The sequence below is a fragment of the Saprospiraceae bacterium genome (genome assembly GCA_016716185.1).
Classification (GTDB): domain Bacteria; phylum Bacteroidota; class Bacteroidia; order Chitinophagales; family Saprospiraceae; genus Vicinibacter.
Window position 1 is genome coordinate 115,343 of the sequence record JADJWV010000001.1, and the last position, 57,671, is coordinate 173,013.

The following is a 57,671-nucleotide window of genomic DNA, read 5'->3' on the forward strand; positions in this document are numbered from 1 at the left end:
TATCCTCGGATTTCATAAGCCTGAGAATGCCGGTTGTGTTTTTCGATCGCATCCGACAAAAGCTGTATAGCTTCCATTTCTTTTCCTGTCTGCTCCGCCAGTTTTTTTCCTTCCTGATAAAGCATGACCGAAGATTTTTCTCCTTTGGGTTCAATATGGACATGCTGAATTATTTTCCCATTGTCTGTCATCCATGCATTGAGGCTACCGGACACAGAAAACTGAGCACAATATTCAAGGAGGCTAATGGTGTTTTTCCAAATCTTTTCGGAGGTAGTTCCAATAAAGCGATTGATGGTCAGGCTAAAATTTTCAGGTACGAACAATTGTTCGCTTGTCTTGAAAAGCAGCTCTTTTTTATAGAGAACTTCAGACTTTTGTTCAAACAATTGGATGATTTTATGGTAAGATTTCTCATTCCCAAATTCAAACTTACCCTGAACGATCACTTTAAAAAAATTGCCTGGTAGCATAGCTTAAGTAATTAACCCGTTTTCGTTTTGTAAAACTTAATTTTGAATATCCCGAAGGCTTTGCTTTCGCCCAATGCACACCGCAATGTAATTTATCGAATAATAAGAAATATGTATTATCCTGATAATAAAGCCAACTGCAAAGTTCCGAAGAAATTACGACAATATTTTATAATTCGTTCAAAATCAAAGAATTAAATTTTTACCATGCATACAACGCTGGTTTAATGTTAATTATATATATAAAAATCTTTACTTTACAAATCATTAACCTGGACTTTCCTGCAAACCCCTGGAACTGGCATAAACCCTTGCAAGTCAGCTGCATAAATTGCAAATGAAAAGATTTCGAAATATCAATAATTTGATGTCAGATATTAAATCCAAACCTTAGTCCCTTCGGTGCAGTTTTTACAGATTTCAATCCCGGATCTTTCTTTCCAAACCTGGTTTCGAAAATCAGCATAGTCTTTATCTTTCCATATTTCAGCCAGTGTTTTGTCGTTCAGATTTCCCAAAACGTGATTTGCGTCTTTGTCAAAACAGCAAGGAACAACGCGACCATCCCAGGTAATTACCGGAGAGCTCCACATCCTCCAGCAATGGTTGGAAAACTTATTGTCGATCGCATAACTTCCATCGCTGTTCTTTTTATACCGGGAATAAACCTCAGTTTCCGGAATGAAACCGGATCCCGAATTGAAATCATAAACCTGCGCGGTCTTGAATCGGATTTCATCACAATGCAATTCCTTCGCCAAATTCTTTGCCGCTTCCATCTGGTGCACATTGTCCCGAATTACCAAAAACTGAAATACGATATGAGGATTATTCTTTTTCAATTGCCGCTTTGCGGTCACAAGATTTTGTATGCCCGATTTAACTTTTTCCAGTTGTCCTCCGACTCTGTACAATTCATATATATCCTGAGTTACACCATCCACCGAAACGGTAAGTTGGTCCAAGCCCGACAACACAGTTTCTTCGCAATTCATAGGAGTTAAATAATGACCGTTAGTTGATGTGGATGTAAAAACTCCTGCAGTATGCGCCAGGCGAATACAGCGATATACTTCTTCATTTAAAAACGGTTCTCCCTGAAAATAAAAATTCAAATACCAAATGTGAGATAACCATTTAGGCAACCAACTTTGAAAATCATGCATTTGAAGATGTCCTGTTGGCCTATTGAATGACCGGAGTCCGGAAGGACACTGCGGACACCTCAAATTGCATGCGGTTGTAGGTTCTATCGACAGAGAAACCGGATAACCGCAATGCAGCGGTTTTCTGAGGACTCTGGAAAGCCAATAAGACCCCAGAACACTCCAAAGGTTCCACACACGCCTGATGCTGGCCTTTCTCAGTATTTTCAACTTCAATGCTAGGTTCACGAACCCTGTTTGCACAAAGTTAGGCGTTCCAATGTCAATAAGAATGATAAATGTATTTATCCATAGAGTTATCATTTCCAAAATACACGCTACAATTTAAAATAAGAAACTTCACTATTTTGATGCTTTAGATGAACTTTAGAAATCATACTCCAGTATCTTGGTTTGTTTTTACCTTGCAGTCTGTAAGAAATCCTCAATGAAATTTTTAATTGCCGGTCTTGGCAACATGGATAAAGAGTACCTGGGTACGCGCCATAACATAGGTTTTGATGTTATTGATGAAATTGCGGGAAAACTTCAGGTTACATTTACTACTGCCAATTATGCTCACATCGCTTATGCTTCCTATAAAGGCAGGAAAATCGTCCTGATCAAACCTACGACTTACATGAATTTAAGCGGTAAAGCAATTAAGTTCTGGTTGCAAAAAGAAAATGTCAAAATCGAGAATCTGTTTGTGGTCCTTGACGATCTCAATCTGCCTTTCGGGAAAATCAGGATACGGCCAAACGGATCAGATGGCGGACATAATGGCCTGAAAGATATTCAGGAAAATCTTATTTCCTCAAACTATGCCAGGCTCCGGGTTGGTATTGGGAATACATTCCCTAAAGGGAGGCAAGTAGATTTCGTTTTGGGAAAATGGAATGCAGAAGAATTAAAATTGCTGAATCAAATCAAGGTCCTGGCAGCTGAGTCTTGCCTTTCCTTTTGTTTTGCAGGCATTCAAAATACCATGAATATGTTCAATTCGAGAAGCATAACAGCTGAGTAATCTAATCTGCTGAGGTCCCGTATGAGGGTTTGTCTTCTTACTAAATTTTGCTTTTTATCGCTTTGCAGTTCGATCATTCTTTCAGGCTTACTACAACATTCCTTCATGTTATACAACCGATGAATTCACTAACTCCTGAACTAAAAAATGGAAGCAGCTGTTGCAAGCTGCCCCCACCTCGACTAAACGCATCATTAACCAAGCTTTACTAGCTCCAAACCTAAAAATTGATTCTCCTCCTATCAGAATTCCGATTGAATTAATAAGCAGGAATTCCTTTCAGTTCATGCAAATTATTAGGATCGGGATCAAGACCTCTGGAAGTAAATGCCAACGATTCCCTTAAAAAAACCGAATATTGAAGGTGATTATCTATTCATCGAACAGGAAATCAGAATCTCTTACCGTTGTAGCGATCCATTAGCATTTATACCAGTTCTTCATTGAATCCAATGCTACCAAAGATTTAGTCTTTGCTTACATAATTGTTCAGAATAAAAATTTCAAAATTATAATTCAATATTTTTACAACAGGCATAATAGCCTGGTTCGCATTTCACATTACATTTCATTTGAATCCCCGATCCCACTAAAGTTCCTCCGTGTTCAACTGAACATTCCGTGGCTCCTCTGCCTCCATGATCACATGAAGCCTTTATTGTGTTTTCTTTACACTTACAGCTTACTTTATCAACATCCGGATTGCTGAGCGGGCCATTGTATCCATAAAAAAAAGGATGGTAGTAATTTCCACTAACTTTTGCCAGGCTATAGCCGGTAACATTTGCGACAGGGTCATTGCCAAGCATCCATCTGATTTTATCTCCGGAATCCAATTCAATTTCCAATCCCGAATCAAGCTCCCTCAGTTGACGAACTTCAATATGCTGCTGAAAATCGCGAACTGAATTGGTTGACAAAATATAAATTTCATCCTGCGCGTTTCCTTTGGTTTTCAACAAGATCTGATAACCGGGAATGCCGGTAATTTGGTACGAAGTAGTATTGTTTCTGATACTTAAATTGTTCTCTTTCAAGAGTTCCCTATCCTGATCGCAGGATATCAAACAAAAAATAAACATCGAAATTAAAAAATGGGTGTGTTTCATAACTTAAAATTAAATGATTAGAAAATAAGTTTAAATCAAACGCCTTTACAACATGCATAAAATCCGGTAGAACATTTGACGCTGCAACGCTCCTGGAAATTGCTTCCACCTCCGGATGCAGATCCGGATATGCTACAATCGGCAGCACCTTTCCCCCCGGTATCGCATTTTTCCTGAGTGCTGTTCAAATTGCATTTGCATTGGATCGCACCTACATCAGGATCACTTAGCGGACCAGAATCATCGTAAAACAATTTGTAATGGCGAGGACCACTCACTATAGAAAGACCTGAACCAAGATATGCTGAAGAATCGGGTCCGCTGACCAGCATCTTAAATTCTGAACCGTCGGTTAACTTAACTGCTATGCCATGATCAGTTTCACGAATGTTGTCGACCTGCAACTCTTTTTTAAAAGTGGGTATGAATGGCGTCTCTAAAATGTAAACAGGATCATCTGTTTGTCCGTTTGTTTTTAGTAAAACTATGTCCTGCCCTGTAGATAAAAAAGTATAGGCAACGGAAGCCTTCTTTGCGGCAACCGAATTAACAAGCTGCGGCGGCGCATCTTCTTCACAGGAAATAAAAAACAGACAGATTAAAATACTAAAGAAAAAACATGTGTGTCTCATAATCATAATTGAATGGGTGTGTAATTGTCCTTTTTCACACAGTGGGACTGCTGCGTCTGAATGACTCTATGCATAGTTGAATCAGAATAAGAGCAAAAAAATCTGATTAGAACTGATTGTAAAAATTATTAAGGAAGAATCTGATCACTGATTTATTCTATGAGCCCATCCTTTGATTGAATTCCATATGGTATTGAAATAGCACCAATGATCAAGGGGTAGTTCCAAATAGAAAAAACACTTATATATCATCCCAATTCATGCCATGGAATCCATTTTCTTAGCTTAAAGGCGTAAGGCTGAAGGCGTAAGGCTGAAGGCGTAAGGCTCCTATGTATAAAATATGCCCCTAAAGCCAAGATCTTTGGCATTTAATTCAAAAGTGTAGAGATCCCACAAATCTCGCAACTTTTGAATTAAATGTCTGTCGCGTTTTTTTCTCTTCTGAATAATTTTTCTTTATCTATCATTCTCCTATTAGCAGTCGATCCTTTTATCGCTGCAAGAATCTTTATTAGTTAGAAAAGAATGGTAAGCCGCAATCTAAAATTAAGTGGACTATGCCACAGCCTTCGGCCGGCGGTCTTACCATTTGATTTTAATATGTCATTCTTGTTTGGATAGTAAAGTTATAATTATTCATAGTTTTTATCAATTTCTTTTATCTATTTTTCTATTCCTGACTCATATGGCTTTCCGTCCATCCATACTTTTCTTATCCTGCTCAGTATTTTCCTGGCAATAATTATAATTGCTCTTTTATTTGTCACTCTTCTGCATAATTGTCTGTAACACAAACTCAATGCCGGATCAATTCTTACTGAGGTCCATGCGTTTTCTATCAATAATGATCTGATCCTATTGTGTTTTCTATATGACTCTTCCCTTCTTTTCCTTTTCCCCACTGCTGAATTCATTTGGACACAATCCTATATAACTGTTTAGGCTATCAAAGTTTGCAAACCGATTCATATCTCCTATTTCTACAGCAAGAGTTACTGCCGTAAGTCGCCCAACCCCAGGGCCGCTTTTTACTAATGGGACTAATCTTACATATCTTTCTTTCTTCGTCATCTCTGTTATATCCTTAAATATCAATCTCTGCTGTTCATGTAAGCCGGCTATGGTCTGTATTGATCGCTTCACTGTTAATTCAAAGGACTTATGTTGCAATTCCAAGCCTTCTAACCATCTTACGTACTTAACACTCCAATTCCCTTTACTAAATTCTGTTGGAATTTTTACCCCAATATGATGTAACAGTCCCTTAATTCGTCTCTTATTATCCCTGATTTCACAACCCACTTTCTCACTCATTCGCAACAGCTGCCTATCTGCTTGTTGCTCTATATCTGGAATGTATATTCCCTTTAACATTCCGCTTTCCAAAGCTATTGCTAGCCTTTTAGAGTCTACTTTGTCAGTTTTATTACTCTGGCCTTTGTTCGTCTGTGGAACACTGGGGATTTACTACTATACATTCAACTCCCAATTCCTCTAATCTCCTCAATATCCAATATCCACAAAAACCTGATTCATAAGCACATCTGTATTTACCCCGAAAATTCCTTGCCAAATAGCTGTATAATTTGCCGGACACGGATCCTGTCGAAAACTCTTAATATACAGCCTATCAAAGTAAACGGTAATGTACCAACTTGTCAAGTGTACATCAATACCTACCGAAATTGTCTGGTTGCTATAATCAACCATTTTGTGCGCTTGTTCCATATGAATTGCATTTTAAGTTTTATTAAATTTAATCCTTAATTTCTAATGCTTTATCATATTTTATTACATGGATTCTGAAGGCGTAAGGCGTAAGGATTCTGAAGGCGCAACCATTATGCATATAATATATTTTCAATTCGAATGCAGAAATTGGGATCATTGAGAATCTTCATATAAGTCAGCAACGGCTTACTTAAGCAATCCGCAGATTTTCAAAATTTTACATTAAAAATAAAAGGGAATCCTATTACCTTTGCAAACCTTAAAAAAATGGCTTGAGAAGCCAAATCAAGGATCTAATTAATTGAACATCAATATATTAATTATTCGAATATGGGAATGATAACTAGTATACGGAAGCGTTTATGGGTGGTCACTGTGCTTATGGCCTTGGCTTTGCTTGGATTTATTGTCATGGATATGACCTCCGGAGGTTCGGCTTCGCTGTTTAATAATCCGGACACGGTCGGTAAAGCAGCCGGGCAGGATCTGAGTTGGAGAGAGTTCCAAAATACAGAGCGCGTGTTGTATGCCAATTCTGAAGTGGATTATTTCGGTCGCAAAGATTATCTCTGGAATCAATTCGTGGAAAAGAGCCTTTTGGATGCCGAAGCAAAACATACGGGCACCGGTGTCAGCGAGGGAGAAATGCAGGAACTGCAGTTCGGTTACAATTTATCTCCTATCATTCAAAGAAATTTCAGGGATCCGAATACCGGCGAAATCAATCGCGAACAACTCAATGTATTCAAGCAAGGCCTTGAAGACGAGAGCCTCGACCCACGTTTAAAAGATTTTTGGCTTGTTCAGGAAAAAGAAGTCGTCAAAGACCGCATGTATACCAAACTCAACAACATTGTTTCAAAGTCGCTGTATATGCCAAACTTCATGATCGAACGCAATCAATACGAAAGCAATTACCGACTGGATTTTGCCTATGGAGTCATTCCTTACAATGCAATCAACGAGGAAGACATTAAAATAGAGGAAAGCGACTACGAAGCGATGAAAAAAGAAAAAGAAGCAGCTATAAGCACCGAAGAAGAAACCAGAACTGTAAAAATTGCGATATTGGAGATCATTCCATCACAGGAGGATTCCAATCTGCTCAAAGAATCGTTGGCAGCTAAAATTGAAGGATTTAAATCAGCCGATAACGATTCCAGTTTTGTGGTAAGTAATTTGGGTACCTGGGATGAAGCTTATAAATCCGCCTTCGAACTGAATCCGGGAATTCAGGATACACTTTTCAAAATTCCCGTTGGAGAAGTCTATGGCCCTTACATCGAAAACGGTGAATACAGGATTTCTAAAGTACTCGATCGCAAACCCATTGCCGACTCTGTAAAAGCAAGTCATATATTGATCCGGGTCCAAACCAGAGAGCAGTACATTGCCGCTGTTAACTTACTGGATAGTCTCTCAAACCTGGTCAAAAACGGATCGGCCAGTTTTGACTCTCTTGCCATGAAATTTAGTCAGGATCCTGGTTCCGCCGTTAAAGGTGGTGATCTCGGTTTTGCAACGAAAGGGAAAATGGTCAAACCATTCAACGATGCGATTTTTTACCAAATGAAAAAAGGAGATCTCAAATTGGTTCTTTCTCAATTTGGTTTACACCTGATTCAATTGGAAGAAGCTGCATTCAACAGTAATAACATCGAAGTACACCTTGCAACTATAGCTGAAACTATTTTGCCAGGAGAACAGGTTGCCAACAGCTTATACGATTATGCTCAAACTATAATCCAGGAAAACCGCAGTTTAGCAGCTTTGGAAGAAACCTTGAAAAAGGAAGATAAATACAAACTCGAAGTTGCCGGTAACCTCTTTGAAAACTCCTATCAGATTGCTTCTATCGGAGCATTTTCAAGCAATACAGCAAGAGACATCGTCAGATGGGCTTTTTCAAAATCAACCAAAGTTGGAGATGTCAGTCCTGAAGTTTACAGCATACAGGAAGAACAAAAAAAATACACAAACAAATATGTAATCGCCAGTTTGTCTGAAATCGTTCCGAAAGGAATTGCTTCAATTGAACCGTTCAGAACGCAGTTCAAAAATGAAATACTGAAAAGGAAGCGTTTTGAAATGATCAAAAATAAAATTGGAAACGTCACCGATCTGACTTTTGCACTTGGGGAGTATACCTTAAATGCAGTTGATACCGCTACCAATGTTTCTCCATATAGTGGTTATATTACCAATTATGGAGAGGAATCCAGAGTCATATCCAGCCTTACAAAACTTGAAGAAGGGCAAACGTCGCAGCCACTGATGGGAGAAAAGGGAGTTTTTGTTTGCAAGGTGTTGAAGAAGCAGGTTCCGGCTCCTATTGCCAACCTGGATGTATTCAGAACCTTCTATGTGCATCCCGCTAAAAATGTAGCCATGAATTATATCATGCCATCTCTTAAAAAACATTACACGGTGAAGGATATGAGAAGCAAGTTTTTTTAATGTCCTTTGATTAAAATTATTGAATTAAAAGCCCGGCGAATTACATTCCGGGCTTTTTTTATACTTTTAATTCGCAATGAAGCTGTAGAGAATGCGTTTAAGCTTAATGAAAAGCCAGATCACATACACTATTCTATTGACCTTTCTGATCCTCGGTTCCTGCGATAACCAAACGCACATAGAAACCAAACACCCCAATGGTAAACTTGCCGAGTCTTTCCATGTGCGGATTCACGGAAAAGACAGCATGAGAACCGGGTCTTATCTCCGTTATGATGAAAATGGAGCCGTACTCGAAGAATCCAATTATTTGAATGGAAAACTAAATGGTTTGCGCAAATTATATATAAATGGTATACTATCCAGTATCGAAACCCGGGTTGATGACAACTACCATGGGCCCTTTACAGCCTATCACGAAAACGGCAATATCCAATTGGAGGCGAATTATGTAAACGATGTCATGTTAGGACCCGTAAAAGTTTACTATCCCGAAGGTGGGTTAAAAGAAATCGTTAACTTTGAAAACAATGCAGAGACCGGACCTTTTACGGAATATCACCCAAATGGTAAACTGAAAGCAGAGGGATCTTATCAACAGTCGGACGGACCGGTTGAACATGGTGAATTACGGATATATGATACTTCAGGTATACTCCTGAAAATTATGCAATGTGATATGGGTAAATGTACAACTACATGGAAAAAAGATGCACTGCTTACAAATTGATTTTCTTTTGTCTGCCATTAATGATGCAGGTTTATGCACAAACCGGCGGACAATATATTTACCAATTTCTGAATGCATCACCCGGTGCGAGGGTGAGCGCTTTGGGAGGCATGCCAATTTCCTGGAGGTCCAATGATCCTGGAGTTGTTTATTTGAATCCTGCTTTACTTCAATCCGAAATGAGTGGTGCTATTCAATTCTCCAGTCTAAGTTATTTCTCTGATATTCAATTTGGTCATTTTAGTTATTCCCATAGCCTTGATTCTCCTTCCTTAAACTTTCAGGTGGGGATTCACTATGCGAACTATGGAGATATCATCCGCACGGACCCATTCGGAAATACATTGGGTAATTTTAAAGCTTCGGATTCCGATATTTATCTGGCGGCTTCTAAATTATTCAAACAAAGAATTCAGCTCGGAGCAAGTTTGCATTACATTTCATCCAGCCTCGATCAATACAGCTCACAAGGTCTGAGTCTCAATGCCGGGATCTCTTATTTTAACCCGGAAAAAAATTTCGGCCTGAGTCTGCTTGTAAAACATGCAGGATTTCAACTTAGTAAATACCAGAATAAACCCGAGCAATTACCTTTTGAAATTCAACTGGCATATTCAAAAAAATTAAAACACCTTCCACTCATTTATCACATCGGTTTTCAACAATTGCAACGGTGGGATATTCGTTACGATGATCCCAATTTGCAGGATGGAGGCGTGCTTTTTGGAGAAGAGAACGAAGACAGTGCCGTGGAAAAGCAATTTTCTACATTTCTCCGGCATTTTGTTTTTGGAATCGAATTGAATTTTGGAAAAAATGAGAATTTTTCTCTCAGATTGGGTTATAACAACCTTCGGAACCGGGAGTTGTCTTTGGCGGATTATCGAAGCTTCGCAGGACTTTCCGGTGGATTTGGAATTAAAATTTACAAATTCAAATTTGATTATTCTTATGCTTCCTATCACATTGCAGGAGGGACCAGTCAGATCAGTATCAGCACTAACCTGAACAGCTTTTTAAAAGTTTAAAAAGCTGAAAGCGATAAGCTGAAAGCTGTAAGAAAAGATTGATGATTGGTATATGGACTCCTTTTTAGAAGGTGAAAAGATCTTTATGCATGAGCAGTCATGAATTCTTTAAAAATTTATTACAACGCCAGTGAATCCAAGCTGGTCTCAACAGAGAATTCAAATATCGGTGTGGGTTTCAAATTATAGATTCCATTTTTTATCAAACCCTCCAAGAATTTATTCCTGATGATTCCAGTATGCCTTTCGATACGAACGCACGTTTGTTAGTTATACGTATACAATGAAAACTGCTCCCCGCGTATGGATTAATTAAGTAGACTTCTCAGCTTTATGATGTCGGGACTGAAGACAGCAAACTGAAAACTACAAACTATTCTTCCTCCTCATCCGCCGGCCTGTTGGCGTCTCTCTTGTCATATGCTTTTAATATTTCTTTGACAAGACGGTGCCGCACCACATCATCCCGATTGAGGTAAACTGTAGTGATTCCGTAAATATTCTGCAATAGTTTTGTGGCGTGGCGCAATCCGGAAACTTGTTTGTAAGGAAGGTCGATTTGCGAAAGGTCACCGGTAATGATGCATTTTGCAGAGGGTCCCAGTCGGGTTAAAAACATTTTGATCTGCAATGGGGTGCAGTTTTGGGCTTCGTCCAGGATGATAAATGCCTGGTCCAGAGTCCGACCCCGCATAAAAGCAAGCGGAGCGATCTCTATGACACGGGTTTCCATAAATTGCTGCAGACGTTCAGCGGGAATCATGTCGTCAAGCGCATCGTAAAGTGGTCTCAAATACGGGTCAATTTTTTCTTTGAGATCCCCCGGCAAGAATCCAAGGCTCTCCCCGGCTTCTACCGCAGGCCTGGTTAGGATAATTTTTTTGACTTCCCGGTTTTTTAGTGCCCTGACTGCAATAGCAACAGCGGTATAAGTTTTTCCGGTACCTGCCGGGCCAATCGCAAAAACCACATCGTTTCCCGCACTGGACTCCACCATGATCTGCTGGTTTTGAGTCTTGGCATAAATCACCCGGCCTTCCCGACCATGAACTAAAACCATTTTATGCTCATTTGGCCCCACCTGATGCTGATAGGGATGATCTCCATGCAGCAAATCTTCTACGGCCTGAAAACTCAATTCCTTTTTATCCCGAAGGAGTTTCACCATAGTTTCAACTTTCTCTTTGACGGCCTGGGTATCCTTTTTCTTGCCTGTAATTTTGATCAGGGAACCCCTCGATGTGATTACGGTATCGGGGTAGGATTTCCGGATGAGATTTAATTTGCTGTTGTTTTCTCCAAAGAGTGCAACGGGATCGAGGTTTTCTACGGTCAGGATAATTTCGCTCTGTGACAATTAATTATATTTTATCTGTTGATTAATAATTGTTTACAAATATGAGTTTTTTATTGGATTTCTCACAAAAATTTAAAATATTAAAATAAAGGCTACATTAATTTTACAAATCTTTAAAGGTATATGATAACACGCGTTGTAAAAATGAAGTTCCGCGAATCGGAAATTGAAACTTTTGTGGAATTGTTTAATGAAGTGAAAACGGCCATACAATCCTGTAAAGGTTGCATCTCGGTGAAGGCTGTCCGGGCTTTAAATGAGCCCCAGACCATATTTACGATCAGCTATTGGGACTCGGAGTCAGATCTCGAAAATTATCGCGGTTCAGAATTATTTTCTGCAACCTGGGCGAAAACCAAAGCCTTGTTTGAATCGAAGGCAGAGGCCTGGACTCTGGAGGAAATCTAATGATAAAAAGCAATCCGGCGATTGTGAGCGTGGGTTCATAAATTTTATTTTTTCTTATCGTATTGATTCTCTTTTATTTATACTGCATACTTATTTATTAATTAAAAATTTCATTTAAAAAATTTGGAAATGTCGATTGTATTAAAGGTATATTTGTCTTAAATTATTTAAGAGTATTTTATCTTAATTATGTAAGTTTTATACTTCTTTACCTAAAATCCTGATGATGGAAACAAATGGCCAAAATGGACACCACAAAGAATCAGTCCGATCCAGAAGCATGAATTATATCATGGACACCAAAAACTGGCGGGGTCCGCTCATATTTATATTTATCATCAGCCTTCTGGGTGTTGGAATGATTGGATTTCAAACCTACGTCGATGCTCCACCCATGTCGGGATTCAAAGATCAACAGGGAAAGATACTTATTGACCAAAAAACGATTGAGCGTGGTCAGGAAGTTTTCCATCAGAAGGCGTTGATGGAATACGGAAGTTTTTTTGGGGATGGCGCGCAAAGAGGCCCGGACTTTACCGCTGAAGCTCTTCGCTACATAACTGTTTATATGAATGACTTTTACGTAGCAGATTACAGAAATAAGTCGGGAAATGTTCCCAATGAATTTGAACGGAAACAAATCAACGAACAAGTTAAAAATGAGCTGAAACAAAATCAATTCGACGATAAAGATCGATTGGTAAGTTTGTCTGCCGCTCAGGTTTATGCATACCAGAATCTGATTCAATATTACACTGATTTTTATGTCGATAAAAATGACGGACAAGGATTTCCACCAACTGATTTTCTCACCGATAAAAATAAAATTGCAGACCTGTCTGCATTTTTCTTCTGGGGCGCCTGGGTATGCGTTACGCAAAGACCCGGTACTGATTTTAGTTATACGCATAACTGGCCTTTTGATCCCTTGGCAGGCAATACGCCAACATCCCCGGTCATTCTCTGGAGTGTATTGGGTATGTTGGCTTTTGTGCTCATGTGTGGAATTGTCCTTTATTTCATTGGACAATACAATCAGTTGCCTAATAAATTTTTCAAACCCCCAAAAAGAGATCTTTTTACCGTAGCACGCGTAGCCGCTTTCAAACCAACCCCGACACAAAAAGCTACGTACAAGTTTTTTGCCGTTGCCATTTTACTGTTTTTCCTGCAGGTGGTTGGCGGTTTGGTCACCATCAATGATTTCATCAACTGGCTGTCCTATTTTGGGATTCATATTACGGATTCAGTCCCCGTAAATATTCCGAGAACCTGGCACATCATGCTTTCTCTTTATTGGATTTCTACTTGCTGGATCGCTTCTTCTATTTTTATTCTTCCCATTCTGGCTAAAAAGGAAGTTCCGGGACAATTAAAGCTTGTCAACACTTTATTTGTTTTACTCTTTATTCTCGTCGGCGGTTCGTTAGTCGGCATGACTTTAGGCCCGCTTGGTTTGATGGGCGAATGGTGGTATTGGCTCGGACATCAGGGATGGGAGTTCGTCGATTTCGGTAAAATGTATCAGGTTTTATTGATGGGTATTTTTGCGCTCTGGATTGTCGTTGTGTACCGGGGACTGAAACCGGCTTTTGTAAAAGGGGAAACCTGGAGTTTGCCCAAGTGGATCATGTATTCCGTCATCGGAATTCCATTGCTATTCTTATCTGGGTTTGTAGCCAAGCCTGAAACTAATTTTGTGATTGCCGATTTCTGGCGTTGGATGGTGATCCATATGTGGGTGGAAGCTTTTTTCGAAGTATTTATTACTGTCATCGTCAGTTACCTCATGGTTCTCATGGGATTGGTAAGCCGGAATGCTGCGATCCGGGTCGTTTATTTTGCAACCATTTTGTTTCTCGGTACCGGTTTATTAGGCATTTCTCACAATTTTTACTGGAATGCAAAACCTGTCGCAACCATGGCATTAGGTAGCGTATTTTCAACATTGCAATTTGTACCACTGATCCTTTTAACTGTCGAGGCCTGGAGATTTAAAAACATGCCAAGGATTGCCGTTGGAGACGTTGCACACGATCAGTTGCAGAATTTTGGTTTTCCGGAAGTTTTCAAATTTTTGATTGCTGTCAATTTCTGGAATTTCTTTGGTGCAGGCGTAATGGGCATAATCATCAATTTACCCATTATGAATTATTTTGAACACGGTACTTATCTGACCGTAAATCACGCACATGCGGCATTGATGGGAGTATATGGAAATATTTCTCTGGCTGCTCTGCTCTTTGCTTCGAGGCTTACGATAAAAAATATTGCGTGGAATGAAAAAGTAGTCAATTTTTCTTTTTGGTCCATCAACGCAGGATTGATGCTGATGGTCATACTCGATCTATTTCCTGCCGGCTCTATTCAATTTAAAGCCGTTGTGGAACAAGGCCTTTGGTATGGACGTTCACATGAATTCATTGATACAGGAATTTTTAACTCTCTTACCTGGTTAAGAGGTATTGGTGCAACTGTTTTCTTTTTCGGCGGTGTCATTCCTTTGACCTGGTTTATTGTGTCGAGGTGGAATTCATTAAAAGCCAAAACCACGCATATTCAGGAAATGGACGCCACCATAGCATTGGAAATCGAAAAAGGTATACCTGTAGAAGAAGAAGTTGAATTGGTAAATTAAGTACGTTTGGATCACTAGAGAACCCTAGATCATGTTCATCCGGTGTCTTTTGTTCAACTGTTGTAACAAGCAGGTTTAATGAAAGACACCTTTTTATTTGCTATCAACGATTGCAGGTCAGATTGTTTTCCTTTATCAAGGAATTATATACACAATTGAAATTGTAATTATATTTGGGATTGTTTCTGCCTAATTACTTGCTTTCATGCGTACACTTTCAAAAGCCACAATTTATTGTCTGAGAGCCTTGATCTACGTGGCCTCGAAAAATGAAAAAGAAAAATACATCAATATTGGAGAGATTTCGGAAGAATTAAATATTTCCTTTCATTTTCTTACAAAAACTTTTCAGATATTGACACAAAACGATTTATTAGTTTCCCACCGCGGGCCCCATGGAGGTATCTTGCTTAAAAAACCCATGGAAGAAATCTATCTTATTGATATCATCCATATTCTGGAAGGCGAAGATTTTTTCGAAAAATGTTTGTTAGGCCTGCCCGGTTGTGGTTCGAACGAACCCTGCCCTGTTCATAAATTCTGGAAAGATGTAAAAGGCGCTCTTCAGAAAGAATTTGAAGAGACTTCATTATCGGACCTTGCAGCCGCAATCAAGATGAAGAAAATGAGGATTTAATCCCTGATTTTTTCACAGAGTCCGAATTGTAGAATTTTTTTTTTCAAATAATTATATTAAAAAAATATTTCATATATATTTAAGAGTTTTTAATCTTTTTTATATATTTGCTCTGCGGTCTCTTCAGATTTTATGAGGGAAGCCGGATACTTTCAATCAATTACTTTGATATGAATCAATTTGTCATCAAACGAAACGGGGTTTATCATCCCCTGCTCCCTTATAAAATTTCAGATGCCATCTGCAAGGCTTTCGAAAGTCAGCAACAGGATGTTGATCAGGAATTAATCGATTACGTTTTTTCCATGTTGGTCCAAAAAACGATCTGGGCTGTTGAAGAAATTCAGGACCTCATTGAAAAGCAACTTTTCTCCAGGGGGCATTTTGAAACCATGCGTGCTTTTATGCTGCACAGGCATACGCGAAAATTGCAACGGGAGCATGTTCATGGCCTGAATGACGACACAACTTACATCGATTCCACACAAACCATCGAAGAATATGTTTTCCAAAAGGACTGGAGAATCAACGCCAATGCCAATACATCTTATTCCAGTGCTGGACTGATCAACAATGTAGCAGGAAAGGTCATTGCCAATTACTGGCTCGATAAAGTTTATTCCAAAGAAGAAGCCTATGCCCATCGCAATGGAGATTACCACATACACGATCTCGATTGTCTTACCGGTTATTGTGCCGGCTGGAGTCTTCGGATCCTGCTCAACGATGGATTCAATGGAGTCAGGGGCCGTGTGGGTAGTCGTCCTCCATCGCATTTGCGCGAAGCGCTTGGCCAGATGGCCAATTTTATGGGGATTCTCCAAAGCGAATGGGCCGGTGCCCAGGCATTTAGTTCGTTTGACACCTATCTGGCACCCTATGTATTTAAAGATCAGCTCAGCTTTGAGGAAATTCTGAAAGCCATCCGCAGTTTTGTTTACAACCTCAATGTACCCGCCCGGTGGGGTCAGTCTCCGTTTACCAACATCACTCTGGATTGGGTCGTTCCCAACGATCTTAAAGATCAATTCCCCAGTCGCCTCGACAAGCACTTATTCGAAGGCATGAATAACGAACAGTTGTTAGCCTGTGCTCAGGAGCGGGGAATTTTAAAACTGACCGATCTTTGTTACAAACATTTCCAGAAGGAAATGAATATGATCAACAAAGCGTATTACACAGTCATGACTGAAGGGGATTCCAACGGACAACCATTTACCTTTCCAATTCCTACAGTCAACATCACAGAAGAGTTTGACTGGTATGGAGAAAACACGGATATACTGTTTGAAAATACTGCAAAAATTGGTTCATCTTACTTTCAAAATTTTATAGGCAGCCAATATCTGCTCGACGGGGAAGGCCATAAAATAGAAAATCCATATGCATACAAACCCAATGCGCTCAGAAGCATGTGTTGCAGACTTCAATTGGATCTCCGTGAATTATTGAAGAGAGGGAATGGCTTGTTCGGAAGTGCGGAAATGACCGGGAGCATCGGCGTAGTCACCATCAATCTGGCTCGTTTAGGATACTTGTATAAAAACGACCGGGAAGCTTTGTATCAAAAGCTCGATGGGTTGATCGAACTTGCAAAGTCAAGCCTGGAAAAAAAGAGAAATTTTATTCAACTTCTTTATGATCGCGGACTCTTTCCTTACACGAAACGTTATTTGCCACATTTCAGAAATCATTTTTCAACAATCGGGATCAATGGAATGAATGAAATGATCAGGAATTTTACAGATGACCGATGCAACATTGTACATCCCGAAGGCCGCGAACTGGCATTACATGTACTTGAATTTATCCAGAAAAAAATGTCCCTAATCCAGGAAGAAACAGGCAATCTGTATAACTTAGAAGCTACCCCGGCAGAGGGAACCACTTACCGTTTTGCAAAAGAAGACAAGAAGAGATTTCCCGACATCCTTCAGGCAGGATATGATGATCACATATATTATACCAACAGTTCACAATTGCCGGTGAATTATACCGACGATCCTTTTGAAGCATTGGAACTTCAGGATGAACTGCAATGCAAGTACACCGGTGGTACAGTCCTTCATTTATATATGAGAGAAAAAATCAGTTCGCCTGAAGCCTGCAGAAAACTCGTTCAAAAAGTGATTTCAAATTTCCGGCTGCCCTATATCACTGTCACTCCCGTATTCAGCGTATGCAATATCCATGGCTACCTCAACGGCGAACACGAGTATTGTCCAACCTGTGATGAGCAGCTTTTAAAATCTTTATTAACCGATCCAAACTAATTTGAATTATGGAAACCAAACAACAACATGTTCAACTTCTTCAGCAACATCAGGAAAAGAGAACCAAATGTCTGATATTTACCAGAGTGATGGGTTATCACCGTCCAGTAGAAAGCTTCAACATTGGAAAAAAAGGTGAGCACCGGGAAAGAAAACAATTTATTGAAAAAGAACATGTCTAATCCCATTTATCATATCACTCCGTTTACGCAACTGGATTATCCCGATAAACTGGCCTGCATCATTTGGTTTGCAGGCTGTAATATGCGCTGCCTGTATTGCTACAACACTGAGATCGTCAAAGGAAAAGGTCGTTTATCGTATGAGGAAGCTCTTGAATTTTTAAAATCGCGAAAAAATTTATTGGATGCCGTGGTTCTAAGTGGTGGTGAATGCACCATGCATATCCGTCTTGAAGAATTTATTCATAAAATAAAAGATATGCATTTTCTGGTTAAAATAGACACCAATGGATCTCATCCACGCCTATTATCAAAACTAATACGGGAAAATCTGATAGACTATGTCGCTCTTGATTTTAAGGCTCTTCAAGACAGGTTTTTTAAAATTACGAGGTCGGATCACTTTAAGGATTTTGAAAAAACACTGGAGCTCCTGGTCTCCTCAAAGATACCCTTTGAAGTCAGAACTACAGTGCATTCAGAATTTCTGGACCAAGACTATTTAATCAGAATGGCCAGGTATTTAAAAAACAAATCCTATTCAGGTACCTACTTTTTACAATCCTTCTTTAACGACATTCCAACTTTAGGTTCACTTAAGAACGATTATAAATCAATTCCAGCAGAATTTATACAAAATGCAGGATTACAAATTGAAGTGAGAAAATTTTAATGTTATAATTTATTTTTGAAGTGATTGGAATATTCGACATTAAAAAATCAGGGTGGCTCTATGCACTGGTCTTATTATAAAAGCTGTTGTAAAAAGGCAAACTGATGCCTGTCCTCAATAAATAAAATAAAATTACGCATATCAGCGTACTGAATAAGATAACAGAAAAACAAATTGCCTGGATAACAACCCCATCGGGATGCTGATTCTGGAAAGGCAATGTTGCAATAACTGCTGCTCCCAATCCCTTTGGTATCATCATGCTGATGATGGCTCTATCTACAGTTGGCGTTTGTGAAGTGAATAATCCTTTAACGACGAATAATCTGACAAAAAACAGGCAGATGGTGATAACGGCACCCCAAAGCAACCAATCCAAACGGTCAATACGGATATTAATACCAATAAAAATAAAGAAAAATGTTCTTAACAAAAAAACAATTTGAGAAAAGAAATCTTTTTCTTCATTAGGAAGTACAATACTTTGATTCGGAATTATTTTACTCAGGAGTTTGGGTTCGAAATACTCAAGATTTCCAATGGCAATCCCAAAAGTGAGTGCCGTCAATGGTCCGCTAAAACCAAGGTATTCGGATAGTCCGTAGACAATAAAAAGAAATGCCGGAGTAGAAAATTTGGTGGCTTTCAGAGATTGAATCTTATTGATGATGTAAGACCAGGTAAATGCACTCAGTACGGCTATCAGGACTGCCATTACCAATGAACTAATAAACTGGGAAAACAGCATTTTGGTATTAATTTCTCCGGTCATCATAAATCCCAGAATACTAATCGGAATAGCAAGTGTAAACACATCCGATTCCGCGGATTCCACGATCAGTGTTGTGGCTGTTTTTGATGTAATAGAAATTTGTTTTACCAAACCAACCACAACTGCAGCAGAGGTTCCTCCGAGAGTACTCCCAATAAACAAACTACTAAGCCAGAAAATGTCGAGTACAAAAAAACAAAAAAGGAATATGACGACTGCCGTGCTTACGAACCCAAAAGTGGTAATCGCTGCAGAATCCTTAAATGATGCTTTAAGAGATGAAATCCTCAAATCGGTCCCGCTTTCAAACAATATAAATATCAAAACCAGATTGCTGAACAGCGAACCGAATTGTCCAAAAATGTCTGGGCTTACTAATTTTGTTATTGGTCCGATAATCAATCCGATGAGCATCAGGCCCAAAACATCCGGCACCCCTTTTCTGACAAACAAACCACCCAGGTAGTGACCAAAAAAAATAAACAGCCCAATGACAATAATAATGAGTGAGGTTTCCATATTCTATATTCCCGACCAATTTAACGCATAATTTGAATAAAATATATTAGGCGTAAAAGTAAGGGATAATAATCTACATTCAGGTTGAAGCAAATCAGTTATAAAGTATTGGTTATCAATTCTTTAATAAAATTTGAGTGTCGTTTTGTGTACTGCAGATTTTCATCTTCGGAAGAGTTTGTGGCTAATTTTCAGCAAGTCCTTAAGGTGTTTGAGTTTTGGTTCCGGTTCGCTGCATTTCCTAAGGCTGATTATTTTACCTTCTGTGTTTTGACCGGAAGTTGTGATGATCTTTTGGATATTTCCAATTCTTACAATATCTGTCCATGAGTAGTTGATACTGTGTGCTTTGAGTTGGTTTTAATCCAACAAGGATGTGCACATGGTCTGGCCTTCCGTTAATCATCATTATTTTTTGATTTTTATTTTTAACGATGCCTTTGATGTATTGATATAATTTTTTCTTCAATGTTGTAGAAATGATATTGGCTCTGCCTTTTCCGGCAAATACTACATGAACGTAAAATTGTGTATAGGTAATAGCCATTTTTCTCCCTTGGTTTCGCTCCTACGGAGCTGGTAAATTTTTTTTTGACTCTTGCTATTGACCTGACGCCCCGATGGGGCTGTTTCTCCATTTATCTGTTCCGTTTTTTTTTGCAACACCTTTTTGGTTGGTTATAAAGACTTATTTAAATTTTTTTGAGGTTTAATTCCGTATTGGTGCGTTGCCAAGATTGCCTCTTTTTTTTTAATTGACTCCCGGCTTGCCTTGGTTTCGCTCCTACGGAGCTGGTAAACTTTTTTTGACTCTTGCTATTTACCTGACGCCCCGATGGGGCTGTTTTCCCTTTATCTGGTCTGTATTTTTTTGCAACACCTTTTTGGTTGGAGATAAAGACTTAATTTAATTTTTTTGAGGTTTAATTCCGTATTGCTGCGTTGCCAAGATTGCCTCTTTTGTTTAATTGACTCCCGGCTTGCCTTGGTTTCGCTCCTACGGAGCTGGTAAACTTTTTTTGACTCTTGCTATTTACCTGACGCCCCGATGGGGCTGTTTTCCCTTTATCTGGTCTGTATTTTTTTGCAACACCTTTTTGGTTGGTTATGCTATATAATCAGCAATCATCCTCCTCATTTTTAAGCTCGGTTTGAACGTTTTCCAAATAAAATCAACATTTATCCTTCCCAGTTATAAGCTCCGTAGGAGCGACATGTCAATAGAATCAACAATCATCCCTTTCCTCTTTGAGCTCCGTAGGAGCGACACCATAGTTTGCCTTTATTTCGGGCTCCTTCACCGTTTTAATTTAGTCATTTACAAGTACATTCGATCGCTATTCAATTTCTGCAACTTTATCAATTGATTTTCGATTTATAGCAATACAGTCCATCACGAATTTGTAATGCATAAAAAAAGCCATCACTATCTGTGATGGCCTTCAGTTTTTTGTGGGAGATACTGGGTTCGTCCCGATATTTTGGCAACACTTTTTACCAGACAAGCTTCTCATTCCAAAATATCGGGACAGTGACCCAAGCCATATTTTTCCACCAGCTTCGTTATCTTTTTTCGATTACTTTTTAACGACTCAATGTATTTCCTCGATTTTTGGGACTTCAAGTGTGCCTCAAATTTTCTTGACTCCTGAATATCTTTCATTTCAAATACCAGATACCTTTCCCAGTCTGTGGCTCTTGTTGTAAAAGATCCAATGAATTGGTGTTCATTATGCCATCGCAATCGCTGCTCAAAATCTTCCGTCTCTCCAATGTAATAACGGTCTATCGCCTTGCTATAAATGATGTAAACGTAATGCATAAAAAAAGCCATCACTAACTGTGATGGCCTTCAGTTTTTTGTGGGAGATACTGGGTTCGAACCAGTGACCCTCTGCTTGTAAGGCAGATGCTCTGAACCAGCTGAGCTAATCTCCCTAAAAGGGACGCAAATATAATTTAAGCGCAGAAATTCTACAATAAGCGTTTAGAATTTAATAATTCATATATGTAATTCTTTGGATTCCAATAGAAATATTCTATGCATTCGGGTTTTGTTCCCGCATTTCTACCAGAGAAATCATCCGAAACAAAAAGGCAACTCCAGTAATAGAAGCTGCTGTCAGTATAACCTTGAATTTCCAATCCACTTCAAGGAAATATATTCCTGTCGAAAAGAAGACAGACAAAAGAAAAAACAAAATTGAAAATATGACAAAATCTTTACTTATGATGACCAGTTTATCTCTCCACACCATGATGGCCTGTATGATAAATAACATGCCATGTACCGTCATTGCAATTAATGCAGATGCAAGTACTCCAAATTCAGGAATGAAATAAATATTGCCAATAATGGAGATCAATGATGCCAGGGCATAGTACACCATAAGATTGACTTCCCGGTGAATGGCCTGGTAAAACGCTCCCATTATAAAATTCAGACTGGCCGGTAAAAATGCTATCATCACCAATTGAAATGCCTGTATCCAAATCAACTCATCGGTATGATACAATATTTTAATCCATATTTCTGCATAAAAATATCCGATACAACTGACTAACATCGTCCCTACAAATAGCCATTTGATAGAAAGTTGAAATAAACTGCTGAGCTTTTCCTGCTGTTTGTACAGTCTTGAAAACATGGCCAGCAACAAGCCGCCCACTGCCAGCGATATCATGCTTGCCGCTTCAAATAATCGCATGGAGGCGGCGTAAACTCCTGCCTGATGTGCTCCCTCCGGATGTAATCGATGCAACAACACGGTATCCATTTTATTGTAAAGGGTGCTGAATAAATAAATACCCACAAAGGGTAAAGTCGAAACTAACAATCGTTTGTATCTTGATACCCCTGCCCAATTCCATTGAAGATTCAGGCCTTTTTTCTTTAAAAAAAATAAACTCAAAATCCAGGTGATCAGGAGCGATAGGCTCTGCATCCATACAAAACCATCAACTGTTAAAAGTTTTTGAAACGCGGGTACCCACAATACAGCGGTCCCCATAAGCACCAACAGAAAACGGTCCAATACCGAAAAAAAACTATCCTGTCGGTAAAATCCCATTCCAGAAATCGCAGATCGGTTGAAAAAAATGGCACTCACTACCACCTGATTGGCTGCTAAATGTAATATCAGGGGCCACAAGGGTTTGTTATAGTTCCCCAGGATACAAACAAGAAGGATAAACCCTAAATAAATCAGAGATAAGATTACTTTCAGTGCTGTGAAATCCTGAAACCGTTGCTGGCTGTCATCTCTGTTTTGGCTGATGTACCGGTTGGTAAAATTTTGAAGCCCAAAATCATTAATGAATTGGAAAAGCAAAGTCAAATTAAATAAACTATAATACAGACCATACTGTTCTGCCCCTAATACAAGTTGAAAAGGTCGGTCAACCCCCAATAAAAAGTAAACTTTGATCAATAAATTACTAACCAGCAATAAAGCTGCATTGATTACAAATTCGCGCTTCATGTGAGTCCGAAAGATACAAAAGCAAGCGGATTCATTCGAATGGGCAAGTCTGTAAGCTCTTGTTTTAAACTTTAGATAATTTTATACTTTTGAAGCTATATTCTAAATTCATGAAACGCACTTCTATTTTCAATTGCTTTTCGATGCTCTTTGTAATTTTAATGGCATATGGCGATGTCACATCCCAACATATCCGATTTCAAAAAACCTACAGTCCAAATGCTTTCGTTGCAGGTATAAAAAACAACCAGGCCAGCTTTTATGACCTGGAAAGCCTGTCTGATGATGGTTTTGCAACCCTGGGATTTATCAACGATACCCTCAATGGTTCCGAAGGCCACCTGGTGCGCTACGATTGCACTGGAAAAGTGATTTGGGGAAAACGCCTCGGATTTTCCGGATCGCCTACAAATACTAATGCCGGAATCGTTGAAACGCCCGATGGAGATATCGTTTTCAGTTTCAATTTAGGTACCGGTTTTTTCAGAGCTTCCATTCTGGTTGGAAGAATTTCAAAAGACGGACAGACCCGTTGGATGAAACGCATTGGAAACAGCACAGAATTTGGTCGCGATATCGTCCTGACACCCGATGGTGGAATTGTGGTCGCAGGCAGTACCGGAACCCATGGTACAGATGCGCAGGCTGACGATATCTACTTATTTAAATTGGATGCCTCCGGAAATTTAATGTGGTCAAAAACTTACGGAAATCCTTCAGGAACATACGACGAAGCATTTGCTGTAAAACTGGATTCCCGTAACCGAATCATCGTGACCGGCCGCTGTATTGCCGACACAACATTTCAGGCTTTCATTTTACAGGCGGATGAAAATGGGAGTCCACTGCGGTTCAAAACCTGGGGTTACCACAATCAAAGAACCAATGCATTTGATTTGCTTGTCGATAAAGAAGATCATTACCTGATTACCGGTTTCACCACTTTGCTCGAAGACAATCATGCCAGTTCGGAGAGCGATGCCTATCTCATTAAAGTCGACAGCACCTTAAACACAGTATTTGCCAATGTTTATGAGGTGAATCGCGGCAATGACAACAGCACCATAGGGGAGGGATTGGCTTTGCTTGACGATGGCGGTTATGCTATCGGTGTCAGTACACTGGCTTTCTCTACGCATAATGTCAATTTTCCAAATGCGCCCAATAAGAATGCATTGTATATCATAAATAAAAACGGAAGCATCCGTAAAATATATCTCTACAACCAACATGGATCCCAATATACCTGCGTCCGTAAAAGCTTTAACGGTTCTGTACTCATTGGAGGATTCTCCCGGGCTTACACCGACCGAAACCACAGTCAGGGGCTCATCATTAAAACCGATAATTTATTTCAGTCGGGTTGTTTTGATATCGACGTCACTCCGGAAGTGAGTTTGTACAGTCCTACCTGGCAGGTTGCAGATTACACGTATCAGATGAGATCCGGATTTCGTTCGCTTGATTACCTCAATTACAGCGATTCATTAGGCCATGAACAGGTTCTTTGTGAGGAAATTCCATTCCTTGCACCTGATTTTAATGCTCCGACAGAGGCTTGCCCTGGGCTGATTACTTTTGAGGATCAGTCGTCCGGTCCCGGTAGCGGTTATTGGTTGATTAATCAGGATACGATCAGGGTAGATGGAACCCTCGATTATACTTTTACCAAACCCGGAGTGTACCAAATCTCACGGATCCTTCAATTCAGTTGCATCGTAAAAACAACCACCAAGGAGCTGCTTATAAAAAACGCACCTGTAGATAGCATTGCCCGGTTTATATGTGCAGGCGATTCTCTTGTGTTTCGTGGATTGACCTATAAGCAATCCGGAATTTTTACTTTGAAATACCCGGGCGGCGCCGGAACATGTGATTCCATTTTTATATTAAACATGTCTGTAAAGCAACCAACAGAATTATCTGAAAGTCTGACGTTCTGCGGACCATCGTTTAATTATTTAGGAAATACTTACGATCGTTCGGGTGATTACCGCATAGCTATACAAGATCAAATTGGATGCGACAGTCTGATCATTCGATTGAAGCTGGATAAAGTTTACGATGTAACCAGTATTGCGCCTACTGAATTAGATACCGTGAAGTTTTGCGATCAATTCATTTACAAGGAAAAGATTTTTACACAGAGCGGGGTTTATAAAAATTTTCCCGTCGATACACTCGACGATTGTAAAATAGAAAGCATTAATATGATCCTGGTTGACGAATGCAATTGCCTTGCTTTCCCTAATGCGTTTACCCCTGCCAATGGAGATGCCATCAATAATGATTTCCGACCTTTTGTCTTATGCCCCGGACTAATAGGTCAATACAGTTTGAAGATTTTCAACAGATGGGGGCAGGAAATATTTGAAAGTCTAAGTCCCGATTCAGGCTGGGAAGGAACTCAAGATGGAAAATCTTTACCCATTGACACCTACATGTATCAATGCAATTACGAAATCCGTTATACAGATACAGACATCCGGAAAAAATCAAAAAAAGGCTCGGTAACGCTTATCAGATAAATATGTTAAGGATCATTTTATTTTTCGGATTCTTTTGGTCGGTTTTAATTCCAGACTCTGACGCTCAATATTTTGGACGGAACAAGCCAAAATACCGGGATTTTGATTTCAAAATTTTCGAAACCGATCATTTTAAAATTTATTATTACGATCTCGATAGTTCGCATATTGCCAAATATGCCAATTGGTTTGAAATCTGGTATGAGCGACATTCAAAAATATTAGATGAACAATTTGAGCAAAAAAATCCTGTTTTGCTCTTCAACCATCATGGTGATTTTCAACAAAACTTTGCTATTTCCGGTCAAATGGATGTTGGAACAGGTGGAGTAACGGAAGGTTTAAAAAATAGAATTGTACTTCCTGTAGCCCAGACCAACAATCAGACATTTCATGTCATTGGTCATGAACTTGTCCATGCTTTTCAGTATCAAATGATCCTACATGGAGATTCGACCTCTATGGAGTCGCTGCAAAACTATCCCCTCTGGATAATTGAAGGATTGGCTGAATACCTGACTAAAGGTCGGTTTGACATGCAAACTGCCATGTGGATGCACGATGCGGTGAATCGTGGTCATTTTCCTCCACTGGATAAACTCGATCGGCCTGAATATTTTCCATACCGGTATGGCCATGCTTTCTGGTCATTTTTTTCTGGGTTTTTTGGCGATTCAAAGATCAAACAGTTTTTCATGTCGGTAGGGCACTATGGACTTGCTTTAGCTTGTAAGGAAAGTCTAGGAATAGAATTGGATACACTGAGTAACCTGTGGAAAAAAACCTTTATTCAATATTACAAAACCCAAAACGATTCCTTTCAAAATCAAAAAACCGGCAAACGCATTATATCTGAAGAAAATGGTGGCAGACTGAATTTATCCCCATCCATCAGCCCCAATGGAAAATACGTTTGTTTTCTATCCGAAAAAGATTTGTTCACCACAGATCTTTACTTATCAGAAACAGGTTCGGGAAAAATTATTAAAAAACTTTTTAGTCAGGCCAGAGAAGGACATATTGATCAATTGAATGGCCTGGAATCTGCCGGAACCTGGTCTCCGGATTCAAAGAAATTCGCATTTACAGGATACAAGTTTGGAAAAAGTGTTCTGATCATCAAAGATGTCGAATCGGGAAAAACCTTACAAGAGCTGCAATTTAAAAATCTCGATTACTTTTCGCAACCAAACTGGTCTCCGGATGGAAAACAGTTTGTAGTAACCGGAATTATTAAAGGACAGACAGATTTATTTACAATCGATATCAAATCAAAAAAAGTTAATCAACTCACCAATGATGTGTTCTCGGAAATTCATCCCGAGTGGACATTGGATGGAAAAGAAATACTTTATTCAACAGATGCCAGAAGTTTCAGAACGAATCCGGTTTTTGGATATTGGACATTTGACCTGGCTCAAATAAATGTTGCCGATAAAAAAATAAGAGATATTCCTTTGTTCGAAAATGCAAACCATTTTAACCCACAACAGGATGCACATGGAAATATACTTTTTGTCAGCGATCGAACCGGCAGACAAAATGTTTACAGCTACCAAGCCGATTCCGGTAAACTATCGCAATTCAGTTTTACATCTTCAGGTATAACCGGCATCACGCCTTATGCCCCCTCAATTTCGGTTTCTGGTAAGAGAGACAAGCTGGTCTTCAGCCAATTTCGCAACAACTCCTACGAAATTTATCAGATAGATTTGGGTAAAATAAATGCACTTCAGCTTGATAGTTTTACAACAGATCAAAGCCCGGCCTGGATTCCGTTTCAAAACACAAGAGTGGATCAGAATGTCCAGACTCTTTTATCAACACCACCTTCCAGCGATAGTATTTTCGATCAATATGTTATAAAACCTTATCGTGGTCACTTCGGATTGTCATATGTAGGGGCCTCTGGAGGAGCAGGATACGGAGGGAATTACATTTCCAGCGGAGTAGGATTAACCGGAGGTATAGACCTTTTGTTCAACGACATGCTTGGCCACCATCAATTGTATACCGGACTTGCACTTAATGGAGAAATTTATGATATCGCGGCAGCAGCGAGTTATTTAAATCGCTCGTGGAAATTTCCCTGGGGGGTCAATGTGCAGCATCTGCCAAGTCAGTACTTCGATTACACACCCGGATTTGTCAGACAAAATTTTGTAGATGAAAATGGAAACATCTTTTCTGCATATACCGACACGACACAACTGTTGCGAATTTTTGAAGAACAATTCGGAGTGTTTATTCACTATCCAATCTCCGTCATTCAAAGATTGGAAGCCGGTATAGGCACTTCTTATCGTTTTTTCAGATTGGAACGCATCATTGATTTTTACGACGACATCAATAAGTTTTTTTACCTGGGAGGGCAGAAAGAGAAATTAAGCGTCGGCGATGCAGTTCAATTGGGGCCTTATACCATTGAAAAAGGTTGGCTCTCGAATGTCAACGCTGCCTGGGTCGGCGACAATTCATACTTCGGCCTCACAGCTCCTATGCTTGGACATCGCTACCGGATCGGTATTGAAAACTATTTTGGCCAATACGAATTCTTTGCAACAACCCTGGATGCCAGAAAATATTTTTGGTCTAAACCTTTCAGCTTTGCCTTCAGATTTATGCATTATGCCCGATATGGTCAGGATGCCAACAGATTTTATCCTTTGCTCATCGGACAATATGGGCTTATACATGGTTACGATTTCAATCATTTAGACCGCTTGAGGGAACGTTATGACATTTCCTACGAACAAATAAGCGGATCGAAAATAGCAATCGGGTCTTTCGAATTGCGACTGCCTTTATTCGGCCCAAGCAGATTTGCCTTGCTGAGCGTTCCATTTCTTCCCATCGACCTGAATATTTTTATTGACGGGGGGATAGCCTGGGATGCTTATGAAGATTTTTCGAGCGACATTGAATTTTTAAAACCACTTCCCGTTTTTAGCGCTGGTGCTGGACTTCGCATTAATTTATTTGGTGCTCTGGTTTTAGAGCCCTATTGGGCCTGGCCTTTGCGAAAGGATTCCAAAGCTTTGTTTGGATTTAATTTTATTCCTGGATGGTAAGGGAGGATTGGGGGCTTGTAGGTTGGGAGGCTGATAGGCTTGAGGGTGTGTAATTCAGTGAAAAGCTTAAAGCGAAAAGCCTAATACTTAGTTCGATTCTATTGATGCGACCTGATTAACTAACGTACGTTTGTTAGCTTCATTACCTAACAACTAACATCTATCACCTAACACCTAACTTCTATCAACTAACATCTATCACCTAACACCTAACTTCTATCAACTAACACCTATCACCTAACACCTAATATCCAGCATCTCTCAACTATCTCCCGGGTGCCAAAAATATTTTTCCATAGGCGTTACTTTATGATCGACTATGTTGACTCCTTCTTTGCGCAGTAGTTTTCCCATGCGTTCTCCGGCTTCGCCAAACATAAGACGGCCCGTCAACTCACCTTTGAAATTTACGACCCGGTGTGCCGGCACATCTTTTACAGTACCTTTTAATTGATTCAAAGCCCAACCCACCATTCTTGCAGAACCAAGCGTCAGGAAATCAGCAATGGCACCATAGGTACTTACCCGTCCTTTTGGGATACATCTGACTACATCATAAACCCAGTCATAATAATGATCTTTCTTTTTGTTGGAATTCGTACATGCTTCCAAAGCCTCATCTTCCATTCGTCGCATTTGAGTTTGCTCCTTCTTTGTTTTATCTTTAAAACCCAGCAGATGAAGGATTCCATGCAGGATCACCCGTTGCTTTTCTGTTTCGGGATCCTGTTTCAACAACCTTGCATTATCACGAACCCGGTCGATGCTGATGTAAAGTTCCCCGCTCACCGATGCTCCATCAAGCGGGAAGGTGATGATATCCGTATAATAATCGTGGTTGAGAAATTTCTTGTTGAGATCCAGCAAATATTCGTCATCGCAAAAAACAATGCTGATCAAGCCTGGTTGCTGCCCATATTTACTGATCAGTTTTAGGATACAATTTTGCCACAAGACTTCCGGGATATCAAAAGCCTTACATTGAAAATCAAATCTAATCAGCGTATGTTCTCCTCCGGTTTTCATACTAACATTCGTTAGGATGGATATATGCTAAAGTCAAGATTCTGAGAACCTGTACAATTGTTAATCTTCAATGACAAATTTGATTTCTACGGTCCGCCCGTCATCCGAAAAGATCACCCGATCCGACAACCGTTGCATCAGAAAAACACCTCTGCCCCCGCACCGATGAATATTTTCAGGCAAGGTTGGATCAGGCACGGAGGCGGGGTCGAAACCCTGTCCCTCATCTGAAATTTTGAAACTGATGTATTTTTTTAAGCGCGTCGTCTTCAAACTGACATATTTATTGCAGTCGGATTTATTTCCATGGAGGATGGCATTATTTACGGCTTCCGTGATCGAAACGAGAATATTCGGATAAAGACTTTTATCGAGGCGGTATTCATTAAACACCTGATGCAAGTATTCCTCAACCTGGCAAATATTGGCCGGTACAGATGCAATGCGAATCATCCCTGCTTTTTCAGACTTTGATAATATTGCTCGACCAGCCGCTTGTAAAACGGCCTTAACTCCGGTGATATTTGTTTGAACCATTCCGTTTCTCCCTGCCTCTGTTTGATGTATTCTTCCAGGCCGGGCGGAAACTTACGTTCAATATTCATACCAGTTTCTGATTTTCGCTGTTCGTCCCACTCTCTTTCGCGCTCCGCACGGTCTGATTCCAGCAATCTCGTCGTGATTTCCTGGTGCCTTTTCATCATTTCGTTGGTCAACTGCTTATTCACCAGTTGCTTTTCGAGTTTGTTCATTTCTTCAATAGCCTCCTTCGCTTCTTTGGAACCATTTCCGCGTTCGCTGTTTTCTTTATCCAGCTCCTGCAGCATTTTTCTGAGTTTGGCTTGTTGGGCAGCCATTTCCGCAAACTCCTGAGACGTACCTTGCTTACCTTGTTTCATTTTGTCTAGCTGCTCCTGCATGCCCTTGCCCATTTTCTTCATTCCTTCGGTAATTTTATCTGCAGGCTTGCGACCCGAACTTTGCCCCGGATTGTTGCATGATTTATTGCCCGGTTTTTTACAGGATCCTCCTTTACACTCTTGTTGTTTTTTATTCAGGGTCTCCGACAACATCAACGCCAAATCATTCATATTGGTCATCACCCTTCGTTGATTATTTCCGGCTTCTGCACTTCTCCTGTCCTCCAGCAAGTTAATACCCGAAGTAAAATTGTGGTTGATCTCATTGACTTTGTCCATGACAAACGATTGGATTTCCACAATTCTCTTACTTAGCACATCGAGCGTATCTTCTACAATTTTAAAATTCTCCTTAATTCTGAATTGATCTTGTACGAGGTTCAGATATTTGGGCGTCTGGGTATTGATCTGCCCAAATTCCTTGACCAGGTTCTCTTGTTCAAATGACAATGCAACCAGATTCTCCAGTAATTGGCGCAACATCCGGGCATCTTCTTCGGCCTGCTCTTTATCTGACTCTTCCATCTCTTGTTCCATCTGATCAGCCATTTGATCCATCTTTTGCGAAGCATCCTTTTGTTTTTTTGCAGCTTTACTCTTTCCGGATTTTCCTCCCTCCTTGTTGCTCATTTCTTTTTTCGCATCCTTCAAATCTTTTTTAATCTCATCACTTTGACCTTTCCGGTCATCCATTTTCCGCTGAGATTTCAACTGCTCATTTTTCTTTTGAAGCTCCTCCTGTTTTTTTGCCAGTTCGTCAAATTTTTTGTTGATATCTTCCTGTTTTTCTTTCAGGGCTTCATCGCTCTCCTGTTCTTTTTCAGTTTTTTCTGAAAGGGCATCTTGTTTATCGGAAAGCTGACGCAATTCATTGATCTGGTCCTTGATATTTTTTCCAATTCCAACTGCTTGAACAATTCGAGCAGACGCTCCATCTCTTTGGACATATCCATATTCTTGTTCTGGAACTGTTCAGTCATTTTCAAAGTCTGATCTTTATTCAACTCGCTCATAAGATCCTGAATTTGTTTCATAAGATCTTTCATCTCGTTATTAGCCGTTTCATTGAATAATTTCTGAAGTTGTTCCTGCTTCTCTTCCAGTTTCTCATCATCGAGCAATTGCTTCTTTAAATTCTCATCGAATTTCTTTTTGGCTTCATCGAATTTATTCTGCAGATTTTGCTGGTCCTGCATTAATTTTTCCAATTCTTTCTTCTGTTGCCACTCCAGATCTTTCTTTTGACGCATTTTATTTTTAAATTCATCGATGCGTTCCTGCAACTTTCTGATTTCTTTCAAAGCATCCTGGAGATTGTCTTTGATGTCCTGATTATTTCCTTCTTCCAATTGCGCAAGTTCTTCTTCTGAGGCTTCCTTATAACTTTGCACCTGACTGCGGGCCGATTTACTTCCATTTACGGCATCGTTGTCCCACACTTCAAAATAATAACTGATCGATTCTCCGGGTTCGAGGTTGAAATTTGATGCATCAAAAACATAACGGAAATCCTGGATTTTCGAAACCGCTTGTGTATTCATCGGAGTGGACTTAACTACTCTTTCTTTTCCATCCTTTTGTAAGATCGTGTAATTGAATGTCAGGTTTTTAATTCCATAATCATCGCTGGCATTCCCGGCAAAGTATGACACTTTCCAATTGCTGCTATCTGCAAAAGATTCCAATTGGATCTGAGGATATTGGTCTTCAATGACATGAATCTGATATACAACAGAATCCGGTTTTTTTAATTCGCGATTGCTCAGATAGAAAATGTAGGATTCGTTTTTTGTAAACTTTCTTGAATAGACAAATTGATTTTCATTTTTCGCTTCCAATATAAACGCAGACGGGTCGCTTTGAGTTTTGAAAGACAGTTGGTCCGTGTGGCTCGTGTGGATGTCCCAACTAACATTCGTGCCCGTGGGTATCATAAGATCACCTATGTTTTCAAGTGTTTCGGCTTTTCGTCCGGTATAAGAAGGATAGACAAGCTTCACCTTAAAATTATCTACAAGTGGTTTCATCAGGACTTTAAGGGTATATTCCTGGGATTGCACATTTCCCGAAAAAATCCTGAAGGACTGATCCTTTTGAACATTACTAAAAGTATAAATAAATTCTTCCGGACCTTCCTTTTGTAATCGGTATTGAAAATGATCCAATTCAATAAACGCTTCTGCCGGAATCGATCGGCCCTCGGTATGCAGACGCAAAGTAAACTCGCCATTTTGTTCGACTTCCAATTCTGAAACGTCCAATACAAATTTAAAAGCGGCTTCTTTTTCAAAATCTTTATCGAGCTGGATCAGTCTTTGGGTCGGTTTTTGAATGAATCCGGGTGCAAAGACCAACAGCGATGCCAATAGGAAAACAGGACCGATGGCATAATGCATGTACTTCCGGTTCTTTTGAAAATCAATGGCCTGAACAAAAGGTACCGGTTGTAATTCGTGAGATTTTTGTGCGATGCTTGCATCGATCAGACTTCTATCAGAATAGTTGATCGATTGCGATTTGAGTTGAAGCACATTGAGCAATTTGTCTTTGACATCGGTAAAGTGTGTCCCGATAATTTTTGCAGCTTCTTCGTGTGAGATTAATTTTCCGAGTTTGAAGTAATGGAAGAGTGGTGTTAAGATCCAATATCCGAGTCCCGAAACAAACAAAGCTAAATATGAAAAAGAAAGAACAGCCCGAATGTTTTTACTGAAATAAAACTGGCTTTCCAAAAAATTGTAAGCAAGAAAGACCAGGGTTAGTAAACCTACGAAATAAAGACTTCCACGAATCACCTGATTCATGTAATACTTCCGGGTGAACTGATCGATTTTAAAAATAAGCTGATCGTAATAATTCTCTCTAAGTGCCATACAAACTGTTCAACTAATAAAAACGCAAAATAGCCGAAAATAATTTCCACAGTGCCCCTGAAAGGCATAAACTTAGGTTAATTAACACTTGTCCGGGGAATTGTGTTTAAGCAGAAACCTGGTATTCCCGGAGGGCATCGTTCAACGACACCTTTTTATCGGTCGACTCTTTGCGTTGTCCAATGATCAAAGCACAGGGAACCTGGTAGTTTCCAGCCGGATAGGTTTTGGTGTATGATCCTGGGATCACGACCGACCTCGGAGGCACAAATCCCTGATACTTAATGGCTTGCTCTTTAGTTACATCGATGATGTGCGTGGAGCCGGTAATTACGACATTGGCACCCAGAACAGCTTCATGTCCGATATGAGCCCCCTCCACGATAATGCACCTCGAACCTATAAAAGCGTTGTCTTCAATGATGTTGGGTTTCGCCTGAGGTGGTTCGAGAACTCCCCCGATTCCGACGCCACCCGCCAGGTGTACATTTCTTCCGATCTGGGCGCAGGACCCCACCGTGGCCCAGGTATCGACCATACTGCCGGATCCGACCCAGGCACCAATATTGACGTAGCTGGGCATAAGTATGGCTCCGGGCTCAATGAATGAGCCATAACGGGCAATGGCATGAGGAACTGCCCGGATGCCCAGGGCTGCATAGTTGGTTTTAGTTGGAATTTTATCAAAAAACTCGAGATCCCCCGCTTTTATCACTTTATTCTCACAAATGGGAAAATACATGAGTATGGCCTTTTTGATCCAGTCGTTGACTACCCAATCCGATCCACCGGGCTCCGCCACGCGAATTTTTCCGTCGTTAAGCAGGGCAATAGTTTCGTGAATGCTGTTTTTAACGGAGGTGTCATTGAGTAAGCTCCGATCAGACCAGGCGTTTTCGATGATTTGTTTTAATGCTTCCATTTAAAAAGTATAAGAGAATGCAAGTATAGTGGAAATCACGCCAACGATATAACCAATAAACAATTCGTCGCGGGTATGAGCCTTGAGATAAAGCCGGCACGATCCAATGAAGCCAGCAAGCATGAAGGAGATCCCTAACAAGGCATGCAGGTGAAAAGAAGATACTGCCTCTTTTTCAAACCTGAACAGAAAAACCAAATCCTGCGAAAAATCTTTACGGACAAAGACCCAAAGTGTACAAAAACAAGCCCATGCCGCTGCATGCAAACTCATTTTTAACTTGGTGTTGACGATGAATGCTATAAAAATGCAAATTACCGCACTCAATACAAAAGCCGTCATCAATTTGGGTATCTGGTCCTGCGATTTGAGATTGATCCACATCCAAAGATTAAAAACTGCACAGATGATCAAAGGGATAAACCGGTCAAACCGATCCTGCATCTGAAAACTTTTTAAAAGTCCGGTCCACTTCATCAATCCGATGGCAATAGCAGGGATAAAAAGAGTATAAATGAATATGAGCAACAACAATATTTTTTGTTCCGACCAGACGACCACTCCAAACAAATGCGGTTTCAGACAAAGGAGGAGAAACAAGGCATAAAACAATAGAAAAATGGGGTGGAATATGTAAGAGCTAACTATGGCGAGTGTTCGTAATGAATTTGTCATACCAGATACGTAGTACAAAGATAGGAAATTGGATCATGGGTAACGGAGATATAAAGATGGGTGGGTCAAACTTAATGCTACCTGACAAGCATCATATCAGAATTTGATAGCCGTCACTATGTTTACTTAAAAACCGCAAGACATTTGAAAATGAATCGGAACGAATCGAAATTCGGAAAGTACATGATTAAATTTAAAATGATGAAACAAGATATTAAAATGTATATTTTTAAAAGTGCAATACTGTTCTTCAGCCTGTCTGTCATTGTATTCTCTTGTAGTAAAGATGATGACCCCGCCACCGGGGATTCCAGAAAAATAATCACAGATAAAGAAATTTTTGTTCAAAAAGAAGTCATTGATGCTTCGGGCGGATCAATAATTCTAAATGATGCCAATTCTCTACTCGATGGAATGGAAATTTTGGTCCCTGAAGGCAGTTATGACGAAGCCATTACAGTCAATATTTCATACGCCGAAATCAAATCGCATGAATTTGGGGAGCTTTTCAATCCGGTGAGTCCGTTGATCAAAATTGAGAACGGCGGAAAAATGTCGAATCAGATGATGCGCCTTAAAATTCCGATCAGTGCAAATCCGGAAACCTATCGCATGGCTTTTTATTACGATCGTCAAACCGGTGAGCTGGAAGGCATTTCTACGGTAAGAAATGAAACCGATTTTATCACGATTGCAGTCCGGCATTTCTCACTCATCGTGGTCACAGAAGTGCAGAAAGAATTGCTCATCCAGGGAGGAGGATTCCATACCGGCTTCGATCCTTCAAAAAATGGTTGGGGTTTTGTCAATTATGGTACTTATCCGGAATACGAAGGCATCTGTGCAGGTATGAGCATTGGTGCAGCGTATTATTATAAAAATTTTAAAGCTGGCTTGGCATTAAACGGATTTTTCGACAACGATCAGTTGTGGTTTCCCACCCCTGATGTTTGGGAAGACGATGCAAGTGGAATTCGCTATGCAACTGCAATACACAGGGTTCAGAAAGCTTTTTGGGATCAAAACATCGGGAGTATTGATACCATGATCCATGCTCCCGATGAGGATAGATTTTATAATCTTATTTACAGTATTTTAGTTTTAAATCAGCCCCAGCTCATTTATGTGGATGACCCTTCTGCTTCTCATGCACACATGATCATTGGTTTCGGATATGAAATCAATGGAAATGAAGCTAAAATAAATGTATACGATCCCAATTTCCCCAATCAGGAATCAGCTATTTCGTTTGACCTGCTAACCAAAACGTTTTCAAAATATACATCGGCACAAAATGCAAGAGCTCTCGAAAACAATCAACTTTTTCATTACAGCAATATTGCTTTTGTTCCGCTTACAGCTGTAATGTCGAAAGACGAAATGGATTTTTTATGGCAAAGAGTTCAGAATAAAACTATTCATGAAGGTCTTTTCCCTGCTTATAAAATCTTTGCAGTCCCTAAAGATCCCGGATTTTCCAAAGTTGAATTGCATACCTCTAACAATACATTGCAAAATTATATTCCATTTAAGGATTTTGATTTCGTTATCGAAGGGTTAGCGCCTTCTTTTGGTTTAAAACTTGAGGCTTTAAGCTTTCTTCCAGGTTTTGGATTGGAGCGATACAATCCCGCCCAAAGTATTGTCATGGAGAATCGGGATACATTGATAGGGCTTTACTTAAAAGCAACACCCGCAAATCAAACTTACGATCAGTGGGTTGGTTTTGAATGGTTTAAAATTCAATTGCAAAATATCTGGATTGAACCTGTTGATACCACCGTTGCAGTGAATGCTGAAATAAATTTTGTAGCGAGGCATAATAACACAGCTCCCAAGAATGCACTTTATAAATGGGATTTCGGTGATGGTCATCAGGAAGAAAGTACAGATTCGATTATCGTTTATAAATATGAAGCCCCCGATGAATATGAAATACAACTCACCGTAATCGACAGAATCACAAACAAAGAAGTATCTAAAGTAAAAACAAAAGTTAATGTAACCATATGGCCAAAAATAGCGATTACTTTAAAGGGCATGGAAGCTACCCCTCCAAGCACGATTAAAGCAAATGATGGGGCGGACATACCAAGCATTGCATGGTCTAATAAAGTTTCATCAACTGCACCAGGACTAAAATGGAATAAGAATTATTTTGAAGTAGACTTTAGTTTTAATATTGGAGAACCGGTATATACCTGCCGCATTTCGGGAACGATGTCAAACGATTTTAAAAAAATCATCGATTGTTCTGCCATATTTACCGGGATCGGGTTCGGAGGAGATTGGACGTATATTTCCGCGATCAGCATTTTTGATTTTCCAATAGAAGAATACATTCCTGGACAGATCATCGGTAAATCGTTAAGAGGACCTCTTGCTCAGGCAAAAGTCGGAAACCTGAGTTGGAAGCAAACGAGTAAAGATGCCCAGGGTAAGATTACAGAAATCACCTTACAATCAGTGGATTGGAGCAGTGATCAGACCGAATTAAGCATTTTCTTCTATAACAAGTAAGCCATTTACAATTGAAATATGGAATTTTATGGAATCAGATTCCATAAAATTCCATATTTTTGATTTATGATAGAAAGAATGGCAAAAACCAAGCTGCTGGATCTGGCCAATAAATTTAAGGCTATAGCCGTCATTGGACCACGACAAAGCGGCAAAACCACATTGGTCAGGAGTTTATTTGCTCACAAGCCTTATGTTTCTTTGGAAAACCCCGATGATAGAAATTTTGCATTGGAAGACCCAAGGGCGTTTTTATTAAAGTATCCGGAGGGTGCTGTTTTTGACGAAATTCAAAGGGTTCCTGAATTATTCTCTTACATGCAGGAATTATTAGACAATACCCGAGCCAAAGGACATTTCATTTTATCAGGATCCAACCACTTTTTATTACAACAATCCATTTCCCAATCACTGGCAGGAAGGGTTGGGTATTTGCATTTACTTCCATTCTCCTTGCAGGAACTGGAGCAGTCCAAACTACATATCGAAAATGACGATGTACTCATGCTTCAGGGATTTTACCCACCTGTTTATGACCAAAACATTCCAGCACAAGACTGGTGTCCCAATTATGTAAAAACATATATTGAAAAAGATGTACGGCAAATTAAGAACATCAATGATCTTCATCTGTTCGAACGATTTCTTCGACTTCTTGCCGGGCGTGTTGGCTATGAGTTAAATTATACTGCTTTGGCTGTAGAGACCGGAATCGATACAAAAACGGTGCAATCCTGGATTGGAATTCTCGAAAGCAGTTTTATCATTTATAATTTGAAACCGCATCATCTCAATTTCAGGAAAACCTTGGTGAAACGCCCAAAACTTTATTTTTATGATACCTCCATAGTTTGTTATTTGCTTGGGATATATCGAACAGAACACTTAACGACCCATCCCATGCGCGGAAATATTTTTGAAAATATGGCGATTGGTGAAATTTTAAAAATACGAACGCATCAAGGACTTTCTCCAGATATGTATTTCTGGCGGGACAAAACGGGACATGAAGTTGATTTGATTTTACAAATGGCAAATGATATCATTCCTATTGAAATCAAATCAGGGCAGACTTTTAATACAGAATTCATAAAACAATTAAGGTACTACCAGAACATCAGCGGTTGCAAAAAGTCGTATGTACTTTATGGGGGTCAGCAAAACATGAACCGCAGCGATGGAATAGAAATCATCAATTGGAGATCGGGATGTAGAAAGATTGCTACTTGATCTGCTAACTAACTTTTGTTAGTTTTATCAGATAACTAAGAAACGTGATAATTCAAACAGATTTTCACTCTTCCATTCAATCCTTATACGGATCATACACCTCAACGCCTGCCATAGCCACTCCAATAGGTCTTAGCCGGTGCAGGATGCGGATCGTATCCTCATGACAGGCAAGAACTTCCCCCAGCTTTTTATAACATTGAGGAGCTTCATCTGCTGCACCGCCCCGAAGTTCGATGCCCCGGTTTCTAGCTTCTGTTTTCACGGTATCAAAATTAACTTTGCCTTGCCCTACTGTAAAGGGAGATTTTTTCCCGTCTGTTCCCCGGATCCACTTCTTTTTTCCTGCGGCTTCGTTGCGCGACATGACGCGTCCGGCTCCGTGCACTGTAGAAAATAATCCTTGTTTTGAGGCATCGCTTGCAATCCCTTCCAGGATCACCGATTCGTCAAACATGGTCGAGCCCACGAAACTTTGTTGCCCGGGAAACGCTGGTGTACATCCTTTACGCACCACCCAATAATCCTCACCAAAGTGATTTTCTTTCCAGGCAAAATTGTGATGATTATGGACGGAATACGTTGACTTGGCTCCTAAAATTTCCAACACTTTGGCGACCACTGCATTTCTTCCTGCATAAGCGTATTCACCGGCAAGATGCATTGCCGCCAGATAATCTTGCCCCAGTTCCGTAGCTACATCGAATAGAATCGGAGCAGCTTCCATGGAACCTTCGTTCACGCGCTCGGTGAATTCAAGACCTTTCGACAAAGCAATGAATCCCATAGCCGTTTTGTGCCCAAATCCGCGGGAACCAAAATGTACGCCAATCCAAAGCCATCCTTCTTCGTCTTCAAAAAGATCGACGTAATGATTGCCTGAACCTACCGTGCCGAGTTGTTCGCGGGCGAGTTGCAAAAGTCTTCGTTGTGGCTTAAATGCTGCACGATTGATTTGATCAAACACTTCGTCATCGACAGGCTCGTTGTTGGGCCTGCCAACTCCAAATGAAATCCGGCCAACAATCTCGTCCATGATTCTGCTAACGTCAATATCCTTAGCCAGTAAATCCGTTCGCACGGCTTTGTTCCCACAAGCTATGTCGAATCCAACACCGGAAAGCGAAATTTTATTTTTATAGGCTACGACTCCGCCAATGGGATGTCCGTACCCGTAATGGGCGTCGGCCGTGAGTACGGCAAGATCCTCTTCGCCCACGCATCGTTTAATTTGGTCGATAGATTGTTGGTCGATGAGTTCGGAACCGAAAATATGAAGCAAGGCCATGCGCAAAGATAAGGAAGGAGAGGGATGTTTTGAAGGTAAAAAGCTGAAAGCGATAAGCTTAAAGCTCTGTCCTTATTTAATACTAACATTCGTTCGTTAACTTAAAACAACTAGCAACTAGCAACTAACAACTAACAACTAATGACTGCCAACTGTTAACTGCCAACTGTTTTTTCAGCATTTGAACTTTCGAGGATCAAGGAGAAATAAAAAAGGCAGTTAAAGCTGCAAACTGCCAACTGTTAACTGCCAACTTCCTCCTCACTTTCTCTCCAGTGACCGCCAATTTCCAATCCCCAATTGGTTGGGATCGAACGAAGAAGACTCACCCAGGAGATATTCGCCCCGATCGTTGACCCAGGCATTTGAATAACCGGAAGGAAGTTGTACTGCTGCGGAACCATCGTGATATCGGTCAACGCCGCGCAAGGCATCGCTGAATTGTTGATTCGTGCGTTCGTAGGTTTTTTGCGTTTGCCAGTAGCTGTCGGAAATGGATTTGCTGATCTGGTCGTTGGTCTGACTGATGATGCGGCTGATCTGTCCGGCAGCATAGATCCGCTGATAGGCCTGATCAGAAAGCAGTTGGACCACTTGCGTAAATTTATTGTAGAAGGGGAGGGTAAGTTTAGCGGATGATTTCAGGGTGAGAGCGATCTGCCTACATTTATCCAGTTTTCCTTTGGGAGCTTTGCAACTATACAATCCGGTCGCCGACCAAAAAATGGAATTCAAAGTAACCACGCCCTGAGATTGGGAATTCGTTACTTCAAGTACTCCATAAAATTCTTCTTCCATCTCTTTTTGATTTTCAATATACCCAATGCGTACGTAGGCGGATTGGGAATGCGTTCGAAAAGCGGTGCCTTGCACGTATTGATCTACCGGACCGCTGCGACTGATCATTTTTGCATCCAGAATTTGGTAGGGAAATCTTCCGCGGTTTTGTTGGACAAAGTCTTTGAGTCCGGACACAGCATCCTGCGGCGGAGGATAACCACTGGTCCCCATTGGGCCGCTGCTAAAGGATGAGCGCGCATCGGGATAAATTTCAATGGCCATGTCGCCCGACGGACTTATAAATTTTCCTTTATATCGTATGGGGAGCGTTGCGTCATTGTATTCCCAATACAACTGATCTTTTGCGGACCAAGATTCAGGAATCAAACCCGTCAGCGCTACCATACCGGATCCATCGCGGTCGATGACCTGGTGCGTTTTAAGTTTTAAATAGGAATTGTTCGCTGCATCATTTTTACCAGCAGCCGATTGTCCGGATGATCTCTTGCTGCTTCCTGTTTCAGAATTATTTTGGCATCCGGTAACTGTTGTTATGGCGGACCATAGAAAGAACAAGATGCAGAAGCGAAGCATGGCAAAGGAATTTAGAATGAAAATAATTCAAATATTCATTCAATTTGACAAAATGAGGCCTGATTTTTACATTATACTATCAAAAACAGGCCTGTTTTTATTAAAATATTAGCAAGATCGATTAAATAGAGGAATGGATGCTTTGGAAGATTGCTTTGAACCTACTCCGTCCAACATGAATGTAAACTGAGATAATTATTGGCTTAGCTTATGCCAACCAGGATTCAGATTAATATATTTCTCCTTCGTTATTCCGGCTAGAATCAATTTTAAAACCATTTCCTAATTATATTTCACCATTAGTATGTGTACATAATTAAATTTCTCCTGATTAAATCATTTTTTCTTACATTTGATAAATTAATTTTCACCAAAGCCTATGAATAATAATCGTTTTACCCTTAAAATCAGCGTTTTTCGCGGGCGAAAGGCCCCCGAACAAGGATTACTCGTAGGTTATGGGGCGATATTGGAAGCATACAAATTAGAAGTGCCCATTCCTGATGTCCTTGCACTTATAAGCATCAAAAAACGAAAATATTTGACCAATGAATGGCAGGTATTCACCCCCCGATATTTACCGGAAGATAGTTTATATAAGCACTTGGTTTTTGCTCTAAAATATGAAGGTATAAATCTACTCTTGCTGAAAAAATTGTTTGAAAAGCTTGTACAAGAAGAAATCTTGGATTTAATTCAAAAAGAACCAACCGGGCAGTATAGCAGAAGACTGTGGTTTTTGTATGAATGGCTGTTAAATAAACAATTGATCATCGATGACCTGCAAATTGGAAACTATGTATCCTTAGTCAACAGTAATATACAGTACTCCTTGAATACAGGACAAAATTCAATCCGGCATCGCATTATAAACAATCTTCCTGGGGTTAGTGGCTTCTGCCCGATGATTCGAAAAACGGATAAATTGAACCGATATATTGAAAAAAATATTTCCTTACATACAGAAAAATATATTAAAAATATTCATGCAGACGTATTAAAACGGGCATCTGCATTTTTATTACTGAGTGACTCAAAAGCATCTTTTACTATTGAAGGAGAAAGCCCTAAAAGTAAAAGAATGGCAAGATGGGGACAAGCTATCGGACAGGCAGGCTTGATTGAGTTAAATAAAGAAGAGTTATTGAGGTTACAACAACTACTTATTGAAAATCCCAGATTTGTGGCCATGGGTTTTCGCAATAAAGGTGGATTTATTGGCGAGCATGACCGGATTACAGGTGAACCTATGCCAGATCATATATCGGCCAAATGGCAAGACCTGGATCAATTGCTGACAAATTTGATACAAACCAATCAAATGCTCATAAAAAGTGATATGGATGCTGTGCTTTCGGCTACAATCATAGCATTTGGATTTGTATTTATACATCCATTTGAAGACGGTAATGGTCGTTTACACAGATACCTGATACATCATATACTTTCGAAAAAACAATTTTCAAAACAAGGCTTGATATTTCCTGTGTCGGCTTCTATTTTAAATCACATCGTTGATTATAGAAAAGTGCTGGAATCTTATTCCTTGCCGCTTCTTGATTATATTGAATGGCGGGAAACCAAAGATAACAATGTTGAAGTACTCAATGACACCAAGGATTATTATGCCTATTTTGATGCGACCAAACAGGCCGAGTTTTTATATGATTGCGTAATGGATACAATTGAAAATTTCATCCCACGCGAAGTAACTTATCTCATACGATACGACCAATTTAAACACTTTCTGGAAGATGAATTTGAAATGCCGGATAAACTTGTTACACTCCTGCTTCGGTTTCTGGAACAAAATGAAGGTAAACTTTCAAAAAGAGCAAAAGAAAACGAATTTTGCAATCTGACCGAAGTTGAAATCGACCAAATTGAGAATGAGTACATGAACATATTTCTTCAGCAATGATCGACAATCCGGGTGATATTGTTATACAATTCTGACATACCAACAGCGTTATATTAATGGAATTTTAAGTCTGAACCCATGGCAAAAAAATTCTACACCAGATACCCCACCCGTTAGCTTTAGTTTTTTTATTAAGGAAAATGCTTTGAAATGAAATTGCTCCATCGCGTTTCCAATTTTCGCACATTTTCTAAATCTCCGTCGGAAAGGATGTCATTTTTTGGAGCCTTTCTTCGGATTGCCTCTTCCAAATATTTGAAGGCTGAATCAACATCACCAGTCAAACTTTTCATACATGCAATATTGTAATAGGAGCGAAAATCTTCTGGCAAATTCTGTATCGTTAAAAGGTAATAATGCTCAGCAACTGAATATTTTTTAAGTAGATAGTGGAGAGTACCTAAATTTAATGTGAGGTTTGGGTAAAGTGAATCAATTGCAATTGCACGATTAAAGATTTCTTCGGCTTTCTTCAGAAATCCAAGATTAAGATACATATTGCCCAAAATGCTGTAAGGTTCAATTGCTGTACTATCCAATTCAATAGCACGTTTTAAATAATGTTCTGCGGCTTTATAATTGCTTCGTGCGATAAAAACTTTTCCCAGTAAATATGGCAATAAAGCATTAGTAGAATCAATAAGCAATCCTTTCCTAGCCCATTTGCCTGCCTCGTCTATTTCGTTTTGTTCAAATGCATGATTTGCGAGGTTTATAATAGGATCAATGTAACCGGTATCTAATGAATGTGCCTTTAAAAAATACTTCTTGGCCAATTCCGGATATTTCAACTCATTATAGTAAAGTCCTAATGCAACGTTAACTGTCGCTGAATTCGAATCCTTTTCAATTGCCATTTTAAAATATCGTTCTGCAATTACTTTATCACCAAATTTTATATACACTAAGAAAGGCAACATTACTCGAGGCAATGTCCAGTTTGGACTAAGTTTCATTGCAGTTTCAAAATAATAAATCATGGAATCCTTATCTTTCAAATGAAATGCATGATTCAATCCCATAGTATAATAATATAACGGCATTTCAGCCTGAGTTTCAATCGCATCCGACAACAATTTTTTAGCTTGGATTCCATTTTCCAGAACTCCGTTTTGATTTTTATAAATTTCAATAAATGCTTTAAAAAAATTCAGTCGTGCTTCGAAAATGGGATACAGATAATGTTTTTTTCCAAGTAATCTTTTAGATCGTTCAATCATTTCAATAATTTGCAAGCACCGTTCAATGCGAACTTTTTTACTTCTAGAAATCTCTTTAACATCTGTAAGGAGCATCGAATTCATAAATTGCTGGGCTTCATCCTGAAGTGCTGCTGCATAATTTCTTGTAAAGGTGCTTTGTAAAGATTTTAGTTTATCAGATGCGAGTAATTGAGAATAATAGAATTCAGCACAATTGGCTTTGGGTGCTAAATATCGTTTTTCAATCAAGCTTTTCTTAAAGTTCTGATAGGTTTCATAAAGCAAAGGATCCGTAATGTTTTCAACCATGTAATCAATGCTGCGGTGATCAATACCTGAAAACAAAACCTGATCATATGTCTTTATGGAATTTATTGAATCCAGTTCTTTTTTAAAAACTTTTGATAAAGTATAATCTCTTGAACCTATCACCATGGGAATTTGACGGATAGGTGCTACATCCTTTTTAACGCGATCTTCCAAATACCTGCTTATTTCATACGAATTCACTTCAAGATCTTCATTTTCATCTGCCAGTCCATAAAGACCCTTGACCAGGTGAAAACTAAAAGCGCCTCTTCCGCCTCCCCATTGTTCTCCTTCCATGCTGTATTCATCCGGTTGGCATGAAAGGATTTTAATTTCATTGGCATATTGTTTGGCAAGGTTGGTATTTGTCAATTGACTGCCATGAATTGAAGAACCTGCCAATTTTCCACTTCTACATGCGTCAATGATGGCTATGGTCTGGGTCTGATTTTTTAACGAAAGCGTTGAAATAATTTCCTGCAGCATAAAAAGTGAAAACGCACCTCCAGACATATATACATTGGCCGGTGAATCCCAGCATAATAAAAAACCAGGCTGAGTCAGACTCCGTCGCTCCACATCTCCATGGCCTGAAAAATAAATAATTGCCTGGTCGCCGGGTTTGCAAACTTCCCAAAGCCAGTCCAATGCCACTGCGAATTGGGCCATGGTAGCTTGTTCATTAATGAGCAGTTTAATATGTGAATCTTCAATGGAGCCTCCCGCCTTCGATTTTATATACTGGTAGAAAGCCTGCGCATCTTTATCTGCAAATTTCAGATCCGGTATTTCTGAATTCTGATAATCAGAAATGCCGACAAGTACTGCATACGTAGAATTCTTATGACCTAATTTATCATCAGGTATGGAAATTACTCCTTTGCTTTGAGCAATCAGAAATGAAGAATAGAATAGTGAAATAAAGATTATTTTAAAATTAAAATTGGACATGTAACATTTCAATTAAAATACATAGTTAAGTAGTTAGTAATATATCTTAATCTGATTTTTCTTTCCAAATTTTAAAATAATCTTCATGTTAAATATGTAAATTTTAACCTTTTTCAATCATTACTCTCTTATAATAAATTTTATCTTCATCAACAATTTGCAAAACATATAATCCTGGAGTGATTAGAAAGTCATTAAGAACCAATTGAATTACTCCATTCTCTACTCTTTTTATTGATTCGAGGATTACATTACCTCCTATCCCACATAAACTGAAATATATATCTCTTGTTTTTAAATTATTGAATTCAATAGTAATATATTCCACAACGGGATTTGGAAAGGCAATCAGCTCATTTGAAGGAAAACGATCATCTCGAATATTCTCAGAAGTTCCAATATCTTCAGATTGTAGTGCCCCCCCATAGGTCTCTGCACTACCATTGACAATTGTGGAAAAATTCTGCTCACATTTAGATCTAATCTGATAATTGATATATGAATTCGGTGGTAAAAAATAATAATAAGTAGTTCTAATGCCACTTTGTTGATGAACGCCAGCTGTTGTAGTCCAAGAACTAAAACTTGACCATGGTTCTGAAGTAAACTTTGGTTTTGATCTCCAACGAGTTTGGAATAAAGTCACACATCCTTGTGGTTTCCAACTTATAGTCATTGGATTAGATCCACCAGCATGTACTTGTGCTGGTACGAAACACGTTGTAGGTTCAAGCTTTACGGTTTGATTACAAGTTGCCTTATTGCCACTGGCATCTAATACAGTCCATGCCACTGTATTATTGCCCAAAAAGTATGAAGTTGGAGGTTTGTTAATAACGGAACCTACAGTACAATTATCCGAAACAACGGGATTGCCTAGATCTACGGTTTTGGGATCAACCATACAGCCTGCTGCATCCGTAGAGATTGTAATATTAGCTGGGCAAGTAATCTTTGGTTTTGCCTTGTCCCTTACATTAACTGTAAAATTGCAAAGTGCCTCACCACATATATTTTTAACTTTAGCCGTTACAGTATGGCTACCAACTGCAAACCAAGAGCCAGATGCAGGTAAGAATGTAACTTGAGCATTTATTCCAGTATAGGTAGGTGACAGGTAGTTTACTTTAATTTGACAAGTGTTTTCTATTATATCTACAGTCTTATTAGCTGTACATTTTGTAATAACAGGTGGTTGACAACAATTGTCATCGATTAGATTATTACAGTTTTCGTCAATACCATTGCAGATTTCCAATCCATTTGGATTTATAGCTGGATTTGCGTCGTTGCAATCTCCAGTTCCTGTATAATACCCGTCTCCATCATTGTCTGTACCACAGGCATCCAATACTTGTATAGTACTGCTACATCCAATCGCATTGTTGTTAAAGCTATGAAACTTGAAGTTTGAAATATAGTCACATACACTGTTTACATTGCACTTATTTAAATTAGGACAATCATTAATGCCAATGTAAGTCATACTTTGATAGCTGATATTGTCAAGCCCTTCTAAACTTGTTAGGTTTGAATTTCCAAAAATAAACACATCTCCATTCAATGCCGTTAAATTCTGAAGTCCATTGAAGTTTTGTAAATTATTAGAATATATAATGGAAACATTGCCCGTTACACTGGTTAATTTATTTAAGCCAAGAAAATTGGAAACCAATGGATTGTTATCAAAATAGATGCCATGAGTAGTAATCGTGGTAAGATTATCAAAACCATTTAAATTGAGCAATTGTGGATTTTGATTTATCTGCAGTGAACCAACCTTTTCCAAGCCTGATAATCCGTCAAATGTTGATACTAATGGCAAGTACCCCAAAAGCAAAGAACCCTCAACGGTTTTTAAGTTGTTCATTCCATTAAAACTTAAAAGGCCATCAAGACTTGAAATGGCTAAATCCCCTTTCACAATACTGAGCGAGCTAAGTGCTGTGATTTCAGACAAGATAGGGTTGAGGCCTATGGATAAATAACCATTAACTTTGGTAAGTGAATTTAATCCACTTAAAGAGACCAAGTTGTCGTTATAACCAATGTCTGCATTCCCATTGATTTCTGTTAAGTTATTTAATCCATTGAAATTAATAAGTGTATCACATTCGTAAATGTGGAAATCGCCAACTTTTGTCAATGCGCTAAATCCGGAGAAATCCTGAATACCTGAAAAATTTATTTGCAAGCGCGAACTGATATTTAATACCCCATCAAAGGCTGAGTAGTATCTAAAATCTGGATTTTGATTTATTTCAAGGGTACCAATGTTTTGGAGCAAGTTAAATTCGGCAATTTCGACTAAGTTTTCGTTAGTCTCTATTTTTAGTTCAGAAATGGACTGGAGATTATTAAATCCATAGATGCCTAAAAGCAATGGATTTTGAGAAATATCAATGTTTGGTACTGAATTGGACAAACCATTAAAGCCATTTATAGATTGTAATTGACTATTTCCAACAATATTTATATTCGTTACATTTGAAATCTGTTGCCCAGAAATTGTTAGATTATAAGTACTAATTTCAGTTAATGAATTATTGCTATAATATGAGATCCACTTGATAAATTGAAGTTGAGGCAAGACACCACTTTGGATTAGGTTTTCATTACCAGCTACAAGGATACCGGTGCCAATTTTTATCAGATTAGGAAAAGTAAAGTCCTGGAGTGTAGAATTCTCAATGATCGTTAATTGATTCTCAATTTCAGCAAGATTATTTAGTCCCGCAATATGGATCAACAAGTCATTGTTCTCGATAGTTAGAGATTTTACCTTAACAAGTTGATTAAGTCCATTTAAATTGACAATATCTGGTGAATGGGCAATGTGAACATCACCTGATATAATAGTACAACCAGGGTAGTTAGTTGCAAAATTATCAATTTCAGCCTGGGTTGTAAAAGTTATCCCACCAGGTAAACAACTACTCCCTGACAATTGAAAAATGCTTAATAGACTAATTGTAACTAAAAAGAGCTTTTTCATGTGTTTACTTTGAAATTTTAGTAATTTTAATAAAAGTATTATTCTCTCCATAATTAATCCTGAGAAAATACAAGGCAGGCCTATAAGTTTCACCAAATACAATGCCAGTTTTATTCTGTGGCAAGGTAAAGCGCTCCATTTGATTGCCCAATTGATCAAAAACATCAATTACCACATCCGACGAAAGTTTATGATCTACCTGAAGCGTAAATGATTCATTGGTAGGATTCGGAAATACGTTTACTTTCAAATCAGTTTGGGTGCCGGTACTAACAATTGATTGTCCGGTATGTAAACAGATGCGTTCGATTTGTATTTCTGTATTAGCATTTCCCAAATCTACGATCAGGTCGTTTTCAACAAAAACAATTAAGAATATTTTCTTTGGTTCGCCTTTTTGGCAATTCAAAAATTGCAACTTACGTTCGTTAGCACCTAGGGGCAACTCCATTTGCAGCTTGTCTGAAGTCAGTTGGCTTAAGGAAACTTTAGCCAAAGGAATCCAATTTTGAGGTAACTTTGTCCAGTTGCTGGTATCCTCAACGGCTGCAACCACAAGTCTACTTCCATGTTTTATGGAAGAGCCTCGCTCCAAACCCAGCTGGATTTGTATCGTGGTTTGTCCTTTATCCAGACAAACTGGGTTTGTATACAAAATGCCCTCTGAATAATTAAGATTCCCGCGCAAAACAGCTTGCCCTCTGGTTATCTGTCGAGAATTTATAAGAGAACCATCACTATGAATCCATTGCTCCCATTGTTCCGCATCGCATAACGAACGTTCCCGTTCCGGTCCCGGAAATTCACAATCCACGAAAACCGTTACGATTTTCTCATATTCTGCACACACACTGCCGTCTGCATTTTTGCGGACTACTTCCATTTTTACATTGTAATTGCCGGGGAAGCGGAAATCATGGCAGATCAATTGGTTTCCAACACTCACTGCAAACGGTGTATTGAGATTTGGAAGTACAAACCAACGCACCATGTCGCATTCGGTCAAAGCCAAAGGACTGAAGCATATCAGACAGTCGTCGAGTTTTTTGATTTTACTGATTCCCTTTTCAACATCTTCTGCAAGATCATCCGGATCACAAGGACATATTTCGTCGCATCCAGGGAAAATCAAATGAATCCTACACGGACATTCCACATTTGAATCGCAATGACCACTCAGGATGAGATCATACTCCCCTCCTGCGGTGACTATAGCCGGTGGAATATAAATTCCAAAACCAGGAAACGCCACACTTGTGCCGGATGCAACGATGTCAGTCGGGTCATATGAATTGACCAATTGCCAGGATACAAGACTCTCGGGACAATCATTTTTACACAAGAGATTTCCGCTGAAGGTCCAGATGCAATCATCCGGCGGACATTCCAAGGTGAGGGTATCGCCGCATTCTGCTTTGACCTTTGAGTTCTTATCAAAATAAAAGCTCAGATCTGAAAATCCATCGCAAGAACAAGAGTCTGCACAGTCAACCGTAATGGTCTTACAAACTTTTCTGCTTCTGCAAGGCTCTAAAGCAGGATTTCCAAAAGGGTATTCTGATATGGTCATACAGACTGTATACGTTCCCGGGCTATAGGTATGCGTCCAGGTTCCGTTCGCAGGGATAGTGCCAATAACCGGAGAGGGTGGCTCGCCCCAATCAGGAGTGCTTTCGAAAAAATAGCAGTCTCCAAGGGATGCCGTTAAGGTAACATTGCAACCATCAACTTGAGTTTGAAAACAATTTGAAGAGGCTATCAACCATTGTATCTGCGCAGCAAATCCTGTTTTGCAACAGTTTTTACAATTCAGACTGACGGGCAACAATAAGCTCACGCTATTGCAAATATTTCCATTCTCATCGTACTCAACTACAGTAACAGCAATGAGGAAACTCATCTGGGTAGCTGAGTAGGTATGCATGACCATACTTCCCGGATAAAAAGGGCCTGTACTTATCGTTCCATCTTTCCAATTAATCGATTGAATTCGAATATCACATGGAAGTTCGTCGAAATGTAGCGTGGCTTTACATAGTGCCTGATCTGTTGTTATATGTATGGCATTTTGAACCAAAGCTTCAAAAACCTCTTTCGGTTTACAACATGTGTCGCATTCCTGTATGTAAAATTGGAAATCACATTTACATGTGTCTGTCCCACAAATTCCATTGAGATGCACGAAATAATTTTCACCTTGAGTGAACTGGCTGTACAATAAATTGATTGTCCAAACCGGATTAACAGGATCTACAAATTCAGTTCCGAATAGTACAACTGTACCTAAATAATTTTTAATCTGCCATTGAAGTACACCATCACAACTATCTTTACAATTTAAAGATCCTTCAATATTAAAACTGGTTTCATTTTTTGGACACCTGATTAAATAGGAAACGGGTGGATTGGGCTTACCTTGGCAACGAACAATCGTGTTGAATTCGCTGTTGTACATTTGGATATCGCTTAGATTGTCACAAACACATGTTGATGTACAAGCCACCAATGAAATATCATCGATAGCAATGTCATCCCAAATGCTCCCTTGGGTATCCCAAATTTCAATGTTCACGGGTCCGGTAACGGTTGCCGTAAAGGTTCCGGTTAACAAGACCCATTGATCTGGTGATTGATTGATTACTGTAGTTGGAATAATTATAGGCCCACCTGAAAGTCTGGCCAACAGCATTGGAGCCCCCATCTGATTCAGACGACTAACCAAATTATTTGCCCAAAAACAAAATACATAAGTTGTTCCTGCTTGTAAATTTACAGACTGACTCCAAATTGGATCTGAAGTTGAAGGTCCATCTGCTACAAAGAATAAATTGGTTGTCGAACCAAAAGTATGATCTATACAACTCCACTGTCCGTTGTTTAGGTTCAAAGAATTTCGAATAGAATATTCTCCAGCAGTTAGCGTGCCAAATGCATGGTATGCCAATGCAGAACTAAAACCAACATTTCCAGATTCAAAATTTCCATTGGTCACCAAATTGGGTCCTTGCTCTGAATGTTCAGGACAGAGTGCACATTCTGTATTGCAGGAAGGTAAAGGAATGCTAAGTTCCGCTACCTGATTGCAATAATAATTTCCTGTTGCATCCGACAATTGCATTTGCAAATGAATGATTCCATCCGGATCCGGGAACGGACTGGTAACTACAAAGGTCATGACCATTCTTGGAGGATCGGCAGGGCCTAATGCAGGATATAATGAAATTGAACTAGGAGTGATACTGACCACATTCGCATCCGGTGAACTGATGATTAAGTCGGTAGCATCAAAACCCGGTGACGAAATATTATCAATGGTAAATGTAATTTTATATCCAAGGCTGTCTTTCAAACACTCAGCATAGGCATTGGTCACCACCAAACATCTGTTGATGGTATCCGGTGCACATTCAAATTGCAACATCGTGTCGCAAGCGACAGTTTGATCATCGGATTCGTAAAAACGAATCTTGAACATGGAGCTGAGAGCCGAAGCAGCAGATAAAATTGTCGATTGAGATCTTTCTGCAAGAGTCTCCAGGCTTGGGCAAGGAATATTAGTAGGAATTAATTTATCAATATTTGTACCATCGCCAACACCGCCCCAATAATTTAAGCCCCAGATTGATAATTGATCATAATAATCATATGTCAAGGTGTGTGCATACCCTGCCAAAACTGTATGCCAGTTTCCGGCCCCAATAAGTTGTAATGGTATATTGCTGTGTATTGTTGTTCCATTTCCTAATTGACCATAAGCATTATTGCCCCACAACCATAAACTTCCACCTTGTTTTGTAGCAATTGAAAAATGAGCTCCTGTTGAGATTTGTTCCCATTGCATTTCCGTACCAACCATAGTAGGTGTTGAAACTGTTGCATAGTTCCCATTTCCAAGTTGCCCGAATTGATTTCGTCCCCATGCCCAAAGGGATCCATCATTTTTTAAAGCGGTAGTGTGTTCCCAACCTCCTTTTATTGACTTCCAATTGTTTGATACATCAATTAAAGTTAGGGAATTACGGTTAATATTTGAGCCATCGCCTAATTGATATTGATCATTTTTACCCCAACCCCATAGATTACCTACCAAATCAATAGCAAAACAATGGTGACCCATTGAAGCATCAATTGTTTTCCAATTTCCTGAAGATATTAGTATAGGCGATGTTCTATTTATAAATGTTCCATCACCGAGTTGTCCATATTGATTTTCACCCCAAGCCCACAAGGTTCCATTAATTTTGGTAGCGAGCACCATATACCCTCCTGCATCGACTTTGTCCCAATCTGAATCTGATCCGACTTGAAGTGGTATACTAGAATTAAAATAATTTCCTTGTCCCAATTGGCCTTGATAATTTCCACCCCATGCCCATAATGTTCCACCATCTTTCAGGGCAATTGAGAAGTGACCACCAGCAGAAACGAATTTCCAATCTGTATCTCCACTTACCTGAATAGGAACATTTTTTGCAATAGTTGTACCATCGCCTAATTGGCCGCTAAAGTTATCGCCCCATGCCCATAGTGTTCCATCATTCCTTATCGCTAAGGTGTGTTGTCCCCCAACTGCAAGCATCCTCCAACATCCAAGATCCTCGAATGTAGTTGCGCTGTCCAAACAAAATTGAATAAGATCAGTAGTAGTTCCTGATGGCAAATACGCACCCGGATAATCCAAACAAACCAAATCAGGTGTTGGTGGAGTACAGTAAATCCAGTATGAATCCTTAATCAAATTACCAAAAGACACACCCGGTGTGAGTGATTCGATCTCAATTTTACCAAAATAATCTATGGCGCAATTGTTGATCAGATCGAGTGCATAACAACAGGAAGAACTATCCACTTGAATTTCGCGTGCAACAATTTGAATTTCTTCGCAGGGATTGCAGCAGGGTTCGATTTGATAACAATATTGCGTATCCTGAAAACAAAACGAGGTATCACTATAAGTTAAGCCAAATTCCAGGCACACATCTTGCGGGCTCAGAATAGGCAAAGCACTGATGAGCTTGATACAAATGAGTGCAGACGTATTGCCGGGATCAAGAGCTGAAGCAAAATCAATATCTAAAGGATCAAAATAGCCTGTGCCACCACAAGGAACTAAACCAAATGCAGTACCAACGACTCCTATCGACACACCTGTGGCCGGATAGGGTGATAAGTTGGTCACATTAAAGCTGAGGCAATACTGATTTGGATTGCTGGTATCGCAAGCAATTTGCATATTCACGGGTTCTGTACAGTTAGGTGCGCAGGTGGGTGCAAGACAATCTGTTTTAATCGTGTCTCTGCAAACCGCTATACAAGAGCCGGATTTTGTCATCTCATACCAGATAAATTCAATTTCCTGAGTACTTGCTGCACCCAGTTGACCGACTAGGCAAAAATTGAAAAAGTCATTGGTGTAGCCAGCGGGTAATGTATTTCCCGGAAAAATGCCTCCAAAATTACTTATAAATTGGTGCGTTGTTGTTCCATTTACATATAAACCACTTACAACACTTACATTTCCAAAACTCCAACCCGGAGTAAGCAAATTAACCTTAGCTGATTTAATGCCAAAAACCAGATCATTATTTAAATCGACTGAAAAACAACAGCTGCTATCTGTACACATTAAATTTTCGTCGGAATACTTTTCTGCAGTCACACTGATGTTGTCACAACAATTTATGGTGTCAGGAGATATAATGCATTCGCAGGAGTATTTACCGATGAAGATGTCGGGATCATTGCCACTGGCTGAATAAATGGGACTGCCTGCTGTGTATGGGTCTCGTTTAAAATCAGGTGAATTTGTTCTACCGATTATTACAAAACTTCCGTTATTGTCTGGTGTTATTGACCATCCATCATCATTTTTGAAACCGTTGAGATTAAAATCTTTGAGATTGCAATCTGTATCAACTACACCAAAATAGGTATTTACAAAAGTAATACCAGATGCAGAATAATTGTTACCTCCAATAAAATAGATATTATCAGCATTATCTACAGAAAGTTCGTTGATATAATTATGATTGGGGATTTCTTTATGGCATTGGTACATTCCATCACTATCATATTTTACAATGAAGCTGGTTTCATTTGGTCCGTCAACCAGAACTGAACTTCCCCTTGGATTCAATTCATAATCATTAAATTTCGGCAGATTCTTATCAAAGCTAATTACAAATCCTCCATTTATTGCTTCAATGTCGGTTGCTGTGCCATGCGTAAGATATGGCATTAAAGCAGGTGGTGGTCCTAAAATTGCAAATGCCCAATCGAATGTTAGCGTGTTTGATGGATCCGTAAATTTCGCAACAAAAGGAGCATAATGACTAGATCTAGGGGAAACATTTGGTCCTAATGGTAAGTCGGGTGAAGTGTTATTACCAAAATCAACAAGTTTAGAATAATGCCCGGCAACATATATTTCACCAGATGATCCTACGCTTACTCCAAGTGGATATGCTCCGCCTGTGTTTGATGCTGATGGAACCAATGACGTAGACCATATATGCTCACCAGTCGTATTGTCAAATTTTACCATATAAAAATCCTGATTACCGCCGCTTACTATATATGGTGTAGGTAATGTCAAGGGAGGTACAATTATTAAATGGTCATTAAAAAATAATGTATCCGTAAAAATTCCCACTAGGATTGGATTGTTGTTTAAATCTAAATCCATATCAGATAACAACGTTCTATATTCATCATTACCATAAATTAATGACCACTTTAAGGTAGGAACGTAATAGGGATCACAAGCATCAACAATGCTGTACTTTGCTAAAAATATTACCTGGCCCTTATAATTATTTGTATGAATAGCACCAGTGCCTCCACCACCTGGAATGTTGATAATTTTACTGTCTGAAACACCGGCGACATAGAACCCTCCATCGAAATGCTTTATTACAAGTCCCTGATCGTTTGCATCTCCACTAATCGAAAAATTCCAACACAGTCCGCAGTTTTCATCATATTTAGAAACAAAGCAATCATTATTGATAGCTGGATCATTCAAATGACCCGAAACTGGACCACCATTGTAATGTCCAGTACAATAATAATTTCCTTGGTTGTCTGAATCGATATAAAAATCAGAATGGTTTGGTAAATCAAGAGGCGTTTTGGATTCGCCAAACATATTGAAACAATTTAAAGCTATCTCCGTCTTTTCGCAAATTCCACACTGCACACAAACACTAAAACAACTGTCTCTCTTAAAACACACTAGACCATTTGAATCTGTTTCTTCAAACTTTAAACAAATCGTATAGTTTCCAGATTGCTGGTATGTATGAGATGCGTCGACGGCGCCGATTCCTTCATAATAACCCGTAGTATTTCCATCACCCCAGTCGATTGACAACCGCTGACACCATCCAATGCAAGGATGATTGATACAAATCATGCAGGAATCTCTGATGACGGTAACCGGTGTAGTGGCCACATCAATAAAAGCCTGCTCATCCACACAACAGGTATCCAAGGGGCAATTTCCAAAATTTAAATTGACAATGGGGGTGTGCATATCCAATACATTCACCAGGTGTTCCCCACCCAATGGGTATTTTTGTAAGTATCCTGGTTTCTGTACTTCACACACAGTATATTGTCCAATAGGAATGTTTTGAAAAACATAAAATCCATAGGCATCGGTAAAGCTTGTCTGTATAAGATCACCGTTCCCATCTTTAAGTTGTATTTCCCATCCAATACCAGGAGGATCGCCTACATCGCGCCGACCATTACACTTTTTATCTAAATATTTGTGTCCGGTAATGAAATTGGTTTGTCCGCAACAAACTGATTCCATCATACCTACCCCGGTAATGCTACCCAAAATATTCAAACCCATCGCTACGCTGGATTCATTGCGGAGTTTTGCCTTGATGCAATATTTGCCTGCATCCAATATGACCGTATGAGCAACAACCGTAGGCGTCGTAAAGTCTGCTGTGGTGCCACTGGTGATACTGGCTAAATTTTGAATGAGTGTACCAGATGCATCGCATAGATCAATAATTGTTGTATTATCGACAAGAATGCTCATATCGATGGTTACAATGGTGGAATCCTCACAAACACAGAAACAATTTTCTAAAGTATAAGGAGGATTTGGCTCCGGGTTGTCTGCTTCCAAATCAGGAAATGGATAGGCTGAAATCCATTGGGAACCCAATTGGTTAGCCCATGCACTATTAGGGCTAATCACATAGGCTGGTGCGGGAACACTAGGTGTATAAGGCACGACCACCAAAGGCGTTGTAGTTAATTGCCAGGCGCTGGTTGCAGAACCTGGAAACAATAATACATCATTAATTGGGTCAAAACCCGTGCTAATATTCAAGACGTTGGTCCGACAAGTGTCCGGACAGCTTGCACAAGGCAAAACGTTAACCGTATCCTGACAAGTTGCCGTATTTCCGCATGCATCCGTAACCGTCCAGATTACATAATGTGTTCCCACAGGATAAATTCCTGATGCGTCATTGGTATTGTTGTAATTATTCACAATTACAGGTGTAACATCGCAATTATCCGAAGCCAGGGGAGCAGTTAATGTAACCGCGGCTTCACAAATTCC

The 57,671-nt window shown here is 39.5% G+C and carries 37 protein-coding genes, 1 tRNA gene and 1 pseudogene (2 of these 39 running past the window's edge); 15 read left to right on the forward strand and 24 right to left on the reverse strand.

The genetic code is table 11. The features are described from left to right. On the reverse strand, window positions 1-473 hold the 5' portion of the coding sequence (locus IPM34_00425; GenBank protein MBK8954009.1) for a tetratricopeptide repeat protein. It extends 562 nt beyond the left edge of the window; only the first 473 of its 1,035 coding nucleotides appear in the window; it begins with the start codon at window positions 471-473; its stop codon lies off the left edge, out of view. Window positions 474-850: 377 nt separating this feature from the next. Beyond that, window positions 851-1,942, reverse strand: a complete 1,092-nt coding sequence (locus tag IPM34_00430; protein MBK8954010.1) for an SPASM domain-containing protein — start codon at window positions 1,940-1,942, stop codon at window positions 851-853. A 124-nt stretch (window positions 1,943-2,066) separates the two neighbouring features. Between IPM34_00430 and IPM34_00435 the strand changes: the two genes are divergently transcribed. Then, window positions 2,067-2,645, forward strand: a complete 579-nt coding sequence (locus IPM34_00435; GenBank protein ID MBK8954011.1) for an aminoacyl-tRNA hydrolase — start codon at window positions 2,067-2,069, stop codon at window positions 2,643-2,645. A gap of 509 nt (window positions 2,646-3,154) precedes the next feature. Here the strand turns inward: IPM34_00435 and IPM34_00440 are convergent. The 4 genes from IPM34_00440 to IPM34_00455 form a co-directional block, all read right to left on the reverse strand. Then, a complete protein-coding gene (locus IPM34_00440; protein MBK8954012.1) occupies window positions 3,155-3,754 on the reverse strand; it encodes a hypothetical protein in 600 nt (199 codons plus the stop codon). A 35-nt stretch (window positions 3,755-3,789) separates the two neighbouring features. Next, on the reverse strand, window positions 3,790-4,386 hold the full coding sequence (locus tag IPM34_00445) for a hypothetical protein (GenBank protein MBK8954013.1): 597 nt from the start codon (window positions 4,384-4,386) through the stop codon (window positions 3,790-3,792). An 870-nt stretch (window positions 4,387-5,256) separates the two neighbouring features. After that, window positions 5,257-5,775: an IS110 family transposase gene (locus IPM34_00450; protein ID MBK8954014.1), complete on the reverse strand. Its 519-nt coding sequence runs from the start codon at window positions 5,773-5,775 to the stop codon at window positions 5,257-5,259. 117 nt (window positions 5,776-5,892) lie between these two features. Continuing rightward, window positions 5,893-6,117: a hypothetical protein gene (locus IPM34_00455; GenBank protein ID MBK8954015.1), complete on the reverse strand. Its 225-nt coding sequence runs from the start codon at window positions 6,115-6,117 to the stop codon at window positions 5,893-5,895. A 333-nt stretch (window positions 6,118-6,450) separates the two neighbouring features. Between IPM34_00455 and IPM34_00460 the strand changes: the two genes are divergently transcribed. The 3 genes from IPM34_00460 (at window position 6,451) to porQ (ending at window position 10,335) form a co-directional block, all read left to right on the forward strand. Beyond that, window positions 6,451-8,577 (forward strand): peptidylprolyl isomerase, encoded by a 2,127-nt coding sequence (locus tag IPM34_00460; protein MBK8954016.1) that lies wholly within the window; start codon window positions 6,451-6,453, stop codon window positions 8,575-8,577. Window positions 8,578-8,668: 91 nt separating this feature from the next. Then, entirely contained in the window at window positions 8,669-9,307 is a 639-nt protein-coding gene (locus tag IPM34_00465; GenBank protein MBK8954017.1) for a toxin-antitoxin system YwqK family antitoxin, read from the forward strand. Beyond that, a complete protein-coding gene (gene porQ / locus IPM34_00470) occupies window positions 9,277-10,335 on the forward strand; it encodes a type IX secretion system protein PorQ (protein ID MBK8954018.1) in 1,059 nt (352 codons plus the stop codon). The genes IPM34_00465 and porQ overlap by 31 nt, the downstream gene beginning before the upstream one ends. A 373-nt stretch (window positions 10,336-10,708) precedes the next feature. Here porQ and IPM34_00475 read toward each other — a convergent pair whose 3' ends face one another. Further along, entirely contained in the window at window positions 10,709-11,692 is a 984-nt protein-coding gene (locus tag IPM34_00475) for a PhoH family protein (protein MBK8954019.1), read from the reverse strand. A gap of 123 nt (window positions 11,693-11,815) precedes the next feature. Between IPM34_00475 and IPM34_00480 the strand changes: the two genes are divergently transcribed. The 6 genes from IPM34_00480 to IPM34_00505 all read left to right on the forward strand — a co-directional run bounded on the left by IPM34_00480 (window position 11,816) and on the right by IPM34_00505 (window position 18,503). Continuing rightward, on the forward strand, window positions 11,816-12,100 hold the full coding sequence (locus tag IPM34_00480; protein MBK8954020.1) for an antibiotic biosynthesis monooxygenase: 285 nt from the start codon (window positions 11,816-11,818) through the stop codon (window positions 12,098-12,100). 223 nt (window positions 12,101-12,323) lie between these two features. Continuing rightward, window positions 12,324-14,738 (forward strand): cbb3-type cytochrome c oxidase subunit I, encoded by a 2,415-nt coding sequence (locus tag IPM34_00485; protein ID MBK8954021.1) that lies wholly within the window; start codon window positions 12,324-12,326, stop codon window positions 14,736-14,738. Window positions 14,739-14,943: 205 nt separating this feature from the next. Then, window positions 14,944-15,375 (forward strand): Rrf2 family transcriptional regulator, encoded by a 432-nt coding sequence (locus tag IPM34_00490; GenBank protein ID MBK8954022.1) that lies wholly within the window; start codon window positions 14,944-14,946, stop codon window positions 15,373-15,375. A 170-nt stretch (window positions 15,376-15,545) separates the two neighbouring features. Then, the gene (locus tag IPM34_00495) at window positions 15,546-17,648 is read left to right on the forward strand and encodes a ribonucleoside triphosphate reductase (GenBank protein ID MBK8954023.1); all 2,103 of its coding nucleotides are present in this window, start codon (window positions 15,546-15,548) and stop codon (window positions 17,646-17,648) included. Window positions 17,649-17,656: 8 nt separating this feature from the next. Continuing rightward, window positions 17,657-17,830, forward strand: coding sequence for a hypothetical protein (locus IPM34_00500; GenBank protein ID MBK8954024.1), 174 nt, complete (start codon window positions 17,657-17,659; stop codon window positions 17,828-17,830). Beyond that, window positions 17,823-18,503 (forward strand): anaerobic ribonucleoside-triphosphate reductase activating protein, encoded by a 681-nt coding sequence (locus IPM34_00505; protein ID MBK8954025.1) that lies wholly within the window; start codon window positions 17,823-17,825, stop codon window positions 18,501-18,503. The genes IPM34_00500 and IPM34_00505 overlap by 8 nt, the downstream gene beginning before the upstream one ends. A 58-nt stretch (window positions 18,504-18,561) precedes the next feature. Here IPM34_00505 and IPM34_00510 read toward each other — a convergent pair whose 3' ends face one another. The 5 genes from IPM34_00510 to IPM34_00530 form a co-directional block, all read right to left on the reverse strand. Further along, window positions 18,562-19,794: a cation:proton antiporter gene (locus IPM34_00510; GenBank protein MBK8954026.1), complete on the reverse strand. Its 1,233-nt coding sequence runs from the start codon at window positions 19,792-19,794 to the stop codon at window positions 18,562-18,564. A 256-nt stretch (window positions 19,795-20,050) separates the two neighbouring features. Continuing rightward, entirely contained in the window at window positions 20,051-20,341 is a 291-nt protein-coding gene (locus IPM34_00515) for a transposase (protein MBK8954027.1), read from the reverse strand. Between the two features lie 963 nt (window positions 20,342-21,304). After that, window positions 21,305-21,616, reverse strand: a complete 312-nt coding sequence (locus IPM34_00520; GenBank protein MBK8954028.1) for a GIY-YIG nuclease family protein — start codon at window positions 21,614-21,616, stop codon at window positions 21,305-21,307. A gap of 41 nt (window positions 21,617-21,657) precedes the next feature. Then, window positions 21,658-21,732, reverse strand: a tRNA-Val gene (locus IPM34_00525). Window positions 21,733-21,833: 101 nt separating this feature from the next. Beyond that, on the reverse strand, window positions 21,834-23,276 hold the full coding sequence (locus IPM34_00530; protein MBK8954029.1) for an oligosaccharide flippase family protein: 1,443 nt from the start codon (window positions 23,274-23,276) through the stop codon (window positions 21,834-21,836). 110 nt (window positions 23,277-23,386) lie between these two features. Between IPM34_00530 and IPM34_00535 the strand changes: the two genes are divergently transcribed. After that, window positions 23,387-25,804 carry a gliding motility-associated C-terminal domain-containing protein gene (locus tag IPM34_00535; GenBank protein MBK8954030.1) on the forward strand — a complete coding sequence of 806 codons (2,418 nt, stop codon included), beginning with the start codon at window positions 23,387-23,389 and terminating at the stop codon, window positions 25,802-25,804. Between the two features lie 2 nt (window positions 25,805-25,806). Continuing rightward, window positions 25,807-28,875 carry a PD40 domain-containing protein gene (locus IPM34_00540; GenBank protein ID MBK8954031.1) on the forward strand — a complete coding sequence of 1,023 codons (3,069 nt, stop codon included), beginning with the start codon at window positions 25,807-25,809 and terminating at the stop codon, window positions 28,873-28,875. A 261-nt stretch (window positions 28,876-29,136) separates the two neighbouring features. Here IPM34_00540 and IPM34_00545 read toward each other — a convergent pair whose 3' ends face one another. The 7 genes and pseudogenes from IPM34_00545 to IPM34_00575 form a co-directional block, all read right to left on the reverse strand. Further along, entirely contained in the window at window positions 29,137-29,502 is a 366-nt protein-coding gene (locus IPM34_00545; protein MBK8954032.1) for an MGMT family protein, read from the reverse strand. Beyond that, window positions 29,485-29,901: pseudogene (ybeY, locus tag IPM34_00550) on the reverse strand (rRNA maturation RNase YbeY). Before ybeY ends, IPM34_00545 begins: the two are co-directional and overlap by 18 nt. Before the next feature lie 60 nt (window positions 29,902-29,961). Further along, complete coding sequence (locus IPM34_00555; protein ID MBK8954033.1) at window positions 29,962-30,354, reverse strand: ATP-binding protein; 393 nt, start codon at window positions 30,352-30,354, stop codon at window positions 29,962-29,964. Next, window positions 30,351-31,688 (reverse strand): hypothetical protein, encoded by a 1,338-nt coding sequence (locus tag IPM34_00560; protein MBK8954034.1) that lies wholly within the window; start codon window positions 31,686-31,688, stop codon window positions 30,351-30,353. The genes IPM34_00555 and IPM34_00560 overlap by 4 nt, the downstream gene beginning before the upstream one ends. After that, window positions 31,613-33,694, reverse strand: coding sequence for a hypothetical protein (locus tag IPM34_00565; protein MBK8954035.1), 2,082 nt, complete (start codon window positions 33,692-33,694; stop codon window positions 31,613-31,615). Before IPM34_00565 ends, IPM34_00560 begins: the two co-directional genes overlap by 76 nt. A 106-nt stretch (window positions 33,695-33,800) precedes the next feature. Beyond that, the gene (locus IPM34_00570) at window positions 33,801-34,616 is read right to left on the reverse strand and encodes a 2,3,4,5-tetrahydropyridine-2,6-dicarboxylate N-succinyltransferase (protein MBK8954036.1); all 816 of its coding nucleotides are present in this window, start codon (window positions 34,614-34,616) and stop codon (window positions 33,801-33,803) included. Continuing rightward, on the reverse strand, window positions 34,617-35,309 hold the full coding sequence (locus tag IPM34_00575) for a hypothetical protein (GenBank protein MBK8954037.1): 693 nt from the start codon (window positions 35,307-35,309) through the stop codon (window positions 34,617-34,619). 165 nt (window positions 35,310-35,474) lie between these two features. Here IPM34_00575 and IPM34_00580 point away from each other — a divergent pair, with 165 nt between their 5' ends. Continuing rightward, window positions 35,475-37,811, forward strand: coding sequence for a PKD domain-containing protein (locus IPM34_00580; protein MBK8954038.1), 2,337 nt, complete (start codon window positions 35,475-35,477; stop codon window positions 37,809-37,811). A gap of 66 nt (window positions 37,812-37,877) precedes the next feature. Continuing rightward, the gene (locus IPM34_00585) at window positions 37,878-39,041 is read left to right on the forward strand and encodes an ATP-binding protein (GenBank protein ID MBK8954039.1); all 1,164 of its coding nucleotides are present in this window, start codon (window positions 37,878-37,880) and stop codon (window positions 39,039-39,041) included. Window positions 39,042-39,117: 76 nt separating this feature from the next. Here IPM34_00585 and IPM34_00590 read toward each other — a convergent pair whose 3' ends face one another. Next, on the reverse strand, window positions 39,118-40,329 hold the full coding sequence (locus tag IPM34_00590; GenBank protein MBK8954040.1) for an RtcB family protein: 1,212 nt from the start codon (window positions 40,327-40,329) through the stop codon (window positions 39,118-39,120). A 261-nt stretch (window positions 40,330-40,590) separates the two neighbouring features. After that, window positions 40,591-41,703, reverse strand: coding sequence for a hypothetical protein (locus IPM34_00595; GenBank protein ID MBK8954041.1), 1,113 nt, complete (start codon window positions 41,701-41,703; stop codon window positions 40,591-40,593). Window positions 41,704-42,082: 379 nt separating this feature from the next. On the opposite strand from IPM34_00595, the gene IPM34_00600 reads away from it, so the two are divergent. Next, a complete protein-coding gene (locus IPM34_00600) occupies window positions 42,083-43,624 on the forward strand; it encodes a Fic family protein (protein MBK8954042.1) in 1,542 nt (513 codons plus the stop codon). 131 nt (window positions 43,625-43,755) lie between these two features. On the opposite strand, the gene IPM34_00605 is transcribed toward IPM34_00600, so the two are convergent. The 3 genes from IPM34_00605 to IPM34_00615 form a co-directional block, all read right to left on the reverse strand. Next, the gene (locus tag IPM34_00605; protein MBK8954043.1) at window positions 43,756-46,086 is read right to left on the reverse strand and encodes a caspase family protein; all 2,331 of its coding nucleotides are present in this window, start codon (window positions 46,084-46,086) and stop codon (window positions 43,756-43,758) included. A gap of 103 nt (window positions 46,087-46,189) precedes the next feature. Continuing rightward, a complete protein-coding gene (locus tag IPM34_00610) occupies window positions 46,190-49,081 on the reverse strand; it encodes an HYR domain-containing protein (GenBank protein MBK8954044.1) in 2,892 nt (963 codons plus the stop codon). A 4-nt stretch (window positions 49,082-49,085) separates the two neighbouring features. Beyond that, window positions 49,086-57,671, reverse strand: the 3' portion of a protein-coding gene (locus IPM34_00615; GenBank protein MBK8954045.1) for a PKD domain-containing protein. It continues 2,145 nt past the right edge of the window; only the last 8,586 of its 10,731 coding nucleotides appear in the window; the start codon falls outside the window, past its right edge — the gene reads right to left on this strand; its stop codon occupies window positions 49,086-49,088.

Excerpts from the sequence above, each read along its gene's own strand:
- IPM34_00430 (MBK8954010.1), bottom strand. The coding sequence starts at position 1,942 with ATGATAACTCTATGGATAAATACATTTATCATTCTTATTGACATTGGA.
- IPM34_00435 (MBK8954011.1), top strand. The coding sequence starts at position 2,067 with ATGAAATTTTTAATTGCCGGTCTTGGCAACATGGATAAAGAGTACCTG.
- IPM34_00440 (MBK8954012.1), bottom strand. The coding sequence starts at position 3,754 with ATGAAACACACCCATTTTTTAATTTCGATGTTTATTTTTTGTTTGATA.
- IPM34_00445 (MBK8954013.1), bottom strand. The coding sequence starts at position 4,386 with ATGAGACACACATGTTTTTTCTTTAGTATTTTAATCTGTCTGTTTTTT.
- IPM34_00455 (MBK8954015.1), bottom strand. The coding sequence starts at position 6,117 with ATGGAACAAGCGCACAAAATGGTTGATTATAGCAACCAGACAATTTCG.
- IPM34_00460 (MBK8954016.1), top strand. The coding sequence starts at position 6,451 with ATGGGAATGATAACTAGTATACGGAAGCGTTTATGGGTGGTCACTGTG.
- IPM34_00465 (MBK8954017.1), top strand. The coding sequence starts at position 8,669 with ATGCGTTTAAGCTTAATGAAAAGCCAGATCACATACACTATTCTATTG.
- porQ (MBK8954018.1), top strand. The coding sequence starts at position 9,277 with ATGGAAAAAAGATGCACTGCTTACAAATTGATTTTCTTTTGTCTGCCA.
- IPM34_00480 (MBK8954020.1), top strand. The coding sequence starts at position 11,816 with ATGATAACACGCGTTGTAAAAATGAAGTTCCGCGAATCGGAAATTGAA.
- IPM34_00485 (MBK8954021.1), top strand. The coding sequence starts at position 12,324 with ATGATGGAAACAAATGGCCAAAATGGACACCACAAAGAATCAGTCCGA.
- IPM34_00490 (MBK8954022.1), top strand. The coding sequence starts at position 14,944 with ATGCGTACACTTTCAAAAGCCACAATTTATTGTCTGAGAGCCTTGATC.
- IPM34_00495 (MBK8954023.1), top strand. The coding sequence starts at position 15,546 with ATGAATCAATTTGTCATCAAACGAAACGGGGTTTATCATCCCCTGCTC.
- IPM34_00500 (MBK8954024.1), top strand. The coding sequence starts at position 17,657 with ATGGAAACCAAACAACAACATGTTCAACTTCTTCAGCAACATCAGGAA.
- IPM34_00505 (MBK8954025.1), top strand. The coding sequence starts at position 17,823 with ATGTCTAATCCCATTTATCATATCACTCCGTTTACGCAACTGGATTAT.
- IPM34_00510 (MBK8954026.1), bottom strand. The coding sequence starts at position 19,794 with ATGGAAACCTCACTCATTATTATTGTCATTGGGCTGTTTATTTTTTTT.
- IPM34_00515 (MBK8954027.1), bottom strand. The coding sequence starts at position 20,341 with ATGGCTATTACCTATACACAATTTTACGTTCATGTAGTATTTGCCGGA.
- IPM34_00520 (MBK8954028.1), bottom strand. The coding sequence starts at position 21,616 with ATGCATTACGTTTACATCATTTATAGCAAGGCGATAGACCGTTATTAC.
- IPM34_00530 (MBK8954029.1), bottom strand. The coding sequence starts at position 23,276 with ATGAAGCGCGAATTTGTAATCAATGCAGCTTTATTGCTGGTTAGTAAT.
- IPM34_00535 (MBK8954030.1), top strand. The coding sequence starts at position 23,387 with ATGAAACGCACTTCTATTTTCAATTGCTTTTCGATGCTCTTTGTAATT.
- IPM34_00540 (MBK8954031.1), top strand. The coding sequence starts at position 25,807 with ATGTTAAGGATCATTTTATTTTTCGGATTCTTTTGGTCGGTTTTAATT.
- IPM34_00545 (MBK8954032.1), bottom strand. The coding sequence starts at position 29,502 with ATGGAAGATGAGGCTTTGGAAGCATGTACGAATTCCAACAAAAAGAAA.
- IPM34_00555 (MBK8954033.1), bottom strand. The coding sequence starts at position 30,354 with ATGATTCGCATTGCATCTGTACCGGCCAATATTTGCCAGGTTGAGGAA.
- IPM34_00565 (MBK8954035.1), bottom strand. The coding sequence starts at position 33,694 with ATGGCACTTAGAGAGAATTATTACGATCAGCTTATTTTTAAAATCGAT.
- IPM34_00570 (MBK8954036.1), bottom strand. The coding sequence starts at position 34,616 with ATGGAAGCATTAAAACAAATCATCGAAAACGCCTGGTCTGATCGGAGC.
- IPM34_00580 (MBK8954038.1), top strand. The coding sequence starts at position 35,475 with ATGATTAAATTTAAAATGATGAAACAAGATATTAAAATGTATATTTTT.
- IPM34_00585 (MBK8954039.1), top strand. The coding sequence starts at position 37,878 with ATGATAGAAAGAATGGCAAAAACCAAGCTGCTGGATCTGGCCAATAAA.
- IPM34_00590 (MBK8954040.1), bottom strand. The coding sequence starts at position 40,329 with ATGGCCTTGCTTCATATTTTCGGTTCCGAACTCATCGACCAACAATCT.
- IPM34_00595 (MBK8954041.1), bottom strand. The coding sequence starts at position 41,703 with ATGCTTCGCTTCTGCATCTTGTTCTTTCTATGGTCCGCCATAACAACA.
- IPM34_00600 (MBK8954042.1), top strand. The coding sequence starts at position 42,083 with ATGAATAATAATCGTTTTACCCTTAAAATCAGCGTTTTTCGCGGGCGA.
- IPM34_00605 (MBK8954043.1), bottom strand. The coding sequence starts at position 46,086 with ATGTCCAATTTTAATTTTAAAATAATCTTTATTTCACTATTCTATTCT.
- IPM34_00610 (MBK8954044.1), bottom strand. The coding sequence starts at position 49,081 with ATGAAAAAGCTCTTTTTAGTTACAATTAGTCTATTAAGCATTTTTCAA.